The sequence below is a fragment of the Murinocardiopsis flavida genome (assembly GCF_003014485.1).
Lineage (GTDB): Bacteria > Actinomycetota > Actinomycetes > Streptosporangiales > Streptosporangiaceae > Murinocardiopsis > Murinocardiopsis flavida.
The window spans coordinates 55978-113648 of record NZ_PYGA01000018.1 but is presented as its reverse complement, the minus strand read 5'-3'; the positions used below and the strand labels follow the sequence as shown (position 1 = coordinate 113648).

44 protein-coding genes, 2 tRNA genes and 1 pseudogene (2 of these 47 only partly in view) are annotated in these 57671 nt (G+C 73.0%); 28 read left to right on the top strand and 19 right to left on the bottom strand.

The window, feature by feature from the left end:
- The 5 genes from CLV63_RS23445 to CLV63_RS23425 form a co-directional block, all read left to right on the top strand.
- On the top strand, positions 1-201 hold the 3' end of the coding sequence (locus CLV63_RS23445) for a response regulator (RefSeq protein WP_106585348.1). 426 nt of this gene lie to the left of the window's left edge; 201 of the gene's 627 nt are visible here — the last part of the coding sequence; its start codon lies off the left edge, out of view; its stop codon occupies positions 199-201.
- 501 nt (positions 202-702) lie between these two features.
- Positions 703-1254 (top strand): helix-turn-helix domain-containing protein, encoded by a 552-nt coding sequence (locus CLV63_RS23440; RefSeq protein WP_170134302.1) that lies wholly within the window; start codon positions 703-705, stop codon positions 1252-1254.
- Positions 1251-8579: a type I polyketide synthase gene (locus CLV63_RS34120; protein ID WP_106585346.1), complete on the top strand. Its 7329-nt coding sequence runs from the start codon at positions 1251-1253 to the stop codon at positions 8577-8579. The genes CLV63_RS23440 and CLV63_RS34120 overlap by 4 nt, the downstream gene beginning before the upstream one ends.
- Entirely contained in the window at positions 8572-11358 is a 2787-nt protein-coding gene (locus CLV63_RS23430) for a type I polyketide synthase (RefSeq protein WP_211301432.1), read from the top strand. Before CLV63_RS34120 ends, CLV63_RS23430 begins: the two co-directional genes overlap by 8 nt.
- A gap of 114 nt (positions 11359-11472) precedes the next feature.
- Positions 11473-12117: a response regulator gene (locus CLV63_RS23425; RefSeq protein WP_106585344.1), complete on the top strand. Its 645-nt coding sequence runs from the start codon at positions 11473-11475 to the stop codon at positions 12115-12117.
- 185 nt (positions 12118-12302) lie between these two features.
- On the opposite strand, the gene CLV63_RS23420 is transcribed toward CLV63_RS23425, so the two are convergent.
- Positions 12303-12375 (bottom strand) — tRNA-Lys (locus tag CLV63_RS23420).
- Positions 12376-12662: 287 nt separating this feature from the next.
- Here CLV63_RS23420 and CLV63_RS23415 point away from each other — a divergent pair.
- A complete protein-coding gene (locus CLV63_RS23415; RefSeq protein WP_106585343.1) occupies positions 12663-13883 on the top strand; it encodes a glycosyltransferase family 4 protein in 1221 nt (406 codons plus the stop codon).
- 48 nt (positions 13884-13931) lie between these two features.
- Here the strand turns inward: CLV63_RS23415 and CLV63_RS23410 are convergent.
- The 3 genes from CLV63_RS23410 to CLV63_RS23400 form a co-directional block, all read right to left on the bottom strand.
- Positions 13932-14004, bottom strand: a tRNA-Lys gene (locus CLV63_RS23410).
- Between the two features lie 167 nt (positions 14005-14171).
- Positions 14172-14357 carry a hypothetical protein gene (locus CLV63_RS23405; protein ID WP_106585342.1) on the bottom strand — a complete coding sequence of 62 codons (186 nt, stop codon included), beginning with the start codon at positions 14355-14357 and terminating at the stop codon, positions 14172-14174.
- Between the two features lie 287 nt (positions 14358-14644).
- Positions 14645-15589, bottom strand: a complete 945-nt coding sequence (locus CLV63_RS23400; protein ID WP_106585341.1) for an N-acetylglucosamine kinase — start codon at positions 15587-15589, stop codon at positions 14645-14647.
- A 100-nt stretch (positions 15590-15689) separates the two neighbouring features.
- Here CLV63_RS23400 and CLV63_RS23395 point away from each other — a divergent pair, with 100 nt between their 5' ends.
- From CLV63_RS23395 to CLV63_RS23365, 7 genes are all read left to right on the top strand, one after another.
- The gene (locus CLV63_RS23395; protein WP_106585340.1) at positions 15690-16031 is read left to right on the top strand and encodes an MmcQ/YjbR family DNA-binding protein; all 342 of its coding nucleotides are present in this window, start codon (positions 15690-15692) and stop codon (positions 16029-16031) included.
- A 102-nt stretch (positions 16032-16133) separates the two neighbouring features.
- A complete protein-coding gene (locus tag CLV63_RS23390) occupies positions 16134-17108 on the top strand; it encodes a MurR/RpiR family transcriptional regulator (RefSeq protein ID WP_106585339.1) in 975 nt (324 codons plus the stop codon).
- On the top strand, positions 17105-18046 hold the full coding sequence (locus CLV63_RS23385) for an N-acetylmuramic acid 6-phosphate etherase (protein WP_106585338.1): 942 nt from the start codon (positions 17105-17107) through the stop codon (positions 18044-18046). The genes CLV63_RS23390 and CLV63_RS23385 overlap by 4 nt, the downstream gene beginning before the upstream one ends.
- Positions 18047-18087: 41 nt before the next feature.
- A complete protein-coding gene (locus CLV63_RS23380; RefSeq protein ID WP_106585337.1) occupies positions 18088-19371 on the top strand; it encodes an extracellular solute-binding protein in 1284 nt (427 codons plus the stop codon).
- Positions 19350-20306: a carbohydrate ABC transporter permease gene (locus CLV63_RS23375; protein WP_245929002.1), complete on the top strand. Its 957-nt coding sequence runs from the start codon at positions 19350-19352 to the stop codon at positions 20304-20306. Before CLV63_RS23380 ends, CLV63_RS23375 begins: the two co-directional genes overlap by 22 nt.
- Positions 20303-21190, top strand: coding sequence for a carbohydrate ABC transporter permease (locus tag CLV63_RS23370; protein WP_106585335.1), 888 nt, complete (start codon positions 20303-20305; stop codon positions 21188-21190). Before CLV63_RS23375 ends, CLV63_RS23370 begins: the two co-directional genes overlap by 4 nt.
- Before the next feature lie 61 nt (positions 21191-21251).
- Complete coding sequence (locus CLV63_RS23365; protein ID WP_106585334.1) at positions 21252-21935, top strand: SanA/YdcF family protein; 684 nt, start codon at positions 21252-21254, stop codon at positions 21933-21935.
- Positions 21936-21947: 12 nt separating this feature from the next.
- Here the strand turns inward: CLV63_RS23365 and CLV63_RS23360 are convergent, their stop codons facing one another.
- The 3 genes from CLV63_RS23360 to CLV63_RS23350 all read right to left on the bottom strand — a co-directional run bounded on the left by CLV63_RS23360 (position 21948) and on the right by CLV63_RS23350 (position 27353).
- The gene (locus CLV63_RS23360) at positions 21948-23228 is read right to left on the bottom strand and encodes a hypothetical protein (RefSeq protein WP_146165638.1); all 1281 of its coding nucleotides are present in this window, start codon (positions 23226-23228) and stop codon (positions 21948-21950) included.
- Positions 23229-23458: 230 nt separating this feature from the next.
- Positions 23459-24121 (bottom strand): SanA/YdcF family protein, encoded by a 663-nt coding sequence (locus tag CLV63_RS23355; RefSeq protein ID WP_106585332.1) that lies wholly within the window; start codon positions 24119-24121, stop codon positions 23459-23461.
- A 76-nt stretch (positions 24122-24197) separates the two neighbouring features.
- Positions 24198-27353 carry a tetratricopeptide repeat protein gene (locus CLV63_RS23350; protein WP_146165637.1) on the bottom strand — a complete coding sequence of 1052 codons (3156 nt, stop codon included), beginning with the start codon at positions 27351-27353 and terminating at the stop codon, positions 24198-24200.
- 480 nt (positions 27354-27833) lie between these two features.
- On the opposite strand from CLV63_RS23350, the gene CLV63_RS23345 reads away from it, so the two are divergent.
- From CLV63_RS23345 to CLV63_RS23335, 3 genes are all read left to right on the top strand, one after another.
- Positions 27834-29189: a YjiH family protein gene (locus tag CLV63_RS23345; RefSeq protein ID WP_106585330.1), complete on the top strand. Its 1356-nt coding sequence runs from the start codon at positions 27834-27836 to the stop codon at positions 29187-29189.
- A 187-nt stretch (positions 29190-29376) separates the two neighbouring features.
- Positions 29377-31512 carry a UvrD-helicase domain-containing protein gene (locus CLV63_RS23340; RefSeq protein WP_106585329.1) on the top strand — a complete coding sequence of 712 codons (2136 nt, stop codon included), beginning with the start codon at positions 29377-29379 and terminating at the stop codon, positions 31510-31512.
- 168 nt (positions 31513-31680) lie between these two features.
- Positions 31681-32049 (top strand): hypothetical protein, encoded by a 369-nt coding sequence (locus CLV63_RS23335; protein ID WP_106585328.1) that lies wholly within the window; start codon positions 31681-31683, stop codon positions 32047-32049.
- Positions 32050-32082: 33 nt separating this feature from the next.
- On the opposite strand, the gene dhaM is transcribed toward CLV63_RS23335, so the two are convergent.
- Positions 32083-32475: a dihydroxyacetone kinase phosphoryl donor subunit DhaM gene (gene dhaM / locus CLV63_RS23330; RefSeq protein WP_106585396.1), complete on the bottom strand. Its 393-nt coding sequence runs from the start codon at positions 32473-32475 to the stop codon at positions 32083-32085.
- A gap of 84 nt (positions 32476-32559) precedes the next feature.
- On the opposite strand from dhaM, the gene dhaK reads away from it, so the two are divergent.
- The 4 genes from dhaK to CLV63_RS23310 all read left to right on the top strand — a co-directional run bounded on the left by dhaK (position 32560) and on the right by CLV63_RS23310 (position 36933).
- Positions 32560-33561 carry a dihydroxyacetone kinase subunit DhaK gene (gene dhaK / locus CLV63_RS23325; RefSeq protein ID WP_106585327.1) on the top strand — a complete coding sequence of 334 codons (1002 nt, stop codon included), beginning with the start codon at positions 32560-32562 and terminating at the stop codon, positions 33559-33561.
- A 70-nt stretch (positions 33562-33631) separates the two neighbouring features.
- Positions 33632-34252, top strand: a complete 621-nt coding sequence (gene dhaL / locus CLV63_RS23320) for a dihydroxyacetone kinase subunit DhaL (RefSeq protein ID WP_106585326.1) — start codon at positions 33632-33634, stop codon at positions 34250-34252.
- A 149-nt stretch (positions 34253-34401) separates the two neighbouring features.
- Entirely contained in the window at positions 34402-35031 is a 630-nt protein-coding gene (locus CLV63_RS23315) for a DUF4232 domain-containing protein (protein ID WP_146165636.1), read from the top strand.
- A gap of 171 nt (positions 35032-35202) precedes the next feature.
- Complete coding sequence (locus CLV63_RS23310) at positions 35203-36933, top strand: hypothetical protein (RefSeq protein WP_106585324.1); 1731 nt, start codon at positions 35203-35205, stop codon at positions 36931-36933.
- 12 nt (positions 36934-36945) lie between these two features.
- Here CLV63_RS23310 and CLV63_RS23305 read toward each other — a convergent pair whose 3' ends face one another.
- Positions 36946-37995, bottom strand: coding sequence for a hypothetical protein (locus CLV63_RS23305; protein ID WP_106585323.1), 1050 nt, complete (start codon positions 37993-37995; stop codon positions 36946-36948).
- 286 nt (positions 37996-38281) lie between these two features.
- On the opposite strand from CLV63_RS23305, the gene CLV63_RS23300 reads away from it, so the two are divergent.
- The gene (locus CLV63_RS23300) at positions 38282-39490 is read left to right on the top strand and encodes a beta-1,3-glucanase family protein (protein ID WP_106585322.1); all 1209 of its coding nucleotides are present in this window, start codon (positions 38282-38284) and stop codon (positions 39488-39490) included.
- 291 nt (positions 39491-39781) lie between these two features.
- Positions 39782-40276: a hypothetical protein gene (locus CLV63_RS23295; RefSeq protein ID WP_106585321.1), complete on the top strand. Its 495-nt coding sequence runs from the start codon at positions 39782-39784 to the stop codon at positions 40274-40276.
- A gap of 10 nt (positions 40277-40286) precedes the next feature.
- Here the strand turns inward: CLV63_RS23295 and CLV63_RS23290 are convergent, their stop codons facing one another.
- Complete coding sequence (locus tag CLV63_RS23290) at positions 40287-40913, bottom strand: DUF1707 SHOCT-like domain-containing protein (RefSeq protein ID WP_106585320.1); 627 nt, start codon at positions 40911-40913, stop codon at positions 40287-40289.
- A gap of 142 nt (positions 40914-41055) precedes the next feature.
- Entirely contained in the window at positions 41056-41379 is a 324-nt protein-coding gene (locus tag CLV63_RS23285) for a DUF3817 domain-containing protein (RefSeq protein ID WP_106585395.1), read from the bottom strand.
- Positions 41380-41998: 619 nt separating this feature from the next.
- Between CLV63_RS23285 and CLV63_RS23280 the strand changes: the two genes are divergently transcribed.
- Complete coding sequence (locus tag CLV63_RS23280; RefSeq protein WP_106585394.1) at positions 41999-43831, top strand: UvrD-helicase domain-containing protein; 1833 nt, start codon at positions 41999-42001, stop codon at positions 43829-43831.
- 162 nt (positions 43832-43993) lie between these two features.
- On the opposite strand, the gene CLV63_RS23275 is transcribed toward CLV63_RS23280, so the two are convergent.
- On the bottom strand, positions 43994-44941 hold the full coding sequence (locus tag CLV63_RS23275) for a type IV toxin-antitoxin system AbiEi family antitoxin domain-containing protein (RefSeq protein WP_106585319.1): 948 nt from the start codon (positions 44939-44941) through the stop codon (positions 43994-43996).
- Between the two features lie 102 nt (positions 44942-45043).
- On the opposite strand from CLV63_RS23275, the gene CLV63_RS23270 reads away from it, so the two are divergent.
- The 5 genes and pseudogenes from CLV63_RS23270 (at position 45044) to CLV63_RS23250 (ending at position 50962) form a co-directional block, all read left to right on the top strand.
- Complete coding sequence (locus CLV63_RS23270; RefSeq protein WP_106585393.1) at positions 45044-45889, top strand: alpha/beta fold hydrolase; 846 nt, start codon at positions 45044-45046, stop codon at positions 45887-45889.
- A 30-nt stretch (positions 45890-45919) separates the two neighbouring features.
- Positions 45920-46099, top strand: a pseudogene (locus CLV63_RS35300) (hypothetical protein); the annotation flags it as partial.
- 1221 nt (positions 46100-47320) lie between these two features.
- Positions 47321-47884: a hypothetical protein gene (locus tag CLV63_RS23260; RefSeq protein WP_106585318.1), complete on the top strand. Its 564-nt coding sequence runs from the start codon at positions 47321-47323 to the stop codon at positions 47882-47884.
- A 214-nt stretch (positions 47885-48098) separates the two neighbouring features.
- Positions 48099-49946 (top strand): GMC family oxidoreductase, encoded by a 1848-nt coding sequence (locus CLV63_RS23255; protein WP_106585317.1) that lies wholly within the window; start codon positions 48099-48101, stop codon positions 49944-49946.
- A gap of 92 nt (positions 49947-50038) precedes the next feature.
- Complete coding sequence (locus CLV63_RS23250) at positions 50039-50962, top strand: alpha/beta fold hydrolase (RefSeq protein ID WP_146165635.1); 924 nt, start codon at positions 50039-50041, stop codon at positions 50960-50962.
- A 152-nt stretch (positions 50963-51114) separates the two neighbouring features.
- Here the strand turns inward: CLV63_RS23250 and CLV63_RS23245 are convergent, their stop codons facing one another.
- The 7 genes from CLV63_RS23245 to CLV63_RS23215 all read right to left on the bottom strand — a co-directional run.
- A complete protein-coding gene (locus CLV63_RS23245) occupies positions 51115-51828 on the bottom strand; it encodes a response regulator (protein WP_106585315.1) in 714 nt (237 codons plus the stop codon).
- Entirely contained in the window at positions 51825-53039 is a 1215-nt protein-coding gene (locus tag CLV63_RS23240; protein ID WP_106585314.1) for a sensor histidine kinase, read from the bottom strand. The genes CLV63_RS23245 and CLV63_RS23240 overlap by 4 nt, the downstream gene beginning before the upstream one ends.
- 233 nt (positions 53040-53272) lie before the next feature.
- The gene (locus CLV63_RS23235) at positions 53273-54292 is read right to left on the bottom strand and encodes a hypothetical protein (protein WP_106585313.1); all 1020 of its coding nucleotides are present in this window, start codon (positions 54290-54292) and stop codon (positions 53273-53275) included.
- Positions 54293-54483: 191 nt separating this feature from the next.
- Positions 54484-55635: an adenosine deaminase gene (locus CLV63_RS23230; protein WP_106585312.1), complete on the bottom strand. Its 1152-nt coding sequence runs from the start codon at positions 55633-55635 to the stop codon at positions 54484-54486.
- Between the two features lie 330 nt (positions 55636-55965).
- The gene (locus CLV63_RS23225) at positions 55966-56157 is read right to left on the bottom strand and encodes a hypothetical protein (protein ID WP_106585311.1); all 192 of its coding nucleotides are present in this window, start codon (positions 56155-56157) and stop codon (positions 55966-55968) included.
- A 220-nt stretch (positions 56158-56377) separates the two neighbouring features.
- Positions 56378-57400 (bottom strand): 4-hydroxythreonine-4-phosphate dehydrogenase PdxA, encoded by a 1023-nt coding sequence (gene pdxA, locus CLV63_RS23220; RefSeq protein ID WP_211301431.1) that lies wholly within the window; start codon positions 57398-57400, stop codon positions 56378-56380.
- Positions 57401-57510: 110 nt separating this feature from the next.
- Positions 57511-57671: the 3' end of a four-carbon acid sugar kinase family protein gene (locus CLV63_RS23215; RefSeq protein ID WP_106585310.1), read on the bottom strand. 1180 nt of this gene lie beyond the right edge of the window; 161 of the gene's 1341 nt are visible here — the last part of the coding sequence; its start codon lies beyond the right edge, outside the window; the stop codon is at positions 57511-57513.

Genomic DNA, 57671 nt, shown 5'->3' with positions numbered 1-57671 from the left:
TCGGAACCGCGGCTGGACTCCCTTACCGATCGCGAGATCGAAGTCCTGTCCTGCATTGGGCATGGGCTTTCCAACCAGGAGATATCTGTGAATCTGGAAATAGCAGAGGCCACGGCCAAGACCCATGTCAGCCGGATCCTCACCAAGCTCGGCCTGCGCAGCCGTGTACAGGCCGCCATCCTCGCCCAACAGCTGGATTAATGGCACACCCGATTGCGCCCCGATCTCCCTGCACCTGATCACCGAGGCATTCTCACCCGTCATCACCGGCACGGTCCCGCCTTCTGCCTGGTCATCCCGGCCGGAGGCGCGGTCGGCATGACCTTTCCGGAACGTCGCAACAGACACGAAGATCCGAATCAGATCAGAGCCGTCATTAGCCAGGACACGGATTATGCGTAACTCGACATGACCTGTTCCGGCCAGGGTGAGCGATTTTCGAAATAGCCCGCATTGATTTACTTGCACGTCCTAGCAAGTCCTGTTATGTTTGATTTTCAAAGACTATGCAATGGAGTTGTTAAATGTCGCGGCACCCCTGAAGCGGACCAGTCTCCAGAGGAAATTCGTCGCATGCATAAGCGTACCGAAATGATCGAGTCCCACCACCTCTTAGAGTCGCTGCTGAAACTCGCATCGACCTGCAAGTCAGGGTTTTCGGCCATAGTCCCGCAGGAGTGGGTCCCGAGGGTCCTTACCGCAATGGAAAGGAACGACCTCGCGGGCCGCGGTCGGCCGGCCTCCTCCTACCGGATCGCCTACGTCCGCAATGGGACGCGCGTCCTCCGCGCCGATCCGGCCGTGCGTGCACTGTCCACTTCGCCCATCTGGCTGGCCGTCGCCGACCGCCGGCTGGCGCTCGTGTCGCCTTCATCGTGGAACACGACCCACGCCTCCTGGATCACCGCCGACAAGAACGGCGTCCAGGCGGCGAAGGGCGTCTTCGAACTGCTCTGGTGCGGCGCCCACCAGAACGGGCCGCCCGTGCTGAAGTCAACGGAACGCCGTTCCGCGGTGCTCATCTACCTGGCCAGAGGGCTCACCGACACCGCAATCGCCGGTCAACTGCACGTGACCGAACGGACCGTCCGCCGGGAGATCAGGGCGCTGATGACCGCCACCGGTTCCGCCACGCGGTTCCAGCTCGGCCTGCGGACGGCGCTCGGCGTGCTCTCGCCGCCCGTCCTCGACCGGCCGGAGAACACCAGGCCGCAGGAGACCCGCGCGGACCCGGGATTGAAGGTCCGGTCATGACGGGCGGGCCCATCGCCCGATCCGGCCGCCCCGGCTCAGGTGTCCACCTGCTGTTCGAGCACCAGGCGGGTTCCGAGGCGACGTCCGACGCGATCGCCCTTGTCCACGGCTCCCGTGAGGTGAGCTACGGCGAACTCGACCGCCGCGCCGACCAGGTCGCCGGCCACCTACAGAGCAGCGGCGTCGAGCCCGGGGACCTCGTCGGCGTGCGCCTGGATCGCGGCCCCGAAATGATCGCGGCGATGCTGGGGATCCTCAAGGCCGGGGCCGCCTACGTGCCCATCGACCCCGACGACCCGGTCGAAAGGTCCACCCACATCACGGCCGAAGCCGGGCTGCGCGCACTGATCACCGGTCCGGGGAGCGGCCTCCCCACCGCCGCGGCCGAATCGCCCGTCCCCGTCCTCGACCTGGTGGCCCTCTCGGCGTACCGCGGTGGGCCGCCCGCACCCGTACTCGTCGATCCGGCCGGCCCGGCCTATGTGATCTACACGTCCGGGTCGACGGGGCGGCCCAAGGGTGTGCCGATGGCGCACCGGTCACTGCTCAACCTGCTGCACTGGCACGACCGGACGCGTCCCGGCTCCTGCCGGCTCCGAACGCTGCAATTCTGCTCGGTGGGCTTCGACTTCTCCTTCCACGAGATCTTCTCCACACTGTGCTTCGGCGGGACGCTCGTCATCGCCGACGACCGCGTACGGCGCGACCCCTTCGCGCTCGCCCGATTCGTCGCCGACAACGGAGTCGAGCGGCTCTTCCTTCCCGTGACGGCCCTCAACCAACTGGCCGACGCGGTCGGCGAGCGCCCTCTTCCGCTCTCCCTCCGCGAGGTGATCACCACCGGGGAGGGCCTGCGGATCACCCCCGCACTGGCCCACCTGTTCAAGCGGACCGGTGCCCGGCTGCACAACCACTACGGCGCGACCGAGTTCCAGGACGCGACGTGCCACACCCTCAGCGGCGATTCCGCGACCTGGCCCGCATCGGTGCCGATCGGTCGGCCGATCGACAACGTCTCGGTCCATGTCCTCGACGCCGACCTGCGGCCCGTGCCGCCAGGGCAGGACGGAGAGCTGTACATCGGCGGCGCCGGGGTCGCCGGCGGTTACCTCAACCGCCCCGATCTGACCCGGGAGCGGTTCATCCCCGATCCGTTCGGCGAGGGACGGCTGTACCGAACGGGCGACCTGGGCCGTCTTCGCCCGGACGGCGTCCTGGAGCATCTGGGCCGCGCCGACGCGCAGGTGAAGATCCACGGTGTGCGGGTCGAGCCGGGCGAGATCGAGTCGCTCCTCGGCGCCCACCCCGACGTCAAGGACTCCGTCGTCGCGGCCCACGGACCGAGCGGCCACAAGCGGCTGGCCGCGCACGTCGTCCTGCGCGGTGGTACATCACGCGACGGCATCGCGCAGCGCCTGCACCGGTATCTCGCCGGGAAACTGCCCAGCGCCATGCGTCCTGACGCGTACGTCGTCCTCGACGAACTGCCGCTCACCGCGAGTGGGAAGAAGGACCGCCGCGGCCTTGCCGCGCCCGCGACCTTCGCCCGGCTCACCGACGCCCCTCTCGCGCGGCCGGGAACGGAGACCGAGCGCGTCCTCGCGGAGATCTGGCGGGACGTGCTGCACCTCGACGCCGTCGGCGTGCACGACAACTTCTTCGACGCCGGAGGCACCTCCGCCCATCTGGTCGAGGTGCAGAAGCAGATCACCGAGCGCACGGGGGTGGATCTGACGGCCGTCGACCTCTTCGGCCATCCCACGGTCCGCGCCCTCGCCGAGCGGCTCTCCGCGTCCGGCGGCGATCGGCGGCGCCGCCGGACGGCCAGAGCAGCGACGGCGGACCCCGACCCCGCCATCGCGATCATCGGCATGTCGGGGCGGTTCCCCGGCGCCGACGACATCCCCACGTTCTGGCGGAACCTGCGCGAGGGCGTCGAGTCCGTCACGCCACTCTCGGACCGCGAGACCGAACAGCACGATCCCCGGCTGCTGCACCACCCCGACTATGTGCGGGCGGCCGCGCCGATATCGGACATCGAGTCCTTCGACGCCGAGTTCTTCGACATCGGGCCCGAGGAAGCGGCCGTGATCGACCCGCAGCAGCGGGTGTTCCTCCAATGCGCGTGGGAGGCATTCGAAAGCGCGGGGTACGACCCCGGTGCCGCCAGCGGGCCCGCGGGGGTGTTCGCCGGCTCCAACATCAGCACCTATCTGATGAACAACGTGGCCCCGCACCTCGGTGGCGCGTCCGACACGCCCTTCACCGAGGCCGACCTCCGGCAGTTCCGGATGAAGCTGGGCAACGACCGCAACTACCTCCCCACACGCGTCTCCTACAAGCTGAACCTGAACGGGCCGAGCGTGAACCTGCAAACGGCCTGCTCGACCTCCCTTGTGGCGGTCCACCAGGCGTGTCAGAGCCTGCGGAGCGGGGAGTGCGACATGGCACTGGCTGGTGGCGTGTCGATCGTCGTGCCGCAGCGGAGCGGCTACCTCTTCGAGGACGGAATGATCCGTTCGCCCGATGGCCACTGCCGGGCCTTCGACGCCCGGGCGGCGGGGACCCTCTTCGGCAACGGCTGCGGGGTCGTGCTGCTGAAGCGGCTCACCGAGGCGGTGGCCGACGGCGACGAGATCGTGGCCGTGATCAAGGGCTCCGCGGTCAACAACGACGGCGCCGACAAGGTCGGATTCACCGCCCCCAGCGTGACCCGGCAGGCCGACGTGGTCGAGGACGCCCTGCGCGACGCGGGTGTCGACGCCGGCACCGTGACCTATATCGAAGCGCATGGCACGGGCACGCGGCTCGGCGACCCGATCGAGATCGCCGCGCTCAACGACGCCTTCCAACGGACCGGTGCGGGCCCTCTGCCGCGCGGGCACTGCGCTGTGGGGTCGGTCAAATCCAACATCGGCCATCTCGACGAGGCGGCGGGCATCGCCGGCCTGATCAAGACGGCGCTGGCCCTCAAGCATCGCTGCCGACCGCCGAGCCTGCACGTCGAGCAGCCGAATCCGCGGATCGACTTCGAGGGCGGGCCCTTCTTCGTCAACACCTCCCTCACCGACTGGCCCGCTGCCGACGGACCACGCCGCGCCGGGGTCAGCTCGTTCGGCATCGGCGGCACGAACTGCCACGTGGTGCTGGAGGAGGCGCCCCCGGCGGGGGGTTCCGACCACGGCGGCGCGGGCCCCGAACTGCTCACCCTCAGCGCCCGCACGGACGACGCCCTGCGCCGGACCGCCCTGCGCTACGCCGCGCACCTCGCGGAACGGCCCGACCAGTCGCTCGCCGACGTCTGCCACACGGCCGCGGTCGGACGTCGGCACTTCGAGCACCGGCTCGCCGTCATCGCCGAGACCGCGGAGCAGGCCCGCGCCGGGTTGGAGACGTCCGCATCGGCCCTGGGAACCGCCGCGAAGCCGCCGCGGGATCCCGGGGCGACCGCCTTCCTGTTCGGCGGGCAGGGCACGCAGCACGTCGGCATGGGCCGCGCCTTGTACGAGACCCGACCGGTGTTCCGTGCCGCGCTGGACCGCTGCGACGCGCTCCTGCGGCCGCACCTCGACCGGCCACTGCCGGCCGTGCTCTTCCCCGCCGAGGGCGAGGCCTCCCCCATCGACGACACCGCCTACGCCCAGCCGGCGTTGTTCGCGGTGGAGTACGCCCTTGCCGAACTATGGCGGTCCTGGGGAGTCGAACCCGGCGCCGTGGTCGGTCACAGCGTGGGCGAGTACGTGGCGGCGTGCGTAGCGGGGGTGTTCTCCCTTGACGACGCCCTCACGCTCCTGGCCGCCCGCGCGCGGCTGATGCAGGCCCTGCCCGGCGGGCGCATGGTCTCGGTGGCCGCGGACGAGGTGTCGGTCGCCCCATTCATCCGGCCCTACGCGGACCGGGCGGCGATAGCGGCCGTGAACGGTGCCCTCTCGACGGTCGTCTCCGGTGAGGGCACGGCCGTCGCCGAGGTCTGTGCCGCTCTGGCGGAGCAGGGTCGCACCTGGACGGACCTGACCGTCTCGCACGCCTTCCACTCCCCCATGATGGAGCCGATGCTGGCCGAGTTCACCGAGGTCGCCCGGTCGGTCCGGTACTCGCCACCGCACACGACGATCGTGTCCAACGTGACGGGCGCGGTCATCGGGGACGAGATCGCCGCGGCCGACTACTGGGTGCGCCAGGTGCGGCAGCCGGTACGGTTCGCCGACGCCGTGGACGCGGTCGCCGGGCTCGGCGCCCGCGTGTTCGTGGAGCTGTCCCCAAAACCCGTACTGCTGCAACTCGTCCGCCGGCGGCTACCGGACACCGACGCGGTCCTCGTCCCGAGCCTGCGGCCCGGCAGGGGGCGGGAACAGATGCTGCGGGGCGTGCGTGACCTCTACCTGGCGGGTGCCGCGATCGACTGGACCGCCTTCCACGCCCCGCGCGGTCGCCGCCGCGTGGCGCTGCCCACGTATCCGTGGCAACGACGGCGCCACTGGATCAGCGCGCCGTCTCCCGGATCCTCGCCCGCGCCTCGTGGCAGCGGTGCCCCGCTCGCCGGGCGGCCGATCGAGCTCGCGGAGAGTTCCGAGATCCGCTTCGAGTCGGTGATCGGCCCACGCAGGCTCTCGTGGTTGGGTGACCACCGCATCTTCCAGACGATCGTGCTGCCCGGCGTGGCGTATCTGGAGATGGCCCTCGCCGCCGCGAAGCGGGCGCTGGGCGGCGCGCCCTTCGAGTTGCGGGACTTCATGATCCACCGGGCCATGCCCTTCGCGGACGAGGACGCCGAGCGCACCGTGCAACTCGTCCTGCGGCCGGTGGCGGGCGGCCGATCATACGACCTGCGGATCCTCGCTCGGCCGCAGGACGGCTCCGGGCCCGGCCCCGCGGCGCGCGCGTCCTGGGTCCTGCACGCCTCCGGCCGGTTGGCACCGGCCGGAGCCGGTCCGGCGGCACCGGCCGCGGCGGACCTGGAACCGGGGTCGGCGGCGGAGGTTCCCGTCGAGGAGATCTACCGGGGCGAGCGTGAACGGGAGATCGACCTCGGCCCCTCCTTCCACGCGACGGAACGCCTCTGGCACGAGGGGGCCTCCTGCCTCTCCGAGATCGGGCTGCCGGCGTCCGAGCGGCCCGGATCGGACGCGTACGAGGTGCACCCGGTGATCCTGGAGGCCTGCTTCCTGGCCCTGACGGTGACCTATCCGGAACGGTACGGCCGACGCACCTACGTCCCGGTCGGCGTGGAACGGCTGCTCGTCGAGGGGCCGGGAGCGTCCTCGGCACGGTGCCGCGCACGGCTGCGCCCCGCCGACGGCGACGACCCGGAGACCCTGCGGGGGGACGTGCGGCTGTTCGCCGCGGACGGGCGGCCCATCCTCACCATGGAGGGGATCCTGCTCAAGCGGGCTGACCGCGCCGCCATGCTGGGCGGTTCCGCTCCGGAGTGGACGAGGTGGCTCTACACGACCGAGTGGACCGCGAGCGGCAGGGAGGCCGCGACGCCGCAGGCCCCGGCGAGCTGGCTGGTCCTCTCGGATGCCGACCTCGGCCCTGCCGTTGCGGAGGCGGTGCGCGCGAAGGGCGGCCGCTGCACTCTCGTGCCCGCTCCGGGGCTGCCGCCGACCGGACGGGCGTCCGCGGCCGACGCCGCGGGCGACCCGTCCGACAGCGCGTCACCGGATCGGATCGCCGGGATGGTCCGGGACCACGACGTCGTGGTCGACTGCCGCCCACTCGCTCCCGTGTCGGATTCCACCGCCCCCGACGGCGCGGCGTCGGCGCACACCACCCGGCTGCTGGACCTCGTCCAGGAGCTGACCCGCCGGGACGCGGCGCCGGCTCCCCTGTTCATCGTCACCCGGGGCGCTCAGAGCGTCGGTGATCGCCCGGTCGGCGACGTGGCGCAGGCGGCCCTGTGGGGGATGGGCCGGGTGATCGCACTGGAGCACGGCGAGCTCGGCGTCACGATGATCGACCTGGACCCCGGAACCTCACTCGCCGACCAGGTCGGGGCGCTCGTTCCGGAGATCGCCGCGGCGGCGCGGCCCGGCGCCGGCGCCGGGGCCGCCGAGCAGGTCGGGTTCCGCGGCCGGGCGCGCCACGTACCGCGCCTGGCCCGGGCCCGGATCGACGCCTCGATCACCCGGCCGCCCGTGACCGGCGCGGGCACCTACGTGGTCACCGGGGGTTTCGGCGGCCTCGGACTGGAGGTGGCGCGTTCCCTCGCCGCCGCCGGCGCTCGCCATCTGGCGCTGGTCGGCCGCCGTGGAGCGGACGCGGCCGGCGAACCGGCACTGCGCGCGATCCGTGCGTCCGGGGCCCGGGTGGCCGCGTTCAAGGCCGACGTCTCGGACGAGCGACAGGTCATCGATCTCCTGGCGGAGATCGGCGCCGATCCGGAGCTGCCTTCCGTCCGAGGGATCGCGCACCTGGCGGGCGTGCTGGACGACGGCCTGCTCCGGTCTCTCACACCCGAGCGGTTCGCCCGGGTCATGGCCCCGAAGGCGGCCGGTGCGTGGAACCTGCACCTGGCGACCCTGGACCTGGACCTGGACTTCTTCGCCGTCTTCTCCTCCGTCGCAGCGGCGCTGGGAACGCCCGGCCAGGCGAACTACGCCGCGGCGAACGCCTTCCTCGACGGCCTCGCGTCCCATCGGCGCGGGAGGGGCCTGCCGGCGCTGTCGGTCCAATGGGGCTCCTGGTCGGAGGTCGGCATGAGCGCCCGGATGAACCTGGACGAACGGCTCGAGCGCGAAGGCGAGGGGGTCATTCCCAAGGAGGCGGGCGTGGACGCGTTCGGATCCCTCCTCCACGCGTCGCCGCCGGGCGGCGTCATGGCCGTGTTGCCCATCGACTGGGACCGCTTCCTCAAGGCGCAGGCCGCTGTCCCGTCGTTCCTGTCCGGAATGCGGTCGGGGGGTGCGGATTCCCCGATGCCGGACGCGGCGCCCGGGTGGGACCTCGGCGCCGTACCGGCCGATCGGCGCAAGGCCGTCCTTGCGGAACGAGTCCGTGCGGACCTGGCGCAGGTCCTCGGGGAGCGCGTCGACCTCGAACCCGACACCGGCTTCTCCGCTCTCGGGATGGACTCCCTCATGGCCATCGAGTTGCGGAACCGGTTGCAGAAGGGGGTGGGCACCCGGCTCGGTTTCACCGTGGTCTTCGACTACCCGACACTGACGAGTCTGGTCGACCACCTGCATGAGCTGGTCGACCGGGCCGTCGCGCCGGCCCCGGATCCCCGGGCCGGGCGGCCGGACGATGCTCCGGACCGGCCGGGAGCGGCCGGCGACGCGGCCCGCCGCCTCGCCGCGAAGCTGGGGGTCGAGATCCGTGACTAGGGAGTCCGAACTCCACGGCCTCCTCCTCGAGAAGGCGCTGGGCAGGATCGAGGAGCTGGAGGCGGACCTCGCCGCGGCCCGCGGAGACCGGCGGGTCGCCGTAGTCGGCATGGGCTGCCGCTTCCCCGGTGCGAACGACCCCGACCAGTACTGGGACCTGCTGGCCCACGGGCGCGACGCCGTCGTGGAAGTGCCCCCGGACCGCTGGAACGCCGACGCCTTCCACGATCCGGACCCGGGCGTGCCGGGGAGGATGTGCAGCCGCTTCGGGGGCTTCGTCGCCCGTCCGGCCGACTTCGACGCGTCGTTCTTCGGGATCTCCCCCCGCGAAGCGGCGAGCATCGACCCCCAGCACCGCTTGCTCCTCGAAGTGGCGTGGGAGTCCTTCGAGCATGCGGGCCTGCCCCCGCAGCGCCTCCCCGCGCAGACGGGGGTCTTCGTCGGGGTCAGCAACGTCGACTACCGCGAGGCGCTGTCGGCACAAGGGCACGCGGCGATCGACGAGTACTTCAGTTCCGGCGCGACCCCGAGCACCGCCGGCGGCCGGCTGTCGTACCACTTCGGCCTGACGGGCCCATGCCTGGCGGTCGACACCGCCTGCTCGTCGTCGGCGGTAGCGGTCCACCTGGCCGTACGGGCGCTGCGGGCCGGGGAGTGCGAGCTCGCGCTGGCGGGCGGGGTCAACCGCATCCTCACCCCCCACGAGAGCATCAGCCTGTCCAAGGCCGGGATGCTCTCTCCCGACGGCCGGTGCAGGTCCTTCGACGCCGCCGCGAACGGATACGTGCGGTCCGAGGGCTGCGGCCTGGTCGTGCTCAAGCGGCTGGCCGACGCCCTACGCGACAATGACACGGTTCTGGCGGTGATCCGGGGGTCGGCGACCAACCAGGACGGCCGGAGGAGCGGCCTCACGGTCCCGCACGGGCCCTCCCAGCAGGCCGTCATCCGCGACGCCTTACGCGACGCCGGGGTGGCGGCGGCCGACATCGGCTTCGTGGAGGCCCAGGGCACCGGGACGGCGCTGGGCGACCAGATCGAGGCGGCGGCGCTGGCCGAGGTGTTCCGCGGCGACCGCGGCCCGCTGGTCGTCGGCTCCGCGAAATCCAACATCGGACACATGGAGTCGGCCTCCAGCGTCGGTGGACTGATCAAGGTCGTGCAGGCGATGCGCCACGGGACGATCCCGCCGAACCTCCACTTCCGCGAACCGAGCCCGCACATCGACTGGACCGACCCGCCGATGCACGTCCCGACCACGGTCGAGCGCTGGCCCCTCGACCGCCGGCTGGCAGGGGTCAACTCGTTCGGGTTCGGCGGGACCAACTGCCACATCGTCCTCGAGCAGGCCCCGGACGAGCCGCCGCGGTCGGTCGGCACGTCGGCCGACCGGCCGCGGCATCTCCTCACACTGTCGGCGAAGAGCGCGGTGGCGCTGCGGGACCTGGCGCTCCGCTACCAGACGCGCCTCGCCGACACGGATTCGCCGGTGGCCGCGGCGGACGTCTGCTTCACGGCCAATACGGGGCGGGGGCTCTTCCGGCACCGCCTGTGCGTGGCCGGCCGCGACTCACGTGAACTGGCGGACCACCTGGCGTCCTGGGCGGCGGACTGGTCGGAGGTGCCGTCGGCCCGGGTGGAGGGCGGGGAGACGGTCAACGGCTGCGCCCCTCCCGCAGCGCCGAAGATCGCGTTCCTGTTCACCGGGTCGGAGGATGCGTATGCCGGCATGGGGAGGAGCCTGTACACGACGCAGCCCACCTTCCGCCGGGTGCTGGAGCAGTGCGACCGGCTGCTCGCCGAACGCCGGGGCGGGCCCCTGGTCCCCGCGGGGGTCCGCGCGGACCTTTTCCGCGGTTGCGTGGCCGGGGATGCCGAGGACGGCGACCGCGGGCGCCTCGCCCTCTTCGTCGTTCAGCACGCCTTGGCGGAGCTATGGCGGTCGTGGGGTGTCGCGCCCCATCTGGTCGCCGGGATCGGCGCCGGCGGGACCGCCGCCGCGTGCGCGGCGGGCGCCCTCTCCCTTGGCGACGCCCTCGATCTCGCAGCCGGGCGGGAGCCGGCCGCGGGTGCGTACCGGGAGCCCCGTATCCCGCTGGTCATGAGGGCGGTCGACGAGGACGTCGGGGCGGACCTGCACGAGCGGTACGGCACGGAGATCCTCGTGGAGATCGGTCCGGGGATTTCCGGGCGCGGCCGCGCACCGGACCGTCGGCCGCTGCGGCTGCCGACCCTGCGACCGGGGGGCGAGTGGCCGGGCATCCTCATGGGCCTCGCCCACGCGTACGTCCGCGGTGCGCCCGTCGACTGGGCGGGGTTCGACCGCGACTACTCGGCGATGCGCCGCAGGGTCGCCGTGCCCACCTACCCGTTCCAGCGGGAACGCCACTGGCTCGCCGACCGCGTGAGCACGCCCGCTCCCGGCGGCGCCCGGCCGCTCACCGCCCCTGTCCCGGCCGCTGCGAGGGATCTGCGCCGCGAGATCGAATCCGTGTCCGATGGGCTCCCCGTACTCACCGGCGGAGTCAGGGCGCTACTGGCGGAGACGCTGGAGTACCCGGGGCCGATCGACCCGGCCGCCGACTTCACCGATCTCGGCATGGACTCACTGATGGCGGCGGAGTTCCGTGAACGCTTGCAGGAGGCCCTGCGTGTCACGGTGCCGCGAACGTTCGTCTCCGACCATCCGAATCTGGACGACCTGCTGACCGTGCTGGCCGAGATGCTCGGTTCGGCGATGTCGTCCCGCACCACCCCACTGCACGAGTCCACGGCCCCCTGAACCGCGGTCGTGCCCCCATGGGTCTTCGGGCAGGCGTCCACCGGCGCAGCGAGCCGGACCGCACAAGCATCGACTCGAACCGCGTATCACGTAGACCGTACGATCGGAGCAGCCATGACGATCAGGGTGATCCTGGCCGATGATGAGGTCACCGTCCGGACCGGGTTCGCGCTCTTTCTCGACTACTCCGCTCCGGACATCGAAGTGGTGGGGACGGCGGCCGACGGCCAAGAGGCCGTGGAGATGGCGCACGACCTGCGTCCCGATGTGGTCCTGATGGACATCCGGATGCCCCGCCTCGACGGGATCTCCGCCACTCGCCGCATCTCCGCGCTGACCAAGGTGCTCGTCCTCACCAACTTCGACTCCGACGAGTACGTCTTCAGCGCGCTCCGGGCAGGGTGCACCGGCTTCCTCTTGAAGAGCGTCAAGCCCGAACGCCTCATCGAAGCGATCAGGGCGGTCCACCGGGGCGAGGGAGTCCTCGCCCCCAAGGTGACCACCGCGCTGATCGCCAGTCTCTGCGCACGGCCGATGTCGACCGCCACGGACATGGACATCCTGACCCCGCGCGAGCGGCAGGTGCTCGGCTACCTGGGACACGGCCTGTCCAACACCCAGATCGCCGACCGCCTCAGCATGGCCGACACCACAGCGAAGACCCACGTCGCCAGCATCCTCGCCAAGCTCAAGGTGCGCAGCAGGACCCAGGCCGGCCTCGTCGCCAAGGAACTCGGCCTGACGAACACCGTCCCCTGATCCCGGCACGACGGGCGCGGCGACGTGCGGCGCTCCGGGGCCACGGACGCGACACACCCACGGCAGGCGGCGGCAGCCCCCGGGCCCGCCAGTCGGCGCCGCACGGGCGGCCACCGGGCACCCCGCAGTAAACGAGGCCCCGGTGCGGACCCTGGTCTCAAGGGTCGGGCCGGGGCCTTGTGCTGTGCGCCATCGGGGACTCGAACCCCAAACCCGCTGATTAAGAGTCAGCTGCTCTGCCTATTGAGCTAATGGCGCCCGCTGCGATGGGGCCTGGAACCCCGGCAGCGCCTGAATTCTAGCCGACACCGGCGCTGACCGGCCCCGCGACGGCCGTCGGCCGCGTCACAGGACGGACTCGACTTCGCCCGAAACACGCCCCCGCCTCCTCGTTGCTACTTTGCGGATTCAATATACTACTTAGAGTAACCATTCGTCCTTTGGCCTGATCGGCCACTGTCGATTTCGAGGGAGCAACGCGTGCGCCTTAGGGAAGAGGACCACGCCCGAACCGCGCCGACGTCCGCCACCGAGGGGCGCGACCAGTGAAGATCACGTTCCTCATCGCCAACGGCTACGGGATGGGCGGCACGATCCGCACCGTCTTCAACCTCGCGGGCGGCCTGGCCGAACGGCACGACGTGGAGATCCTCAGCCTGGTCCAGCACCGGCACGAGCCCTTCTTCGCGACGCCCCGGGGCGTGCCGATCACCGCGCTGTCGCCCACCAAGGCCTGGGCCGAACGGCCCGCACCGAGTCGGATCGAGCGCTACCGGGAGAACCGCCGCAGCCCCGCCGTTCCGCCGACGGAGAGCCCGGGAGAGGACGTCTTCAACTGCCGGGTGGAGCACGCGCTCCGCCGCCACCTGCGGCGCACCGACTCCGATGTCGTCGTCGCGACCCGCCCCGGCCTCAACCTGCTGCTGGCGAAGCACGCGCCGAAGCGGCTGCTCACCATCGGCCAGGAACACGTCCACCTGGGCAACCACAAAGAGGACCTCACCCAGGCGATCACCCGGCTCTACCCGCGGCTCGACGGCATGACCGTCCTCACCGAGGCCGACCGCCGCGCCTACGAGGACTTCCTGCCCGGCCGCCCGGGATGGACCACCGTCATGCCCAACGCGCTGCCGGAGCCCGAGCACGGGCCGGCCACGCTGGACGCCCCGGTCATCGTCGCGGCCGGGCGGCTGACACCCATCAAGCAGTACAACAAGCTCGTCGACGCGTTCGCCATGGTCGCCGAGGAGCACCCCGAGTGGGAGCTGCGGATCTTCGGCGGCGGCAGCCGCGCCGACGCGCTGCGCGCGCAGATCGCGCGGCTCGGCCTGGAGAAGCGGGCGCGCCTCATGGGCCGGACGAAGGACCTGGTGGGCCAGCTCGCCCAGGCGTCGGTCCTGGCGGTCAGCTCCCGAGCGGAGGGGTTCGGGATGACCATCATCGAGGCGTTCTCGGTGGGCGTCCCGGTGGTGAGCTTCGACTGCCCGCACGGCCCGCGCGAGATCATCACCGACGGCCGCGACGGGCTCCTGGTGCCGCACCAGGACGTCGGCGCGCTGGCGGCGAGCCTGCGCAGGCTCATCAGGGACCGGGACGAGCGCCGCGCGATGGGTGCCGCCGCGCTGCACTCGGCGAAGCGCTACTGCATGGCGGAGATCACACGGCAGTGGGAGGACTTCGTCGCCACCCGGTTCGCGGCGAAGGGGAGCCGGCCGCGCCGCGCCGCCGAACCGCGGCGGGCGCTGGCGCGTCCGGGCTTGCCCTGACGCGAAAAGGCCCGGACGCGAAGAAACCGCGTCCGGGCCTGAATCGGGTGCGCCATCAGGGACTCGAACCCCAAACCCGCTGATTAAGAGTCAGCTGCTCTGCCTATTGAGCTAATGGCGCGTGTGATGCGGCGACGCCCGATGGGACCGATTTGTACCGGCCCGTCCGGCCCCGCCAACGGGGACAACTTTAGCAGGAGGTCCGAGTGGCCGCGAACGCATTACCGGGCGCGGCCGTGCACCCGCGCCGGGGGCCCGGCGCGGGTGCACGGCCCTGCGGGGCCGGGCTCAGGACCACATCATGACCACGGAGGCGATGATGCCGATGGCGACGACGACCACCAGCGCGATCAGCAGGTAGGGGACGATCGGGCGGCGCGGGGCCGCTTCGGGCTCGTTGTTCTCGCTGACGAACTGGCGGAACATCTGCGTGGAACTCGCCGGATCGGGTTGCGGATCATTTCTGTCGGACATGGGGACGACCTTAGCGACTGGAACGGGACGCCCCAAGTGCCCGCACTCCGGACGGAACCCGGCGGCCGCGACCGCGGCGGCCCCTGGCCGCGGCGGCGGGGCATGGCGCAGGCGGCCGACCACGGCCGATTCGCCGCCGCTCCGGTTCCGCGCGATCGGTCGCACGCCGCCTGCCCTGCCCGCTCGTGCGCCGAAATTTTGCCGACGGCCCCGGCGCGCCGCCCACCGCACCGGCCCACTGCGCCCGACCACCGTGCCCGTTCACCGGGCTCGATCACCGCGCCCGTTCATTGGGCCCTCGCCAGCAGCGCCGCGTAGCCGGACTCCGGCGCGCCGACCGCGCGCAGGGCGAGTCCGGCCGCGCCCACCGCGCCATCGGCGCCGAACCCCGGCCGCACCCCTTCGCCGCGCAGGCCCTCCCGGACCGCGTCGGCGACCGGGCCGCCCGCGAGCAGCGAACCGGCGAGGACGACCGGGGCGCCGGCCGGCGCCCCGGCGCGGACGGCGCCCAGGTTGCGCAGCAGCAGCCCGGCGGCCTGCGCCACGATCGACGCCGCGACACCGTCGCCGGCCGTGGCGGCGCGCGCGACCTCCGGCGCGAGACGGCCCAATTCGGCGGGGTGCATCGCGTACACGGCGCGGATGATGAGCTGGTTGTCGCCGGGGGCGATGCCCAGTTCGGCCGCGAGCGCGGTGGTCAGCGCGGTGGCGGGCCCTCGGCCGTCGATGCCGGCCATGACCGCGCGCAGGCCGGCGAGGCCGAGCCACACGGCGGAGCCCTCGTCGCCGAGGAGCCAGCCGTAGCCGTCGCATCGGCGTACGACCTCGCCGTCGTCCACGAGGGCCGCGGCGGCACCGGTACCGGCGATGAGCACCGAGCCCGTCCTCTGCGCGGTTCCCGCGGCGAACGCCACGGTGATGTCGTCGCGCACGACCGGGGTGCCGGGGAGCTCCTGGGCGCGCCACGCCCGGCCGACCGTCGCCTCGGCGTGCTCCCGCCCCGCTTCGGAGGCGCCCGCCACCCCGAACACAGCGCCGACCACCCGGACGTCCCCTGCCGGTGCCAGCGCCGCGCGCAGCACCTCGGCGAAGGCGGCGGAGGGGTCGGCGCTGGAGTTCTGGTTCGCGCCGCCGGCGCGCCCGCGGGAGAGCACCCGCCCGTCGAGGGCGGCGACGACGCAGCGCGTCGAGGTCCCGCCGGCGTCCACACCGATGACCACGTCACAGCTCATGAGCCGACACACTAGGCCATGCGGCGCCGCGGTACGCCGCCGCGCCGCCCGTCCTCCCGAGGGGTGCCGCCGAAGGGGCCATAGGCGATGATGGACGACCATGGCCCTCTTCGACGATGTCCGCGCCATTGCGCTCGCCCTGCCCGAGGTGGTGGAGACGACGTCCTACGGCACGCCCTCCTTCAAGGTCCGGCGGGCGATGCTCGCACGGCTGCACGACGACGGCGAACGCCTGGTCGTGCGCACCACGATGGAGGATCAGGCGGCCCTGCACGCTGAGGACCCCGTGCGCTACACCGTCCCCGACCACTACGCCGGGTACCCCTTCGTGGTGGTCCCGCTCGCCGCGATCGACCGCGCCGAACTGCGCGAACTGCTCACCGACGCATGGCTGCTGCGCGCCCCCGCGACGCTCCGTGCACGCCACCCCGACCTCGGGTGACCGGCGGGCCGGGCGGTGGCGGCGCGACGCCGCCGGACCGTGACCGGATTCCCGCCACCAGCTCATTGACGCCGAGGACATCAACGAAGGAAACTTTCCAACATGACCAGAACGGCGAAGCCATCGGATTCCTCGCCGCAGCACCGCGACGACGACCAGCCGCCGACGACCGTGCTGCGGATCAGGTCGCTGCTGCCGTCGCTCGCGCCCGCTGAGCAGAGGGTCGCCAACCGCATCGTGGAGGACCCCGAAGGGGTCGCCGCGTCCTCGATCACCCAGCTCGCGAAGAGCTGCGACACCTCCGAGGCGACCGTCATCCGCTTCTGCCGCACCATCGACTTCTCCGGCTACCGCGAACTCCGGCTGACACTCGCCACCGAGGCGGGGCAGGCGCGCGGCGCGCGCACCGGCGCGCGCGAGATCGACGGCGACATCAGCCCCGACGACACCCTCGTCGCCGTTGTCGAGAAGATCGCGTTCAACGACTCCCGCGCCGTCGAGGAGACGGCGGCCCAGCTCGACGTCGACGTGCTCCAGCGGGTCATCGAACTGCTGGCGGCCGCGCGCCGCACCGACATCTACGGTGTCGGCGCCAGCGCGTTCGTCGCCGCCGACTTCCAGCAGAAGCTGCACCGCATCGGCCTGCCGTCCTACGCGTGGTCCGACAACCACGTGATGATGACCAGCGCGGCGCTGCTCGACGGCCGCGACGTCGCCGTCGCCATCTCGCACAGCGGGACCACCGTCGAGCCCATCAGCGCGCTCGCCGAGGCGCGCCGCAACGGCGCCACCGCTGTGGCGATCACCAACTTCCCCCGCTCGCCCATCAGCGAGGCCGCCGACCTCATCCTCACCACGGCCGCGCGCGAGACCACGTTCCGCTCCGGTGCGACCGCCAGCAGGCTCGCGCAGCTCACCGTCATCGACTGCCTGTTCGTCGGGCTCGCCCAGATGCGCTACGCCGACAGCCGCCACGCGCTGGAGACCACCCGCCACGCGGTGCGCGGCCTGCGCGTGGGCGGCGACGCGCACCCCCGACCCAACGGCACCGACAACGAAGGCGGGACCACCCGATGAGCGAGTCCGCGAACGGCGCCGACCCGGGCGAGCACGTGGAGATCGTCCGCTCCCCCACCGAGCGGCGCAACGGCGCGACGGCCGACATCGACCTGCTGCCGACCCTCGACATCCTCCGCCGGATCAACGCCGAGGACGCCGAGGTGCCCGGCGCCGTGGCCGCGGTCCTGCCCGATGTGGCCCGCGCCGTGGAGCTGGGCGTGGCCGCCCTCGGCTCCGGCGGGACCGTCCACTACTTCGGTGCCGGCACCTCCGGCCGCATCGGCGCCATGGACGCCGCCGAGCTCCCCCCGACCTACGGGATCGGCCCCGATCAGGTGACCGCGCACCACGCGGGCGGCGACCCGGCGCTCACCCGTGCGACGGAGGCCTCGGAGGACGACGAGCGCCTCGGCGCGGCCGACGCCGCCCCGCTCGGGCCCGGCGACCTCGTCGTCGGCCTCGCGGCGAGCGGGCGCACCCCCTATGTCGCTGGCGCGCTGCGCGCGGCACGGGCCGCCGGGGCAGCCACCGTCCTCATCAGCGCCAACCCCGAGGCGCCGCTGCGCGCGGAGGCCGACGTGCACGTGGGCGTCGACACCGGGGCCGAGGTCATCGCCGGGTCCACCCGGATGAAGGCCGGGACGGCGCAGAAGCTCGTCCTCAACGCGTTCTCCACCGCGGTGATGGTGCGCATGGGCCGCACCTACTCCAACCTCATGGTCGGCATGGACGCGAGCAACGCGAAACTCCGCGGGCGCCTGGTCACGATCCTCGTCGAGGCCACCGGACAGGACGAGCACGACTGCGCCGAGGCGCTCGCGAAGGCGGACGGCGACGCCCGCACCGCATTGACAGCCCTGCTCAGCGGAGCTGACACCAGTACCGCCGCCGAGGCGGTCCGCACGGCGCAGGGCAGCGTCCGCGACGCGCTGCGCCACCTCTCCGCCGGCTCCTGAGCCGCACAACCGAACACCAAGCACAAAAAGGGGCCCTCCCAATGCCCGAGAACAGACCCGTGATCCTGGCCGCGTGCGCCGCGGCACTCGCCCTGACCGCGACCACCGCCTGCGCCCCCAGCACCGGGGGCGGCGGCGAAGGCGACGAGGCGACCGTCACCGTATGGAGCTGGCGGCCCGAGGACGCCGCGGGCTACAAGAAGATCTTCGCCGCGTTCGAGGAGGCCAACCCCGGTATCACCGTGGAGTTCAAGGGCCACAAGAACACCGAGTACCCCACCATCCTGCAAACCGGGCTCTCGCAGGAGAGCGGCGGCCCCGACGTCGTGCAGCTCAAGCCCTACGGGCCCGTGCAGGCGTTCATCGAGGCCGACCAGCTCGTCCCGCTCGACGACAAGGTCGACCTGTTGGAGTGGCCGGAGGAGACCGTCGACGCGGCGCGCGGCAAGGGCGACGGCAAGCTCTACGGCGTCCCCTTCGCCGTGCAGACCTTCAGCGTCCTCTACAACGAGAAGATCTTCGCCGAGCACGACATCGAGGAGCCCAAGACCTGGGACGACATGGTGTCGGCCGCGAAGAGGCTGAAGAAGGCCGACGTCATCCCGTTCGCGACCTCCGGCAAGGAGCCGTGGGTGCTCGCCATCATGCGCGAGACGCTCGGCGCCACCCGCGCCGGCGGCAACGGGTTCGCCCAGGAGGTCCTCAAGGGCGAGAAGGACTTCACCGACCCCGACTACACGGCGTCCCTGAAGACCATCGCCGACCTCGAACCGTACCTGCCGCCCGACTCGACGGCCGTCAGCTACACCGACGCCCAGACCCTGTTCACCAGCGGGAAGGCGGCGATGTACCCCGGAGGGGGCTACGAGCTCGCGCCGTTCCGCGCCGCAGACCCCGACCTGAAGATCGGCTCGTTCGACGCGCCCCCTGCGCCCGGCGCCGTGATCGACCACCCGCTGACCCCCGGGTTCGCCGACGGCTCCTACGGCGTCAACGCCGCCTCCGGCAACAAGGAGGCCGCCACCAAGCTGGTCGAGTGGATGGCCACCAAGGAGTTCGGCTCGGCGTTCTCCAAGGAGCTCGGGCAGATCTCCGCCGTCCCCGGCGTGACACCGGACGACCCGCTGCTCGCGAAGATGCAGGCCGACTACGCCGACCACGGCACCCCCTACATGCAGGGCGTGTACTTCGGCTACGGCGACCCGATGGGCCGCGACGCCGAGGGTGCCGCACTGGCGAGCATGCTGCTGGGTGACGCGTCCGAGAAGGAGGCGGGCGAGCAGATCCAGAAGGAGATCTCGGCGTGGTTCAAGCCCGAGGAATGATCCGGAGCGCGCGCTCGTCGGCGCGGTCCACGCGCGGGCGCCCGCCCTGGTGGGTGCTCGCGCTGTTCCTCGCCCCCGCTCTGCTGCTCTACTCGCTGTTCATCGTCTACCCGCTGGTCAGCGCCCTCCAGTACAGCCTGTTCACCTGGCAGGGCACCCGGCCGCTGGGGTTCGCCGGCCTGGACAACTTCACCCGGTTGTTCAGCGGCGTGTACGGCGACCGGTTGTGGCGCGCGTTCGGGCACAACATGGTCTTCTTCGCGGGGACGATGCTGGTACAGACCACGTTCGGGCTGGCGTTCGCCGTCCTGCTGCGCCGCGCCCGCTGGGGCCGCCGCTTCCTCCAGACGGCCTACGTCCTGCCGCACCTGGTCAGCCCCATCGTGGTGGGCTACCTGTGGAGCCTGATGCTCAGCCCGCAGTTCGGCGCCGTGAACGCCGCGCTGCGCGCGGTGGGCCTCGACGCGCTCGCCCAGCCGTGGACCGGCGACCCGGCCCTTGCGCTGCCGACCCTGATCCTGGTGAACGCGTGGCAGTGGATCGGGTTCCCGATGCTGCTGTTCAGCGCGGCGCTGGCGGGGATCCCGCCGGAGTACGAGGAGGCGGCCCGGGTCGACGGCGCGACGGCATGGCGCGCGTTCCGGCACGTGACCCTGCCGCTGCTGACCCCCGCCATCGGCATCGTCACCGTCCTGACCTTCGTGGGGAACATGAACATCCTCGACCTGGTGTACGCGATGCAGGGGTCGCAGGGCGCGCCGGCCGGCGCGACCGACGTCCTCGGGCTGCTGTTCTACCGGACCGCGTTCAACAACCCCGACCCCGGCGCCATCGGGCAGGCGTCGGCGCTCGCCGTCGTGATGTTCCTGTTCATCTTCGGGGTGTCCATCCTCGCGACCGGCTACCTGCGCAGGAAGGAGGCTGGTCTGCGATGACCGCCGCCGCTCCCCCAGCAGCGCCGCCCGCGGCGGCGCGCCGCCGCGGGCGCGGGCGCGGGCGCGCGCCGGTGGTCGGCGACCTCGCCGTGCGGCTGCTGCTGTGGGGCTATGCCGTCGTCGCCCTGGCGCCGCTCGTGCTGATGCTGATCAGCTCGCTGCGCCCAGAGGCCGAGTTGCGCGCCGACCCGCTCGGCCTGCCGACCCGGCCCGCGTTCGACAACTACGTCCGCGCCTGGGTCGAGGCCGACTTCGGCACGTACTTCCTGAACTCGGCGCTGGTGACCGTCGGCGCGGTGCTGCTCGGCACGGCGGTGGCGGTACTCGCCGCCTACGTCCTGGGACGGTACTCGTTCTTCGGCGCCGGCGTACTGCTCGCGTACCTCATCGCGGGGCTGATGATCCCGATCCGGCTGGGCATCGTCCCCGTGTTCTACCTGTTCAACTCGTTGGACCTGCTCGACTCGCTGTGGGGGCTGCTGCTGGTCTACGCGGCGAGCGGGGTCCCGTTCGCCGTGTTCATCCTGACCGCGTTCTTCCGCCAGGTGCCCGCCGAGCTCGCCGAGGCGGCGCGCATCGACGGGACCGGGGAGTTCCGGCTGTTCGCGCAGATCATGCTGCCCCAGGTGCGGCCGGCGCTCGCGACCGTGATGCTGTTCCAGGGCATCCAGCTGTGGAACGACTTCTTCTTCCCGCTGGTGCTGCTGCGCGACAGCGAGAAGTACACCCTGCCGGTCGGGCTCACCGCGTTCTTCACCGAGTACGGGCTCAACCAGTCGCTGCTGTACGCGGGGCTGGTGATCACCACGCTGCCGCTGGTGGTGCTGTTCGTCCTGGCGACCCGGCAGATCGTCGACGGGCTGACGGCGGGCATCGGCCGGTGACCGGCCCGTGACCGGCGGCCCGCGCCGGGAACCGGCGCGGGCCGCCGTCCGTCCATGGGAGATGGGATCAGCAGTGTGGACATGGGCGCGGCGGCGCGCGCGGTGGATCGCGGCGGCGCTGATCGCCCTGCCGCTCCTGGGTGCGGTGCCGAGCGTGTGGCTGTACGCCTCGACCGCCGACGGGCGCCACGCCGCCGCCGACGCGCCGCGGCGGCCCGTGGCGATCGTGCTCGGGGCCGGGCTCACACCGAGCGGCGAACCCACCCCGTTCCTCGCGGGGCGGCTCGACATCGCCGTCGACCTCTACGACCGGGGCAAGGCCGAGGCGATCCTCGTCAGCGGCGACAACAGCCGCGACGACTACGACGAGGTGGGCGGCATGCGCGACTACCTGGTGGCGGCCGGGGTGCCGGACGCCAAGATCGCCAACGACCACGCCGGGTTCTCCACCTGGGAGTCGTGCGTGCGGGCCCGCAGGATCTTCGGGGTCGGTGCCGCGACGGTCGTCACCCAGGACTTCCACCTGCCGCGCGCGGTGGCGCTGTGCCGGGCCGCCGGGATCGACACGGCGGGGGTAGGCGACCACCAGGGCGACACCTACCCCACCGACTCGGCATACGGCTACCTGCGCGAGCTGCCCGCAGCGGTCCCGGCCGTGGTCGACTCGGCGGTGCGGCCCGACCCCACGTTCCTCGGCCCGCGGGAGTCCAGCGTCGCCGAGGCGCTCCGGGCCCCGCGGGACTGAGGGCGGCGGCCGCTACCCCTCGTCGTCGGCGTCGACGGCCCCGGTGAACTCGAGGAACGCCTCGTACTCCGAGGGCAGCCCCCACACCTCCAGGTCGGCTGGGATGTCGGCGGACTCCCACTGCTCCTCGGGCAGGCCGGCGATCGCCCACAGCACCTCCTGCCGGTCGCCGTCGTAGCCGTCGAACGCGTCGGCCGCGGCCGGCTTGTGCTGCTCCCTGCGGGGGCCGAACGCCAGCGCGAGCGCGTCGCCCACCAGCGGCGCCTCGCCCACACCGGCGGTCGCCTCGAAGCCGTCGGGCAGGGTGGAGATCCGCACCCGGCGGCTCCGCTCGCCCAGCGCCCCCAGGGCGAGCCGGCCCAGTTCGGCGGGCTCGCTCCCCGCGGAGGACGGCCACGCCACCCCGAACGTCTCGTCGAGCGACTCGGCCTTCTCCTCGATCACGTCCACGCACTGCTGCGGCGCGCCCTCGCCGTGGATCAGGCCGAGCCCGACCGCGGCGGCCAGCGCCTTGTCGGGGCCGCGGGAGAGGAGCTGCTGGCCGAGGTAGATCGTCGTGGTGATGTCGTCGGGGTCGGCGAGCATGCCCAGCGCGAACACCTCGGCGCCCAGCGGGTCGGGCCAGCCGCCCGGGTTCACATCGGCGACGGCGGCCGTGATAGCCCCGGTGATCTTCGCGGCCTCTTCGGGGAACCAGGCGAGCAGGTAGGCGGTCCACTCGGCGGCGGAGTCGAGCCCCCTCCGGTTCACCGCGCCGCGCAGCAGCGGCAGCAGGTCGTCGATCCGGGCCTTGATCGCGTCGTAGGTGTCGAGCTCGGACCGGAGCAGCGCGGGGCCGCCGTCGGGCGCGACGGCGTCGGCCCGGTGGCGCATCCGGCGGTACTGCTGCTCGTCCGGGGCGTCGGCCAGCCACTCCGCGTACTGGGCGCGGACGGCGTCGTCGTCACTGCCGTCGGCCCAGGCGACCTCGTCGCGCCACAGGGCGACGTCGCGCCGCTGCGGGAGGTGGTCGGCCGCGGCGGACACCGCCAGCTCGTGCAGCAGGTTCAGGACCGGCCACGCGTCGGCGGGCGACGCCGCGCGGGCGATGTCGACCAGGAAGTCCACCGCTTTGGGCGCCGCCGGGTTGCCCGCGCTGGGGAACACCAGGATCTCGTGCAGGTCCCGCACCGCGTCGACGGCGCGCGCGGGGTCGGCGAGGGCGCGCAGCAGCTCGGGGATCTCCGCGCCCCGGTCGGGGGCCAGAGCGGCCCAGTCGATGTCGTCCGCGCCCTGCACGGGTCCGTTGCTCACGTCGTCGTCCTCCATCTGCACTGCGGTCGGGGGTGCGCGCCCGGGCGGGTGCCCGGTCGAGCCGGGCGGGCGGAGCGCTCCTCGTCGGGGATCCACGCCCATTGTCCCGCGTATGGGAACGCCCGCGCGCCGTGCGGGGGGCGGGGCGCGCGGCCCTGTACCGCAGGGCCCCGGCGCGCGGCACCCGAACGAGAATGGCTCAGGGGCGCGGCACCCGGACGAGAAGGGCGCTAGGGGTTCGGCGGCCGGGCCGCGGCGAGCCTGCGGACGGCCTCCGGGTCCGACGGGCCGTCCTGGGCGGGCGCCGACCTGAGCACGACGTCGCCCAGCGCCTTCGCGTTCGCGACGACCTCGCGGGCGTAGCCGTACATGGTGGCGCGGGAGCGGCGGCGCAGGCTGGGGTCGCCCACCCCCACCGCGTCCAGTCCGGCGGCCCGCGCCACCGCGACGGCGCGCGGCAGGTGGAACGCCTGGGTCACGACCACGACCGAGCGGACTCCGTAAACGTCGCGGGCCCGCACGCAGCTGTCCCAGGTGCGCAGCCCGGCGGGGTCGGCGGCGATGTGCTCCTTCGGCACTCCGTTGCCGACCAGGTATTCGGCCATGGTGTCGGTCTCGTGGCCGGACACCGCGCGGTTGTCGCCGCTGACGAGGATCGCGCCCACCCGGCCCTCGGCGAGCAGCCGGGCGCCGAGGTCGAGGCGGCGGGCCAGCATCGGTGAAGGGCCCGACGCCCACGCCGCCGCGCCCAGGACGAGCGCCACGCGCCGCGCCGGGACCGCACCGGGGGTGTACCGGTGCCGCGCGCTGGCGGCGTAGGTCCAGGCGGTCGGCACCGCCAGCGCCGCGCTCCCGGCGCACGCCGCGGCCGCCGCCCAAACGCCCCACCCCATCCGGCACCCCTTTCGTCGCCCGCGCGCCATCGCCCCCATTCTGGCGCCCCGCCGGACCCGCCCGGACGGCCCTGACTCAGCGGGCGTCGCCGCCGTCGCCGTCCTCGGCCACCCTTGTGTCGGCGTCGGGCGGGTCGGCGTCCCAGTCGGGGCCGAGCATGCCGCGCAGGTTCTCGTAGGCGTCGAGGTGGCGCACGTCCTCGCCGTGCTCGCGCGCCGCGTCGAGCGCCTCCCGCCAGTGGCGCTCGGCGCCCTCGTTGTCCTCGAGGGTTTCGAGGATGCGCCCCAGCAGGGTGAACACCCTGATTCGGCCGGTGTGGTTGGCGAGCCTGCGGTACACCTTCTCGGCGTCGCGCGCGTGCCGCAGGGCCTCCAGGGGGCGCCGGGCGTTGTACAGGTGCCGCGCGGTCTGGAGGTGGGAGCGCGCGTGCCACCACTGGTCGCGCAGCTCGTCGAAGCCCTCTGCCGCTGCGCGCATGGTCTGCGCGCCGGCGTCCACCGCGCCGCTGTGGATCTGCACGCGGCCGAGCACCAGCCGGGTGCGGCTGACCCCCCACTGGTCGCCCATGCCCTGGAAGATGCGGATGGCCTCGCTCAGCATCTGCACGCGGCGGACGAAGGTCCACTCCTCCCGCGCGGCGTAGCGGCGGGCGCGGCGGGTCCGGCCGGGGTTCGGGCCGAACTCGAAGTCGCGCACCTCCCAGTACTCCCCCAGCAGCTCCTTCGCCTCCTGTTCCGCAGCGGAGAGAACGGAGGGGTCGGGGTCGGCGACGGGGCCGCGGCGCGACCGCAGCCAGGACCACGCGCGGTCCCTGCGGGTGGGGGCGAGCGCGGCGTCGCACTTGTTGTACTGGCGCGTGAGCTCGTCGCCGTCGAGTTCGGCCGAGGCGCGCAGGCAGCGCGCCACGTACCAGGAGTCGCCCCGCTCCTCGAAGCGCTTGCGCGCGTCGACCAGGACGAACCAGGCGTAGAGGTGCCGGCCCCGTTCGGGTAGTACCTCGGCGAGCAGGACGCGGGCCTTGTAGTACTGCTCCCAGTCGCCCTCGGCCTCGAACAGCGCGCACGCCTCCAGGACCAGCTCTTGGGCGCGGCGGTGCAGGTCGAGGTGGTTGTGGACCTCGGCCATGTTCGCGAGGGTCCGGGCCCGCCACCACGCCTGGCCGTGCGCGCCGAACGCCGACGCCGCCCCGGCGAGCTCCAGCAGGCCGTCGTCGAGGTCGCCGCGGCGGTGCAGGTTCACGCCGATGGCGCGGCGGGCGCGCGCCAGCCACAACGGGTCGGGGCGGGCCACCCGCCCCAGGATCGACTGGGCCTTCAGCGCGTACTCCGCGCCCTGCTCGTAGTCGCCCTGGTTGCCGGTGAACTCCGCGCAGTCGAGCAGGGCCATGCCGAGGGCGAGCCGGTCGCCGAACGCGTGCGCGGTCCGCTCCTGCGCCCGGGTGCTCTCCTCCCAGTCGACCCAGTACACGCGGCGCGACTGGCACATGGAGGTGAGGGCGCGGGCCAGCCGCCAGCCGAGTTCGGGGTTGCCGTGCCGTTCGGCGAGGGTGATGCAGGCGAGGACGGAGCGGCGTTCGCGCGCCAGCCAGGCGTCGGGGTCGGCGGGCTCGCGGATGCCGAACTTGCGGTCGGGGTGCAGCGCCGTGGTCTCCGGCTGGGCGAACGCTGCGTCGACCCTGCCGATGGCGTTCGCCGCGCGCTCGGCCAGCCAGGTGTAGGCGGTGATCAGCCGGACGGCGGCGGCGTCGCTCTCTGTCTCGGACCAGTCGTCGCGCTCCTGGAGGTCGAGGCCGATCTGGTCGGGCGTGACCCGGCGCAGGAAGTCGCGGATCAGGTCGTGCAGCCGGTAGCGGCCGTCGCCCGAGCGCACCGCCGCGACGAGGAACCGGTTCTGCAACTCGGCCAGCCGCGCCTGGGCGACCTCGACGGAGCTGTCCAGCAGGGCGGCGGCCGACCACGCCGACACCGATGAGAGCCCGGAGTCGGCGATGCGCTTGAGCAGCAGCCGGTCGAGCCGGCGGCACTCCTTCAGCGTGTACTCGAAGGCGGTGGCGAACCCGCCCGTGGCGTGCAGCAGCGGGTTCCGGGCGAGCGTGTCGAGTTCGCGCAGCAGCTCGGTGGGGCTGGGCCCGGACCGCGCCGCCAGCCGCCCCCCGCACAGCCGCAGCGCAAGGGGCAGCCGGTGGCAGCGGTCGACGATGGCGAGCGCGGTCGAGCGGTCCACCGCGCCCGCTCCCGGCGCGAACCATTCCGGTGCGAGCTTGCCCAGCAGCCGCAGGCCCTCGTCGCGGGTGATGCCGTTGAGGACGTACTCGTCGCACTCGAACGGCGCGTCGGAGAACGAGCGGCGGCTGGTGATGAGCACGGCGCAGCGGGGGCCGTTGGGCAGCAGGTCCGCCACCTGCGCGGCGTCCTTGGCGTTGTCGAGGACGATGAGCAGCCGCTTGGTGTGGGTCAGGGTGCGCCACAGGCGGATGAGCTCCTGGCGCGGCGCGTCGGTGCGGGGGCGGCCGCCGAGCGACCGGAGCAGGTCCACGAGGACCTTGTCGGTGCGGCGCGGCGCCGGCCCGCGGGTGGCGGCCCCGTTCGGCGCGGGACTGTCGGGCTCGCGGCGCCCCAGGTTCCACGGCCACCGGATGCGCGCCGGGCTGTCCGGGCCGGGCAGGTGCGGCGGGAACTCCTCCGGGGCCTCGCTTTCGTGGTCGTCGTAGAGGTCGACCCAGCGCTGGCCGTCGGGGAACCGGTCGGCCATCTCATGGGCGACCTGGGTGACCAGCTGGGTCTTGCCGGTGCCCGACACGCCGGTGACGGCGACGACCAGCGGGGAGCGGGCGGGGAGCGTCCCCGGTCGCGGGCGGGGCCGGAGCATCCCGCGCAGCCCGCCTCGCGGGAACCGGTCGAAGCGGGCCTTCATCCCGGCCATCTGGTCGACGTAGCCGGTGAACCGCTCGCTGTAGATCGGCAGTTCGGCGGGCGCCCGCGTCGCCGAGGGTCGGAACCAGCCGCGGACGACATCGATGAGGGGCCGCCCGAAGACGGTCACGAGCGCGCCGACGAGCGTGCTCGGGGCGGTGATCAGGATCTGCACGACGGAGGGCACGTCGAGCATGCCGAGGACGGTCGAGAGGGTGAGGAGGACCGCGGCGCCGACACCGATGGCGGCGATGACAGGAGCACTCCCTCGACGATCGGGCGGCAGCCCGCCTCCTGTCCGCGCTACCTGGTGGCTCATCCCGTCCTCTCCGACGAACTCCGGCAGCACTCGTGGGTACCGATCGCGCACTCTATGTTTAGGGCCGGACACCGATCTGTCCACAGCTTGGCCGAAAAACGTTCCCAGAAGCCCTAAACCATAGGGATTTCGGCACTCTGAGCACTCATCCGGCAGGCGGACATCCGGCAGGGTACACATCCGGCCGTGCGGCGGGCGCAGCCCCGGCCCGCGCTGCGCCCGCCGCACGGCCGGTCGCCTCCGCACCCCTTCCGAGGGCCGGCGACCAGGGTGGAACGGCGGTCGCACCGGGAATCTGTCTGGGATCTCAGACTTTACGGTCGGTGTCTGCGCTGGTCAGCGCCGTGGGAAGCGGTCGGAAACTAGGCCGTCATCGCGGGCGCCGGGGCGGGCGGGGTGAGCGCGGACACAATGAAACGCGTCCCGCGCCGCCGCACAGCGGCGCCCTGCCCCGTCGCACCCCACTGAGGAGGACCGCCGATGTCCGAGGGAATCGAGACCGCGGAGGCCGTCCCGCGCAACCGCGCCCGGTTCGTTCTGGCGACCCTGCTCGGCCTCGTGTTCTTCCTGCTGCCGATCCCCGCCAACGGCAGTTGGACCATCCCCTTCGACCTGCTCGTCAGCGGGATCCAGGACGTGGCGCCCGGTGCGGTCCGCTACTACGCGCTCGCCGCCGTGCTGCTCGCCGCGGCGCTGACCGTGGCCGCCGCGCTCCAGAAGCGCGGGCTGGTCCCCACGGGCCGGTTCGACCTCAAGATGTTCGCCACCGGCCCGGTCTTCACCGGGCTCCGGCTTCTCGGCGCGGTCCTCGCGGTGATGATCGTCGCGGACACCGGGCCGGCGGCGGTGCTCGCCGACGGGGTCGGGCCGATGATCTTCGACAGCGTGGTCGTCGCCGTCGCCGTCATCGTGCCGATCGGCGCGGTGTTCGTGACCCTGCTGGTGTCCTTCGGCGGCCTGGAGTTCATCGGCACCCTCGCCCGGCCCGTCATGCGCCCGGTGTTCAAGGTGCCGGGCCGCGGCGCCCTGGACGCCCTCGCGTCCTTCGTCGGCAGCTACTCCATCGGCCTCTACGTGACCAACCGGATGTACCTGGAGGGCCGCTACAGCGCGCGCGAGGCCATCGTCCTCGCCACCTGCTTCAGTTCGGTGAGCCTCGGCTTCTTCGCCGTGGTCACCGCGACGCTGGACCTGATGCCGTTCTTCCCCGTCATCGTCGGCTCGGTGCTGCTGATCTCGATCGTGCTGTCGATCGTCCTCGTCCGGATCCCCCCGCTCTCGCGCAAGCCCGACGACTACGTCGGCGAGGCGAACCCGGAACCGGCACCGGAGCGCCCGCTGCTGCGCTCGGCCGTCCGCAGCGGGGTGCGGCGCGCGGGAGAGTCCGACGGCGTCGTGCGCGAATCGGCGCGCGCCCTCGCCGAGGGGTTCCGGCTGGCGCTGGTCATCGTCCCCACGATCCTGGCCGTGGGCACGCTCGCCGTGCTGGTCGCCGAGCACACGCCGGTGTTCGCCTGGCTGGGGCGCCCGCTGGAGCCGGTGATCGCGCTGCTCGGCATCCCCGACGCCGCGACCGTGGCCCCCGCGAGCCTCATCGGGATCAGCGAGATGTTCCTGCCCGCGCTGCTGAGCACGGGCCTCGCCATCGAGGCCAAGTTCTTCGTCGCGGTCCTCTCGCTCAGCCAGATCCTGTTCTTCTCCGCCACCATCCCGCTGCTGCTGGAGTTGGACATCCCGATCGGCCTGCGCGACTGCGTCATCCTGTTCTTCCTGCGCACGGTCATCTCGATCCCGCTGGTCGCCGGGATCACGCACCTGGTGTTCTGGCTGGTCTGAGCGCCGGGACCCGGGCGGGGCGCCGCGCTGCACGCCGGAACGCGGCACCCCGCCGCCATGCCCGCTATCGCTCTGTCACCACCAGGGGTTACAAAGGGGGCGACAGCGACCGGGACGGCGGCGGCACAGGCAACATCGGATGTGCGGCCGCCGTAGCGGAATCAACGGCCCGTCACGAAGGATGCCTATGCCGCAGCTGGCCATCGACTCCGCGTGCCTGCCCCAATACGAGAAGCTCGACCGTGCCACCCGCGACCGGCTCCTCGCCGCCACCCGCAAGTTCCGCGAACTCTCCCTGCGCGCCCTCTTCGCCCACCCCGACCTCCGCATCCGGCCGCTCACCGGCGGGCAGGACCCCCGCATCCACACCTTCCGCGTCAGCGACTCCTGGACCGGCATCATGCTCGCCCCGGAGTCCGGCGAGACCTTCCTGCTGATCCACCTGCTGCCGCGCGAGTCGGCCGAGGAATGGGCCGGCGGGCAGCGGCACGACGTCAACACCGTCATGGGCACCCTCGAGCGCCGCGACGCCACAGCGCTCGACCGGCACGCCAAGGCCCCCGAGCCGCCGGAGCCCGCCGCCGACCCCCACCTGTTCGACCGGGTGAGCGACGCCGCGCTGCGCCAGCTCGGCATCGACGCCGAGATCATCGCGTTCTGCCGCACGCTCACGGAGCGCGCGGAGCTCACCGGCTGGGCGCCCGCCGTCCCGCAGGACCAGTACGACGTCCTCCTCCACCTCGCCGACGGCGACTCCCCCGACCGCGTCATGCGCGAGGTCGTGCAGCCGCGCCGCGCGGTCGGCGGCGGCGACGTGGGGCCCGACGACTACGACCGCGCCATCCGCAACACCCGCCACCGCGTCGTCATGGTCAACGACGACGAGGAGGTCGAGGACGTCCTGGGCCGCGAGTTCGACGCCTGGCGGGTGTTCCTGCACCCCAAGCAGCGCGACCTCGCCTACCGGCCGCACTTCAACGGGCCCGCGGCGGTCAGCGGCGGCCCCGGCACCGGCAAGACCGTCGTCGCGCTGCACCGGGTCAAGCACCTCACCGAGCGCCTCCCCCTCGACGGCCGGGTGCTGCTCACCAGCTTCACCAACGCCCTGGTGCGCGCGCTGCAACGCGACCTCGCGCTGCTCCTCGACGCGGAGCTGCTGACCGACGTCGACGTCGTCACCGCCGACAAGCTCGCGCTCGACGTCGTCCGCGACGAGCACCCCGAACTGGGCTTCCGCTCCGACAACGACGTACTGGGGATGTTCGCCAACGTCGCGCGCAAGCACGGCCTCCCCTGGCCGGCCGACTTCCTCGTGCAGGAGTACCGGCACGTCATCATGGCCAAGGGCATCGCGACCGTCGACGGCTACCTCGACCCCGACGCCCGCCAGGGCCGCAGCACCCCGCTCAGCGTCGAGCAGCGGCGCGACGTCTGGCACGTCGTCGCCGAGACCCGCGCCTGGATGCGCCGCACCAGGCGGCTGCCGACTCTGGAGCTGCACGCCGAGGCGGCGCGGATCCTGGCGCAGCGCACCGAGAAGCCCTACACCAACGTCGTCGTGGACGAGGCCCAGGACCTCCACCCCGCGCAGTGGCGCACACTGCGCGCCGCCGTGCCGCCCGGCCCCGACGACCTCTTCATCGCCGGCGACAACCGCCAGCGCATCTACGACAGCTCGGTGTCGTTCGCCCAGCTCGGCATCAGGATCGTCGGCCGGTCCTTCCCGCTGAGGGTGAACTACCGCACGACCACCGAGATCCTCACCTGGGCCGGCGAGATCCTACGCGACCAGCCGGTCACCGAGCTCGGCGAGTCCGCCCCCGAGCCGCCCGGTCTCACCCGCTCGCTGCTGACCGGCCGCCCGCCGGTCCTGCACGGCGCGGCCGACCGCGGGTCCGAGCTGGCGGCGCTCGCCGCCCAGGTCCGGTCCTGGCTGGACGACGGCATCGCGCCGGGCGACATCTGCGTGACCACCCGCACCCGGCGGCTCCGCGAGGACACCGTCGCCCACCTGCGCGCCGTCGGGCTGCCCGCCGCGGTGTTCAACCCGCAGGAGCACACGGTCGACGACACCGAGATCGTGCGGGTCACCACCATGCACGGCGTCAAGGGGCTGGAGTTCCGCGCCGTCGCGGTCACCGGGGTCACCAAGGACGCCCTTCCGCAGCTCGACCGGGTGGCGAGCGCGGCGCTGGACGAAGGGCAGCACGCGGCCGATCTCGCGGCGCAGCGCAACCTCCTCTACGTCGCCTGCACGCGCGCCCGCGAGGCGCTGTTCGTGTCCTGGCACGGCGAGCCGAGCCCGTTCCTGCCCGCGGCGTGAGATGCCCGTCGGGCGGGCCGATCCGGCGCCGCGGCGCATCGCTCGCAGTGGTCCGATGATGTGACGCCCCGCACACTTCCCAAATGCCCCGCGCCATCCCCAGAATGAGGGGGCGCCCCCGCTGCGCGCCCCTTTCACGTCCCCCTTTTGGCCCCTTTTGGAGCGTCCATGCGCTACCACATCGCCGCGCGCCTCGCCGCCCCCGCCGCCATCACCCCCATGCGCCGCTATCGGCGCTTCAGCACCGCGAACCTCATGACGGGCTTCCTCGTCCCCGGCAGCAGGATGGCGCGCAGCGACGGCGCCTGCGCCGTTCTCGACGGGCGCACCGTCACCGTCCACGAGCACGGCGCGCACCTCGCGCTGCACCTCGAAGCGCCCACGCTGGCCTTTGCCGAGCACGCGGCGCGCAGCCTGGTGACCATCCTGGTCCGCGACTTCCGCGAACTCACGGGGTGGTCGGTCGCCTCCTGCGCGGCGACCATCACCGAGGACGAGTTCGGTGCGCTCATGGGCTCGCTCGACAGCAGCAGGTGACGCCGCGCGGCCGGTGCCGCCGGCCGCGCCGGGTCAGAACTTCACCGCGCTCCGGGCGTCCTTCGCCGCCTGGACGACGGTGTCGAGGTCCGCGCCGCTCGACGCGGTGACCGCCGCCGCGACCGCGCCCTCCACGAAGGGCGCGTCGACCAGGACCACGTCGGGGCGCGGATCGTCGTCCAGCACGATCCTGGCGGTCAGGACCGCGCTGCCGATGTCGGGCAGCAGCACCACGCCCCTGCCGCTGTCGGCCTGCGCGATGGCGGCCCGGATCAGCGTGTCGCTGGTGCCGATGCCGCCGTCCTCGGTGCCTCCCGCGACAGCGGGCGGCGACGACGCGCCGAGAAGCTCCGCCACCAGGTCGCGCAGCCCGGAGGCAAGGCGCTCGCTGTGCGACACGAGTACGATTCCGACTAGTTCGCTCATGTGCACCAAGGCTAGACCGCCGTTCGCGCCGAAGGACGGCACCAGGACCGCGATGCAGACTCCTTTTCGTCTAAGGATGTGGCCGTGAAGAAGTTCCTGAACACCGCCGATTCGTTCCTCGCAGACAGCCTCGCCGGGCTCGGGGCGGCGCATCCCGCCCTCCGGGTCGACATCGAGAACCGGGTGGTCACCCGCTCCGAAGGGGTCGCCGACGGCCGGGTGGCCCTGGTGTCGGGCGGCGGCTCGGGCCACGAGCCGCTGCACGCCGGGTTCGTCGGCGACGGCATGCTGGCCGCCGCGTGCCCCGGCGAGATCTTCACGTCGCCGGTCCCCGACCAGATGCTCGCCGCCGCCGCTGCCGTCGACACCGGCGCCGGCGTGGTGTTCGTCGTGAAGAACTACACCGGCGACGTCATGAACTTCGACATGGCGGCCGATCTCGCCGGCGACGACGGGATCCGGGTCGAGACCGTCCTGGTCGACGACGACGTCGCCGTGCAGGACTCCACGTTCACGGCGGGCCGCCGCGGCACCGGCGCGACACTGCTCGTCGAGAAGATCGCCGGCGCGGCGGCCGAGCGCGGCGACGGCCTCGGCGTGGTCGCCGACATCGGCCGCAGGGTCAACGCCGCGTCGCGCTCGTTCGCCGTCGCACTCACGGCGAGCACCACGCCCGGCGCCGACCGTCCGGGGTTCGACCTGCCCGAGGACGAGATCGAGGTCGGTGTCGGCATCCACGGCGAGCCCGGCCGCAGCAGGGAGAAGATGCGCCCCGCCGACGAGATCGTCGCCGACATGATGGCGGCGATCCTGGCCGACCACCGCGACCTCGGATCGGGCTCCGATGCGATCGTGCTCGTCAACGGCATGGGCGCCACCCCGCTCAGCGAGCTGTACCTGGTCTACGGCCGGGTCGCCGCGATCCTGGCCGACCACGGCGTGACCATCGCCCGCAACCTCGTCGGCGACTACGTCACCAGCCTCGACATGGCCGGGTGCTCGATCACGGTGTGCAAGGCCGAGGAGTCCTTCGTGCACCTGTGGGACGCGCCGGTGCGCACCCCGTCGCTGCGCTGGGGGATCTGACCTACCGCGCGCCGAGGGGCGCGGGTTCGGAGGGGGCAGGGCTGTGCTGGAGTAGAGGAGTGAGGAAGCAATGGACATCAAGACCGCCCGCGCCTGGGTGCGCGCCATCGCCGCGTCCGTCGAGGCCGGGAAGGACCGGCTGACCCGGCTCGACTCCGCGATCGGCGACGCCGACCACGGAAACAACCTGCACCGCGGGTTCACCGCGGTCGACGCCGCGCTGGCGACCCACCCGGCCGCCACCCCCGGCGATGTCCTGGTCACGACGGGGAGCACCCTCATATCCAAGGTCGGCGGCGCCTCGGGGCCGCTGTACGGCTCGCTGTTCCGCGCGGCCGGCAAGCGGCTCACCCAGTCGGCGCCGACCCCGGCGGACCTCGCCGACGCCCTCGACGCCGGGCTGGCCGCCGTGCGCAAGCTCGGGTCGGCCCAGGTCGGCGACAAGACGATGGTCGACGCCCTGACCCCCGCGCTGGAGGCGCTGCGCGCCGCGGCGGAGTCGGGGGCCGACCTCCCCGCCGCGGCCCATGCCGCGGCGAAGGCCGCCGCCGACGGCGCCGCGTCCACCATCCCCCTCCAGGCGCGGAAGGGCCGCGCGTCCTACCTGGGCCAGCGCAGCCAGGGCCACGAGGACCCCGGCGCCGCGTCCACCGCGATGATCTTCACGGCGCTCGCCGAGGCCGCCGGCTGACCGGCGCCCGGCGGGCCCCACGCGTCCGACCGTAACCGGTTTACCTGCGCAAACGTCCGGCTTCGGCCAGCATGCGCACGGCCGCCCGGCGAACTCCGCCCGCGGTGTCCCCGTCTCATGGGATGAGGGGACACACCAAGGGGGAGATCATGGGGAAGTCCACGAGGGCGAACACGGGAATGCCGACCGGCCGCGCCTGGGCCGCGCGCTGCCTGCTGGGGGCCGCCGCGGCGGTGCCCGCCATCGCCATCGGCGCGCCATTGGCCGCGGCCCAGCCGGCGGCCGACCCGTCGGCGTCCGCCGCCCCGCCGGCGTCGCACGCCGAGGCGCGGCCGTGCGTGACCGGCGACTTCAAGATCATCGAGAACGACCGCAAGGCCGCGGCGGGGACCACCTACATCGAGTTCGCCATGATCCGAATCGGCGGCGACGGCGACCCGCAGAACGAGCCGTGCGACCTGTCGCGGCGGGTCGGCACCCACTGGATCGACGAGTACAACGGCGACCGGGTCGGCTCGTGGGCCGAGTACGGCGACGGCACCGACCGCCCGTCGTTCGTCGTGGCCCCCGGCGGGCAGGCCCTGCTGACCGTGGCCCAGCCCGACCCGGCCAACCACGACCCCGCGGACTGCGATCCCCGCGACGTCGCCGGGATCCAGGTCTACCTGGAGTTCGAGGGCGACGGCGGCACCTACGCCCCCACCGGCGGCAGGGACGAGATGTGCGCGGTCGAGGGGGCGGCCGTCCCGCGGGTGACCGTCGAGGAATGGCCGTACTGACCCGGACGTCGCGGCAGTGCCCGACCGGTGCCCGCCGCACGGCGCGGCCGGGCACCGGCGCGGCGTATCGGGTCGGTGCGCATCTCTACGATGGGAGGCCGGAACGGGTCGACCACGCGGCCGACCGTGCTTCCGCCTCGCCCGTTCTCTCTTCTCGTTGGGGTTGCCGCCATGCGCCTGGTGTTCACGAACGCCGATCAGGACACGTTCGATGAGTACCGCTCCCGGTTCGCCGCGCGCGTGCGCGAACGCGGCGGCTCGGTGTCGCCGTCGGTGCTCAAGACCGTTCTCGACTACAAGTTCGGCGAGCCCGACGCCGGCGGCGACGGGCAGCTCGCCCAGTGGCACCGCGGCGACGTCGCCGCCCTGCTGCTCGACTGGCTGCCGCGGCTCGGCGGCGCCGACCTGCCCTCGGAGGACGCGGTCCGCACCGCTTTGGAGGCGTGGTTCGGCCTCCTCACCGAGCAGGAGTGGTGGGATCCCCGCTCCGACTCCGTCGCGGAGCTGCTGGCGGTCATCGGCGAGGTCGCCGAGGGCTACCAGCGCGCCGCGGCGAACCGCGCCGAGCACCACATCGCCTCCTACATGACCGAGGTCATGGTCGACAACGACATCGACATCGAGGACCCGGAGCAGGTCGCCGACTTCGAGCGGCGGGTCGACGCCGGCGAGATCGACGTCGACTTCGCGCTGCTCTCGGGGCTCGCCGACGGCAGCATCGAGCCGCCGCCGTCCTTCCTGTCCGGGGCCGGGCGCTTCGGCGCGTCCTGGCGGGCGCCGGTGCTGCTGGAGGGCGCCGCACTCGACGCCGCCATCACCGCGGCCCCCGGGTACGCCGCGCTCAAGGAGGAGTTCGACGCCCTCGACGACATGTACGACGACGTCGCCGCCGACGCCGATGCCGACCCGCGCGCCGGCGACCCCGTGCTGGTCTGGGACTTCGGATTCGAGTCGATCGCCGACGACCTGCTCGACATCACCGAGCTCGACGAGGACGGCTTCGACGAGGCGTTCGACGCCGACCCGGAGGACGTCGTCGAGCAGGTCCTCATGGTGCTGTTCATGGAGCGGCTGCCCATGCCCGAGAACCTGGTGGGCGAGCTCGTCGCCGACATGTGCGGTGCCCTGGACGACAGCGCGCCCGCCACCGGGCAGGTCGCGCTGTTCGACCGCGCGGCCGGGTTCGTGCTCGGCGAGCTGCGGCGCCACGGCGCCGTCGTCCGCGAGGAGCACGGCCAGGACGCCGACGCCGCCGGGGGCCCGGTCGTGTCGCTGACCCCGCTCGGCGAGTGGGCGGCCTACCGGGAGCTCACCGACGCCGGCTACGACATCCGCACCTTCGACGAGCTCATGGCCGAGAGCGCCGAGGTGCTGGTCGAGCGCGCGGCGTCCGGCGAGCCGGGCGGCGACCTCGACCTGGAGGCGTGGATCGAGGCGCGCGACATCGAGTCGGCGGTGCGGGAGCTGACCGCTGTGGCGGTCCGCACCGACGACAGCACCCACCGCGCCACGGTGAGCGCCGCGACCGCCGAACGCGCGCTGCTGGCGCGCCCCGTCTACGAGGAGCTGCTGGAGGTCCCCGCCGCCGGCCGGCTGGCGCGCACCTGGCTGTTCCACGCGGGTTTCCGCAAGGAGTCCGACCTCCAGGCCGACGACCTCGAATGGCACACGGTCGACGCGATCGCGGCCATGGCCCGCATGGACCTGATGGACGACGAGCAGATCGCCGACCTGCCGGTGCGCCGCCAGGGCGGCGTCCCCTCGATCATCGACCTCGCGGTGGAGCACCAGCACCCGGAGGCGGCGTTCCTGCTGAGCTGGTTGGGCGAGCACCACTCCGACGCCGCCGTCCGCAAGGAGGCGCGCACCGCGCTGTTCCGGCTGAGCAGCCGCGGCGCGTGACCCCGGCGGCGGTCAGCCGGCCTCGGGGAGGTCGTGGAGGTACGGGTGGCCGCCGGGGTCGCGCCGGGTGAACCAGGTCTCGACGGCGGGCGGCTCGGCGGAGACCCCCGCTGTGTCGGGGGACCAGAAGATCCAGCGGTGGTCGAAGTCGGTGTAGGCGGCGGTGTCGAACACGGCGAACACCGACTCGGCGGCATCGTCGGCGAAGCCGGCCTGGTCGGCGAGCGCGTTCTTGGCGTGCTCGACCAGCAGGTGCAGCGCCAGCGCCTCGGCGGTGCAGGTCGGCGGGGTCCACTCGGTCTCGGTAAGGCGGGCGAACACGGCCGCCGACGCCATCAGGAACCGCTTGGCGAAGAGCGCGTCGAACCGGTCGTGCCAGTGCCGCGGGAGATCGTGCAGCGCGAGGAGCACCTCGCAGTCGGCGGCGGTGGGCTCCTCGCCGTCGTCCTCGACGCTCTGGGCCTCCTGTTCGAGGGTGAGCGCGTCGACGAACAACTCGTCGGTGAGCACCACCGCGGACTCCAGGAGCGCTCCCGCGGCGATCGCCGCGTCGCCCTGCGGGGCCTGCCCGTGCGGCGCGGCCGGGTCGAAGGCCGTGGCGTCGAAGGCGCGCAGCCGCGCCGATTCGGCGGCGAGGCGGGTGCGGCACCCCTCGACGTCGGCCTCCGGGTGCTCCGACGGCGGCCCCTGGCCGGGTGCGTCGTCGGCGAACGCCTCGACGGCCTCGGCGAGCTCGGCGTCGGTGACGGTGACCTCGCACTTTCCGAGCAGCCAGTCGTCGAGCAGTTCGGTGCGCTCCATGATCTCGCGCAGCAGCGCCTCGGCGCCGTTCTCGGCGAAGGCGAGGGCCGGCGCCTCCACGAGGAGTTCGATGACGACGCCCGCGCCGTGCACGTAGAGGTCGTGGCCGAACGGGGTGATCTCCACGCCGTCGGGCCCTTTGATGGTCGCGGCGCGGTCGAGCCACTCCGAGACCAGGGCGGATACCCCGTACTGCTGGAGGCCGTCGAGGTCGCCGGTGTCCTCCGGCGGCATCAGGTCGGCGATGATGCGGTATTCCACGGGCTGTCCCCAAAGCGCGGGTGTTCGGTGCGGGACGGCGAATCGAGGTCCCCATGCAGGATAGGTACGCCGCGGGCCCGGTGCCGCCGGGTCGGGCCCGGCACGGCGGGCGGCGGCGGGCGGCGGCGGGCGCGCGGACTCCGAATGGGAGCGCTTCCACTCTGAATGTGTGATCTATGTCACGCATCAAGGCCACGACCAGCACGGCGATGGAACGCTCGGTGACCCCGCATTGACGTTCCGATTCCATGGTCGACACATTGGTCACTTCGGAAAGGAGCCGATCATGATCAGTCGACGATCATTCCTCAGCGGTCTCGGAGTCACCGCCGTCGCGGCGGGCGCAGCGGGCGTCGCGGGGTTCGCACCCGCCGGCACCCCGACCGCCGCCCTCGCCGGCACAAAGGGGGCGCGGGCCGCATCGCTGCCGCTGACCATCGTCAACAACAGCGGGCGCTACCCCAACAGCGCGGTACGCGCCTACATCGTCGGGACCAACCTCGACACCCAGGAGCAGTGCCATGTCACCGCCGACGGGGCGCTGACCCCCGTCAAGGAGTCCGACAACACCGACGGCGGGTTCACCGACTACAGCATCCCGCTGTCCGACGGGGAGACGCAGATCTCGCTGCCCCAGCCGCTCTCCGGCCGCATGTACCTCGCGTTCGAGGACAAGCTGAAGTTCAAGGTGGTGGTCGACGGCAACGGCAAGCCCGCACTCCAGTACCCGGCCGGGCACGTCGAGGGCGACCCCAGCTACAACGTCCTCTACGACACCTTCGAGTTCACCCACAAGAGCTCCGGCGCCTCCGACGACGGCATGTACTGCAACTCCTCCATGGTCGACCAGTTCAGCGCGCCGATCGCCATCAACCTGAAAGGGGAGAAGGACCAGACCACCGGCCGGCTCGTCGAGGGCGGACGCGACCGGATCTTCGACGCCATCGCCGCGGACCCCGACCTTTCCCCGCTCATCGTCGGCGACCGCATGCGGATCATCGCGCCGAGCCACGGCCTCGACCTCGGCGCGTTCCCCGACGACTACTTCGCCCCCTACATCGACGAGGTGTGGTCCCACTACGCCGGCAACGACCTCAAGGTCACCACCAACGAGGGCACCTTCACCGGGCGGGTCGCCGACGGACTCCTCAAGTTCGACGGCGGCGTCACCCCGTTCGAGAAGCCCTCGACCCGCGACGTGCTGTTCTGCGACGGGGCGCTCGCCGCCCCCAACGACCCCACGACCGGCCCCGTGGCGGCGATCCTCGGCGCCGGATTCAACCGGTCGACGCTGCTCTCGCACGCCGACCAGCCCACGCGCGACGCCGCGACCTTCTACCAGACCGAGATCAGCAACCACTACTCGCGCATCCTGCACGAGAACATGGTCGACGGTAAGGCGTACGGCTTCGCGTTCGACGACGTCGCCGACTTCGCGTCCTACGTCCAGGACCACGCCCCGAAGTCGGTCACGGTCACCATCACGCCGTTCTAAGCGGCGCCGATCGCGGGCGCCGCACCGCCCGCACGGCACGCACGGCCCGCAGCGGGTTTCACGTACCGACCGGAGCGGGGGCTCCGGGGACGGCGGTACGCGACCAAGGGCAGACGGCAGTACCCGAACAGGGACACCGGGTCAGGAGCGCCAGGGCGGGGCTGCCGGAGCGGCCCACCGCCACGGGCTCGGTATCCACAGGCGGCGGAACCGGGGTGGCGCGGGGACGCGCCCGGGCGGAAACCTGGGACGGCAGGAGCCCGCCGGGGCTCCCCTCCGATCGGAGCCGCCATGATCCTCCGCATACCCCCTACGCTGGTGCTGGTCCTGACCGCACTGCTGCTCACCGCGTCAGCGCGGCCCGCGGTGCGCGGCTCCCCCGAGGAGGTCGACGGTTTCGTGCTCACCCACCTCCCCCACGGCATCGGCACCGGCGTCGCCGACTTCCGCACCGAGTGGGGCGGGGTCGCGTTCGCCTCGCGCGTGTGGGAGCGCCGGCTACCCGACGGCGGCCACCGCGTCGACGCCAAGGTGAACGTCATGCGCGGGGAGCGGCTGCGCGACCTCGCGTCGCTGCGCGCGTTCCTCGCCGAGTACCACGAGCACGACCCCGACGATTGGCACCTGGTCGCGTTCGAGCACCCCGAGGGGCACGGGCTGCGGACGTCCGGTTTCGTGTTCTGGCTGGTGCGGCCGGGCACCGCGGTGTCGATCCGGCTCGACCCCGAGCGGTTCGGCGCCGCCGAACTCACCCGCACCGCGCTCGGCACGAAGTCCGCCGGGTGAGCCCGCGGGGCTACTCCTCCCAGCTCAGCCAGTCGTCCAAGCGCATCTTGTAGCGCACCTTCAGCGAGCCGCCCTTGACCGATCCGGTGATCTTGAAATGCGGCGCGGGCCCCGTGCGGACCTCCGGCACCCGGCTGTCGACACTGCCGAACCACGAGGTGTCGACATCGATCTCTGCGCTGGCGCCGTCGGGCAGCACGAACTTCGCCTCGCCCCACGAGGCGGTGAGGTCGATCTCGACCACCGAGCTCTCGAAGGTCGCCTCGCGGAAGTTGAGCCGGGTGTCGCCGTAGGGGTTGGCCACCACGATCGAGCCGGGCACCCGCCAGTTGCCGCGCCGGGCGATGGTCCCCGCCTTGGCCTTGAGCTCCAGCGTCTCGCCCGTGGGCTCGACCCGCCCGGCGGGGGCGGTGCGGGCCACGTTGGCGCCGGTCTCGCGGGGCACGGGGAGGTCCTCGGTGATGGGTTCGAGGTCGGCGTAGGTGCGCGCCCGGTAGTTGCGGTCGAGGCGGTCGTCGAGCTCGTCCAGGGTGATGCGGCCCTCGGCCGCTGCTTCGCGCAGGATCTCCGACACCCGCTCGCGGTCGGAATCCGAGGCCCGCATGCTCCGCTGGTCGTCCGGTCGGTCTGGGCTCACGTCGCTCCTGTCGATGCTCGACCCTGCGCTGGCCGTCTCATCGTAGTCGCGTCCCGCCGCGCCCCCAATGGGCCTGGGCCGGTTCGGTCCGCCGCCGTCCCGGGGCGGCGCCGCACTGCGCGGCCGAGGCCGGGGCGCTCGCTCAGGCGGCGTTCTCCAGCACCGGCTCGGCGGCGCTCGGGGCGATCCGGCGGGTCCGGGTCGCCCAGCGCTCGAACACCACCGTGCCGAGCGGCGGGACGCTCGCGACCAGCGCCAGCAGCCCGGTCCACGGGCTCCAGCGCAGCCGCACCCATGCGATCAGGGCGATCAGGACGTAGACCATGAACGCGATCCCGTGCGCCATGCCGAAGATCTGGACCCCGATCTCCTCCTCGGCGACGACGTACTTGAACAGCATCCCGATCAGCAGGCCCACCCAGGTGAACGCCTCGACTGCCGCGATCACGCGGAACGTGGTGAGCATGGACACGGTGGCCTCCTGAGTGGGGCTGACGGGGGTCGAGTGGGGGTGGGTACCCGGGCCTCCAGTCTGGCCCAGCACCGGGACCGCACGGCGCGTGACGTGCGTTACCCGCCTGCCGCGCAGACCCGTCGTCCGTGACCGGGACGCGGGGCGGCGGGGACCCGTGGTCCGCAACCGAAAAGCGGTCCGAGCGCGGGGCCCGGGTTTCGGCGGCGCCGGTCTCCTCCGGAATCCGCCTATCGTTCCCTGACCGTGACTTTCACTGCTGCGTCCGGCCGCGTCCCCCGCGGCCGCCGCGACCTCTGACCCCACAATTTCCCCTGTTTCGGACCGCATAGAAGACTGCTTTCGGACCCAGGGATCGTGGACAAGTCCGCAGGTCGCCGAACGCGCCCGGACAAAGTCCCGGAACCGACTCGAATACCTGTGCCAATCAATGCCATGACCTGCATGGACATGCCATCCTCCGGCGCCCGGACACCTGTCGGCAATCGCCCCGGAACGGGCGTTTGCCCAAATTCCGGCGCGAGCATGTTTGAGGGTGAGGGCACCGGTTCCCGCCGGTTCCCCCGCAGCTCCAACGCTCCACGCAACGCCGATGACCGGAGGAATGCACGACGTGCCTCAGTACGCGATAGCTCCGACCTTCCTGTCCGATTTCGGCTACCTCAGCAGCACCGTCCAGAGCGCCACGCTCGCCATGGTCCAGACCTACGTCTCAGGCGCCCGCGACCACCTCGAAACCGTCCCCGGCGCGCGCGACCCCCGTGTCCGCCTCGTGCGGGTCGGGCCGGAGTGGTCCATGGTGGTGGCGCCGGCCGACCACGGCCGCTCGTGCATCGTCGCGGTGCGCCCCCACGACGACGCCGTGGCGTTCGCCCGCCGCTACGAAGCCGTGAGCGCCGCCGCTCTCGAACTCCTCGACCTCCGCGACCAGCCCGCCGGGCCGCTCGGGGCGCCCTCGGTCAGCGGACCCGCCGCGCTCGCCGACGCCCTCTCCCTGCCCTTCGCCGACTGGCAGCTCAGCCTGCACCCCGACCACCGCGTCCTGGCCGACACCCGGTTCGCCGGGTCGGCGCAGGTCAGCGGCGGGCCCGGCACCGGAAAGACCGTCATCGCGCTGCACCGCGCGGCCCGGCTGGCGTCGCTCGACGCCGCCCTCTTCCCCGGCGAGCCGCGCAGCTCCGTGCTGCTCACCGCCGTCAACCGGCTGCTCGCCCAGACCCTCTCCGCGCAGCTCGACCGGCTCGTGACCGACCCCGAGGCGCGGTCGCGCATCGACGTCCTGACCATCGACGGCCTCGCCCGCTCCGTCGTCCACGAGCACACCGGCCATGCGCCGGTCACGCTCGGCGACGACGCGCTGAGCGAGCGCTGGCGCGACGCCGCGCGGGCCGACGGCGTCCCGTACTCCGGCCGGTTCCTCGCCGACGAATGGGAGCAGGTGATCCTCGCCCGCGACTTCACCGAACTCGCCGACTACGTGCGCTGCGAGCGCAGCGGCCGGCTGCTGCACCTGGCGCCCGAGCACCGGGTCCACGTGTGGGAGATCATCCGCCGCTACAGCGCCGCCCTGCGCGCCGGCGGCGAGTGGACCTACCCGCAGGTGGCGCTCGAAGCCGCGCGGCTGCTGCGCGGGCCCGGGCCGCGCTACCGGCACATCCTCGTCGACGAGGCGCAGGACCTGCACCCCGCCCAGTGGCGGCTGCTCCGGGCGGCCGTCGAACCCGGACCCGACGACCTGTTCATCGTCGGCGACCCCGGCCAGCGCGGCTACGACAGCAGGGTCTCGCTGGCCTCGCTCGGCATCAACGTGCGGGGGCGCGGCCACCGGCTGCGGGTGAGCCACCGGGTCACCCAGGAGATCCTGGACTGGGCGGCGCAGGTGCTCGGGCCGGTCGCACCGAACGCCGACGACGGTTCGGCCGAGCCCGCCGGGTACCGCTCGGTGCTGCACGGCCCGGCCCCGGTCCTGCGCGGCTGCGCCCACAGGTCCGAGGAGCTCACCGCGCTCGGCGACCAGGTGCGCGCCTGGCTCGACTCCGGGGTCGACGCGTCGACCATCGCGGTGGCCGGCCGCAACCAGTGGGTGGTGCGCAACGTCGCCAAGGAACTGGCGGCGCGCGGCATCATCACCGCGGCGCTCGACTCCGCCGACCAGGGCGAGGCGGTGCGGATCGGCACCATGCACAAGCTCAAGGGGCAGGAGTTCCGCTGTGTGGCGGTAGTGGGCATGGGCGACCCCCTGGTGCCGCCCAAGGCGGCCATCGACTCCGCCGAGGGCGACCCTGTGGCGCTGGAGCACGTGTACCACCAGGAACGCGCCCTGCTGTTCATGACCTGCACCCGGGCCCGCGACGCGCTGTACGTCTCGTATGTGGGTTCGCCGAGCCGGTTCCTGCCGCACACGGCCCGCCCGGTGGGCGGGTACACCGAACCGATGCCCCAGTAACCCGTTGACCAGGGCGCCGGCGGCGCGGAGCACGGTGCTCCGCGCCGCCCGCGCCGCGGTGCGGTGCCAGACCCGCGGCGCGCAGCGGCGCTGCGGCGTCGAGCCCGCCGCGGTGCCAGACCTGCGGCACCACCCGCGCCGCCCTACGCGGCGGGATCAGGCTCACGGAGCCGTCCGCGGCGCGGGGGCGGCGCCCTGGCGCAGGGCCGCTCGGATCATGGCGGCGATCTCGGCGGGCCGCCCGAGGTCGCGCCAGGCGAACCGGAGCAGCACGAGGCGTTCGGGGGCCACGGCGATGCCGTTCTGCCGCCTGCGGTCGCCGAACAGGGCGTCGGGCAGGGTGTGCGGGCCCGTGCCGTCGGCCTCGGCTGCGACGCCGCGGCCGGGCCAGGCGAGGTCGACGTAGCCCACCGGCGCGCCGGTGGAGTCGCGCACGGGGTATTGCAGGGTCTCGGGGGCGATACCGGCGTCGACGCAGATGAGCCGGAGCCGGGACTCGAACGTGCTCTGCGCGCGGGGATCGGCAAGGGCCCACCAGGGGCGGCTGCGCGGGGCGCCGGGGCGGCCGGCGTTGGCCTCGGCGAGGGCGGGGAGGTCGGCGGGCGCAACCAGGCCCTGGTACAGCGCCGAGTCGATGGCGCTGACGGCGCTGTGGCGGTCGGTGCACAGCACGGTGTCGCGCAGGGTGCGCGCGGGGGTCGTGAGGCGGATGCCGCCGCGCATGGTGATCTCGCCCGGCGGGACGGTCCAGCCGTGCAGCCGCAGGCCGTCGCCGCCGCGACTGCTGCCCCGCCCGGCGACGCTCAGGTGCAGGTGGTCGTAGCCCGGCCCGGGCAGCAGCCCTTGGATGCGCCACAGCCGCGCGGCGGTGGGGCCCACCGCGACCGAGCGGGGGCCGTAGGCGAGCTGCACCGCGACGACCCGCGCCGCCAATGACGGCGCGGGATCGCCCCGGGCGAGGTAGACGCCCGGGCGTAGGCGGCGCCACCTGCGTGACCGGACCAGCGAGGCGATCTGGGCCGGACTCAGCCCGCAGCCGAGCGCCTGCGCACGGGAGAGCACCCAGTGCTGGCTCGCCGCGAGGGAGTTCGCGTTGGAGAGTTCCGCCATGCCCCCACGGTGTCCCTCCGCTTCCCCGCGCCGCCACCGCGATTCGCGGCCCTGTGGACAACCCCCGTGCGCGGCGCCGACGCTCCGCGCGAGAATCGCCGGATGGAATCGACTGCCGCGGCCGACGACGGTGTCAGGCTCTGGGCGGACCGGACGGGCCGAGGCGAGCCCCTTGTCTGCTGCCACGGCGGGCCGGGACTGTGGGACACCTTCGGTGGCGTCGCCGACCTGCTCGCCGCCGACCTGGCCGTGTACCGCTGGGACCAGCGGGGCTGCGGCCGGTCGCAGCGCACCGGCCCCTACTCCACCGCGCGGACGCTGGCCGACCTCGACGCGGTGCGGCGGCACTTCGGGTTGGAGCGGATGGCGCTGCTCGGCCACTCGTGGGGCGCCCGGCTCGCGCTCCAGTACGCGATCGAACACCCCGAGCGCGTGAGCGCGCTGGTCTACGTCTCCGGCACCGGCATCGACCAGGACGCCGCCTGGCACGCCGCCTATGCCCGCGCACGCGACGAACGGCTCGGCCCGCACCTGGAGCGGTGGCGGGCCCTCAAGCACAAGGACCGCACCGGCGCCGAGGACCGCGAGTTCTCGGTCCTCCAGTGGTCGGCGGACTTCGCGGACCCGGCCCGGGCCATGGAGCACGCCGAGCGCATGGCCGAACCGTGGTTCGGGGTGAACTTCGCGTGCAACGCCGCCCTCATTGCGGAGGACCGCACTCTCTGGGGGACGCCGGAGCTGCGGGCCGCCTGCGCGGAACTGGACGTGCCGACGCTCATCATCGACGGCGCCGAGGACATCCGGCCCCGCTGGTCGGTCGACTCCCTGGAGCACGCACTCCCCCGCGTCACCCGCATCACCCTGAAGTCCGCCGCCCACCTCCCCTGGACCGAGACCCCCGAGGCTTTCCGTACAACCATCACCGAGTTCCTCACCAATCACCCCTGACGCGGATCCACCCCGCCGAACTCGGCTCACCGTGTCGAAGCAGGTGAACACCGAGATGGCGCGGACCTGCGGGATTCCAATCACCCTGGGCATTGCGAGCACTCCATCCCCACTGTTGAGTGGGCCGACTTCCTCTCAGGCGTGAAGCGCGCGCCCTCATCCCCGACGAGACCGTGCGCAGGTCTGAGGAGTTGGCGAGACGGAGGTTAGGCTTTTTGGATCGGTCCGTCTGCTGGGCGGCCTTGTCGCAGTGCCGCGTGCGGGTGGTCTGTGGTTACAAGCAGCGCCAAAGGCGAGAGGTGGGCCGGGCCCCAGCGGTATCCGGCCGGGTGTGCGGTGGGGACAATCGGCACCAACGGCGGCAAGGGGCCGGGCTCGGCGGTATCGGTCCGTGCGCGCAGTGGCGGGGTGGGCGACGGGGCAGCGACGGCCGGGGGTGCGCGGTCGGAGGCGGGTTCCCCGGGGCCGCCCGCGCGCACCCGCGTCCCTGCTCAGCAGAAAGCACGGCTACCTGCGCAGAGCCGCACCCACGGAGGGTAATTAGGGGCCTATGTCCCTTTTGGTCGCGTGATTCCTGGCAGAGGGGTACGGATTCGGGCCCCGAATCAAGATCATGTCCATCATGCGGACTGGCAGCCGGGCGAATCCGCCTTCATGCGCCCGAATTGCGACTTTGCGTCCGGTTTTCGCGGACAGTGCGGGCCCGGCAAGCGGAGGGGTCGCCATCCAGGTGTCATGAGGGCTCATCCTGGATGGCGACCCCCATCGATTTCCCACCATGTGAGACGAAAGGGATGGTGGGGTGCCACGCCCGAACCCCTGACCTGCGCACTTGTCCGGGCCGTCGCGCTGCGGCGGCTCAACACCCCCCGCCCCAAACGCGGCGGTGGTCTGCCGCGCACCCCGACCCACCACCGCCCGTCGCCGCCCCGTCGCCAACCCCGACCACCGCGCACCCGACCCGATCCGACCGAGCCCGACCCCTCGCCGCCCTTGGCGCTGCTTGTCACCGAAGACCGCCCGCACGCGGCCCGGCGAGAAGGCCGCCCAGCAGACGGACCGATCCCCCCGCACTCCGACCCGATCCAACCCGGGCCCGACCCCCACCCGCCTTTGGCGCTGCTTGTCACCGAAGACCGCCTGCACGCGGCACGGCGACAAGGCCGACCAGCGAACGGACCGATCCCCGCGGACGGACCGGCCCTGAAAAACCGAAAGTCCACGGCGAGATGGGCGACGAGTGGCGCACCACTGAGAGGTCGCGCAGATCGGGTGAGGTGCTCACTCTGCGGTGGGGTGAGGTGTCCGCTCTGGGGTGCGGTGCTCGCTCTGGGGTGGGGTGGAGGCGGTGCACGGGCCCTGTGGTCGTGGAGGTATCGCGGACTCCGATGAGCGGTAGGTTCGACTCGCCGAAATACGCCAGGAGGGCGAATGCAGCCGAATCCACCGCAGCACGGGTTTCCCCAGTACGGTCAGCAGCCGATGGCGGGCGGACCCGCGCCGTGGGGCGGCGGGCCGAACCCGCCGGCGGCGCCGCCCAAGCCTCGGGCGAATGCCCCGGCGGCGATGATCGCCGGCAGCCTGGCGCTGCTCGCCGCCGCCATGTTCGCCTGGTTCGCGCTCACCAACGTCGTCTTGGCCAACGGGCCGACCGGCATCTGGTCCAGCGTGGTGGTGGTGAACGTGTTCGGCGGCGTCGTCAGCACCGGGGTCCTGGCGGTCGCAGCAGGGTTCACGTTTGCCCGCAGGATTCCCGGCGCGTGGACGCTGTGCGCGATCTGCGCGCTCTACGTCGTGGCGGTCCTCGGGGCGGCGCCGCTTCTGTGGGGCACACCCTTCAGTGATCAGCTCCAGTTCGTCTTCGGCTTCAAGGAGAGCGACGACGTCGCCATCGGGCTGGCGACCCTCTTCGGCGCCCCGACCGCGATCGCCGCGGCGATCGCCGGAAGCGTGAAGTCGTACGGCCCGACCACCGCCACACCGCCCCGCCCGTGACCACCCCGTTCGGGGAGCCGGGTCGGCCATGAGCCGCACCGGCAGGGGTGGAACGGGCTTGCGCGGAGGGTCGGGCGGGTTGTTTCATGGACGTCCTACTGGCGAGTAGGAACCGTGCGGCAGTCGGGGCCGCCTCGGCACGCGACTCGTTCGATCCGATCCGGGTGCCGACGCGGCACCGGTCGCCGTCCCCCGCCCGAGATGAGGTCGTCCCATGGCAGCGCGAGCGCACCCCCACGGCCCCGGGGAGGGATCCGAGGCCGCTCCCACTCCACCGCGTGAGGGGCCCACGGACGAGGGTGGCTCCTTCGACTACGACGTGGTCGTCATCGGTTCGGGGTTCGGGGGCTCCGTCAGCGCGCTCCGCCTCACCGAGAAGGGCTACCGCGTCGGGGTCATGGAGGCGGGTCGCCGATTCACGCCCGACACCCTGCCCAAGGACTCCTGGGACCTCCGCAACTTCCTGTGGGCGCCCGCGCTCGGCCTGTTCGGCATCCAACGCATCCACCTGCTGCGCGACGTCGTCGTGCTGGCGGGCGCCGGGGTCGGCGGCGGGTCGCTGAACTACGCGAACACCCTCTACGAGCCGCTGTCGGAGTTCTTCGAGGACCCCCAGTGGCGGCACATCGCCGACTGGCGCGCCGAACTCGCCCCGTTCTACGACCAGGCGAAGCGGATGCTCGGCGTGCGCACCAACCCCACCATGACGCCGGCAGACGTCCACCTGGCGAAGGCCGCCGAGGGCATGGGGGTCGGCAGCACCTTCCACCTCGCGCCGGTGGGGGTGTTCTTCGGCGATGGCAAGGACGCCGACGGCTTTTGCCCGGCCCGGCCGGGCGAGGAGACCGCCGACCCCTACTTCGGCGGTGCGGGCCCGCGGCGGCGCGCGTGCGTGGAGTGCGGCGAGTGCATGACCGGCTGCCGCCACGGCGCCAAGAACACGCTGACGGAGAACTACCTGTACTTCGCCGAACGCGACGGCGCCGTCGTCCACCCCATGACCTCGGTCGAGCGGCTGCGGCCCACAGCCGACGGGGCGGGCTACGCCGTCGACACCCTCACGACGGGCGCGGCCCGCACGCGGGCGAACGCGCACACGTTCACCGCGCGCCAGGTCGTCCTGGCGGCGGGCACCTACGGCACGCAGACCCTCCTGCACCGCATGCGCGACACCGGGCTGCTGCCGCGCCTCTCGCCCCGGCTCGGCACGCTCACCCGCACCAACTCCGAGGCGCTCGTCGGCGCGATGACCCGCCACGTCGACCCGCCGGAAGACTTCACCCGCGGGGTCGCCATCACCTCGTCAATCCACCCCGACGAGCACACCCACATCGAACCCGTCCGCTACGGCAAGGGCTCCAACTCCATGGGGCTGCTCACGACGATCCAGATCCCCGGGGGCGGCCGGGTCCCGCGCTGGCTGCGCTTCCTCGCCGAGGCGGCCCGGCACCCCTACTTCTTCGCGCGCAGCCTCTCCGTCCGCAGGTGGTCGGAGCGGACCATCATCGGCCTGGTCATGCAGTCGCTCGACAACTCGCTGACCACCTACACCCGCCGCGGCCTCCTCGGCGGGCGCCGGCTCACCTCCCGGCAGGGCCACGGCGCGCCCAACCCCGCGTGGATCCCCGCGGGGCAGGACTTCGCCGAGCGCGTCGCCGAGCAGATCGACGGGAAGCCGGGCGGCACGGTCGGCGAGATCTTCGACATCCCGATGACGGCGCACTTCCTCGGCGGCTGCCCCATCGGCGCCCGCGCGGACGAAGGCGTCATCGACCCCTACCACCGCCTGTACGGGTACCCGGGAATCCATGTCGTCGACGGCTCCGCGGTCACCGCCAACCTCGGGGTGAACCCGTCGCTCACGATCACCGCGCAGGCCGAGCGCGCGATGGCGCTGTGGCCCAACAACGGCGCCGCCGACCCCCGCCCCGGCCAGGGGGCCGGCTACCACCGGGTCGACCCGGTGTTCCCCGACGCGCCCGCCGTCCCGGCCGGCGCGTTCGGCGAGCTGCGCCAGACCGCCCGGACGTCCCCGGAGGTCCGACCGCCGGACGCGCCGTGATCCGACTCCCCCGGCCGACCGCCGCACGCGCTATGACCCGGCTCCCCCGGCTCCCCCGGCCGCCCCTCTCCGCCGCCCCGGGGACCCCGGCCGTGCCCGCCCCGCCGCGCGCCGCCGACCGGGTCCGGACCATCACCACGGCGGACGGGGCCGCCCTGCGGGTCCTCGTCCGGGGCCCCGACGACGCCCCGCTGACCGTGGTCCTGGGCCACGGCTGGACACTCGGGTCCAGCACCTGGGAGCGGCAGACGGCGGCGCTCACCGACCCCGCGCGCCCCGGGCCCGCGGTCCGGGTGGTGCGGTGGGAGCAGCGGGGGCACTGCGGCTCCACCCTGGGGACCCGGCCGCTCGGTATCGACCTGCTCGGCGACGACCTCGCCGCGATCATCGACACCCTCGCCCCCACGGGGCGGCTCGTCCTCGGCGGGCACTCCATGGGCGCGATGACCATCATGGCGCTCGCGGCGGAGCGGCCCGACCTGGTCCGCGACCGCGTCGCGGGCGTCGCGCTGGTCGCGACGGCGGCCGGGCGCCTCGACACCAGCCGCCCCGGGTTCCCGCTGCGGGCCCGCGCGACGGGCACCGCCCAGCGGCTGATCATGGGCGCGCTGGCCCGCCTCCCCCGGGAAGCCGACCGGCTGCGCTCGCTCGCGCCCCCGCGCCTCGGGGCGCACCGGGCCGCCGTGCGGCGGCTGCTCTTCGGCAGGGACGCCGACCCGCTCCGGGTGCGGGAGTGCGCCGAACTGGTGCACGGCTGCCCGGCGGCGGTGGTCGCCGGCTACTACGGGCCGCTGATGCGGCACGACATGACCGCGCGCCTGGCGGCCCTGCGCGACGTCGACACGGTGGTCCTCGGCGGCGGCGCCGACCGCCTCACCCCGGTCCGGTGCGCCCGGGCGCTGGGCCGGGCGCTGCCGGGCGCGGAGGTGCGGATCCTGCCCGGACTGGGCCACATGCTGACGGTGGAGGCGCCGGACGAGGTGAGCGGGGTCCTGCTGCGCATGTGCGCCGCGTGAGAGCGCCGGGAACCCGGCGCGCGGCTCAGTGCCTGTTGAGGGACCGGTCCGGATTCGCCGAGAGGACGTGTTTCGGCGGTCGCTGCTGCGCAGCAGCGACCGCCGAAACACGTCCTGACCGGGACAGGACAGACCGGCACCCCAACAGCGCCTTAGGCGCCCTGCGAGCGCGGCGTGATCAGCCCGGAGTCGTAGGCGAACACGACGAGCTGGGCGCGGTCGCGGGCGTTCAGTTTCACCATGGCCCGGCTGACGTGGGTCTTCGCGGTCGTGTGGCTGATGTGGAGTTGCTCGGCGATCTCCTCGTTCGACATGCCCTTGCCGACCAGCGCCATGACCTCGCGTTCGCGCTCGGTCAGCCGGTCGAGGCCCGGCGCGGCGCCCGTGGGGCCGGGCTGGGCGAGGAACTCGGCGATGAGGCGACGGGTGATGCCGGGCGACAGCAGCGCCTCGCCGCTCGCTGCGACCCGCACCGACCTGATGAGTTCCACCGGCTCGGTGTCCTTGACGAGGAACCCGCACGCGCCGGAGCGCAGCGCGGAGAAGACGTACTCGTCGAGCGCGTAATTGGTGAGGATGACGACGTGGACGCCGGTGAGGGAGCCGTCGGACGCGATGCGCCGGGTCGCCTCGATGCCGTCCATGACCGGCATCTGGATGTCGAGCAGCGCGACGTCGGGACGCAGCCGCCGGGCCAGCTCGACCGCCTCGGCGCCGTCGCCCGCCTCGGCGACCACCTCGATGCCGTCCTCGGAGTTGAGCAGCGCGCGGAACCCCGCGCGGATCAGTGCCTGGTCGTCGGCGATCAGCACCCGAAGTGCGCCGTCGCCGGGTACCGGAGCCGTGCTCGCTGTGGCCTCGCTCATCCCTGGTCCAATCCATCGGGTCGGTGCGGCACGGGTGATTCGGGGTCGACGGGCAGGATCGCGTGGACCGCGTAGCCGGACGGCGAGCGCGGCCCGGCGCGCAGCGTGCCGTCGACCGCCACGACGCGCTCGCGCATGCCCACGAGGCCGTGGCCGTCGCCGCCGGGCGCCGGTGCGGCGGTTCGGGTCGCCGCCGGGGACCCGTCGTCCTCGATGTCGATGACGACGGCCTCGCCGCGGTACCCGACCCGGACGGCCACCCGGGCACCGGGCGCGTGCCGCGCCGCGTTGGTCAGCGCCTCTTGCACCACCCGGTAGGCGGCGCGGTCGACCTCGACGGGCAGTGGGCGCTGCCGCCCCTCGACCACGACCTCGACACGGCTCCCGGTGTCCTCGGCGGCCTTGACCAGTTCGGGGAGTCGGCGCAGGCTCGGCGGCGGGCCGGGCGGCTCGCCGCGGGTGCGCAGCACCCCCAGCGTGGCCCGCAGTTCGCGCAGCGCCTCGTGGCTGGCCGCCTTGATGGTGGTGAGCGCGCGGTAGGTCTCTTCGTCGCGGTGCGGCTGCTTGTCGAGCAGGTGGACGGCCACCCCCGCTTGGACGTTCATCACCGACAGGGTATGGGTGAGGGAGTCGTGCAGTTCACGGGCGATGCGCAGCCGCTCCTCGCCCGCGCGGCGGCGCGCGGTCTCCTCCAGGGCCTGCTCGGCGGCGAGCGCCCGCGCCTGGACCGCGTTCACGAAGGACGTGCGGCGGCGGCTGATCTCGCCGCCCACCGCCGCCGCCACCATCCAGCCGGCGATCCAGGCGGGGCCGTCGGCGATGACCGCGGGGTCGCTGCTCTGCCGCATGCTGACGATCAGGATGGTGACGGGAACCACGACCGAGACCACCGCGCCGAGCACCCGCCGCCCGTAGGCCACGGCGGCGTACAGCGCCCAGACCGGCGCCACCGGGAAGAAGTAGCCGGGGTAGTGCAGAACGGTGTAGGTGAGGACGCACGCGGTGGTGGCGACGAGGGCCGCCCCGGGCCACCGGTGGCGGCCGAGCAGCACCGCGCACGAGGCGATGAGCAGGGCGTAGCCCAGGGGGTCGAGGTCGCGCGGAGCGGACAGGGAGTCGCGCGGCACCAGGGGCGAGAACACCACCAGCACGGCGGCGAGGACCGCCACCAGGACGAGATCGCGGACGAATCTCTTGTTCAGCGTGGACACGTCATTGACGTTACGGGGCGGGGCCGCCGGACCGCGTCGTCTCCCAGGCGGAATCCGCGGGTACCCCCGGGGAAGGACGCCGCGGCCACGGGCGCCACGGCCCTACCCCCGGCGGAGTAGCGGCACGGCGGCCTCGGACGTGAAGGGACGGCGGTCCTTGGGCAGGGCAGGGAAGGACGGCGACCCCGGGTGGAAGGGCGCGGCGACCTGCCGCGTGGCCCTGCACTGCGGGGTCACCCGGATCGGGGCGCGGCGTAAGGGTGCACGGCGCGGACGGGGTCGATGGGCTCGAACCAGGCGGAGTGCGGTACCGCGGGTGTGCCGGAGTCCGCGGACCCGGCTCCGCCGAACCGGGCCAGGGCCTCGCTGTGGGCGGGGTCGAAGGCGTTGGCGGTCAGCGCGGCGAACGCGGTGCCGGGATCGGACAGCAGGTCGTACCTGCCGACCAGCTCAAGGCCGCGCTGGAACATCAGCCGCACCGCGAACGCCTCGGCGAGGCAGGTGGGCGGCTGCCACACGGGTTCGACCAGCCGGTGCGCGCCGCAGCCCGCCACGAGCAGGAGGCGGTGCGCGAAACGGGTGTCGTAGCGCTCGATGGGCGGCGGGAGGTCGCCCAGGATCCACGGGCCGACGATGTCGGCGGCGGTGCCGTCGGTCCACTGCATGGCGCGGATGTCGCTGAGCAGGCCGTCGAGGACGATGGTGGCGCCGGCCAGCAGTGCCCCGGCGAGCAGGGCGCCGCGGTGCGCGCCACGCCCGCCCGCGCCCGCTGCGGACGCGCCGAACATCTCGGGACCGAACGCGCGCAGCCGCGGCGCGAGGTCGAGCAGTGTGCGGCGGATGCGGCCGCGGTCGAGCGGGTCGCCGCCGATGATGTCGAGGCGCAGCGCGGTGAGGGGATCGGCGCCGGTGAGCTTGACGGCGTCGGCGGAGTGGGCCTCGGCGCGGCACACGCCCACGCGCCAGCCCCGGAGCACGGTGTCCTCGCTGAGGAGCCGACGGAGCGCCAGGCGCAGTCCGGTCTCGGCGTGGGCTGCGCCGGGGGCGCGGGCGACGACCCGGGCGGCGACCCCGCCGGCATGGCCGACGCAGCGGATGTCGCACACGTGGACGCTCTTGCCCTCGGGGGCGTCGATGCGCGCGATCGTGTGCAGCGACCGGAGGACGCACTGGGCGGCGCCGAGCGTGCGGAGGCGGTCGAGCGGGACCTCCCCGGCAGGGGCGTCGATCTGGATCTGAACGGCGAACCGCATGGCCTGCTCCCGTCTGTGCGAGTCAAGGGCTCAGATGGTAGGCGGTCGGCCGCCACCCGCGCCGAATCCGTCCACAGGCACGCGCTGACCTGCGGCGGATCAGCACGGAAGCGCGGCGCCCCCAGGCGCGACGATCTCGGGCGCGACGGCCCCAGCCGCAACGCCTTAAACCGCGGCGGCCCCGGGCGCGGTCACCAGGAGTCCTCCTTGCGGAAGAAGGACGCGCCCACGGAGGCGGCGTGCTCGGTGGCGTAGGCCGGCTTGATCACCCGGTTGATGAGCGCCAGGCGTTCGTCGTGCCCTATGAACGCCGACTTCATGGCGTTCACCGTGAACCAGCGCAGGTCGGCGAGGGTGTACCCGAACATCTGCGACAGCGCCTCGAACTCCTCCGTGAGGGTGGTGCCGCCGATGAGCCGGTTGTCGGTGTTCACCGTGACGCGGAAGCGGAGCCTGCGCAGCAGGTCGACCGGGTGGTCGGCGAGCGAGGGCACCGCGCCGATGGACACGTTCGCCGTGGGGCACAGCTCCAGCGGGACGCGCCGGTCGCGCACGTAGGAGGCCAGCGTGCCCAGCTTGGTGTCGGAGCCGTCGGCGGCGGAGCCGGGGACGATGTCGTCGACGATGCGCACACCATTGCCGAGGCGGTCGGCGCCGCACCACTGGATGGCCTCCCAGATGGACGACAGGCCGAACCCCTCGCCCGCGTGCAGGGTGAGGTTGAAGTTCTCGCGCTTGATGTACTCGCAGGCCGAGATGTGCCGGGTCGGGGGGTACCCGGCCTCGGGCCCGGCGATGTCGAAGCCGACCACGCCGCGGCCGCGGTTGCGCACGGCGAGGTCGGCGATCTCCATGGAGTCGGCGGCCTGCCGCATGGCGGTGAGCAGCAGCCGGACGTCGATCGTGCGGCCCATCTGCCTGGCGCGCGCCGCGCCGACCCGCAGCCCTTCGAGGACGGCGTCGACCGCCTGGGCACGGGTGAGGCCGCCGCCGGTGTGCTGCTCGGGTGCGAACTTGACCTCGGCGTAGACGACGCCGTCGGCCGCGAGGTCCTGGGCGCACTCCACGGCTGCGCGGGTGAGTGCCGGCGCGGTCTGGAGCAGGGCGAGCACGGGCGCGAACCGGGCGAGCAAGGTCTCGTGCGTGGTGGGGGCGCCGCCGCCGGAGCGCAGTGGGCCGGCGAACCACGCGGCGAGGCGCTCGGGGTCGGCGGCCGGAAGTTCGGCGCCAGGGGTTTCGGCGGCGAGTTCGAGCAGTGTCGACGGGCGGAGCCCGCCGTCGAGGTGGTCGTGCAGCAGCACCTTCGGGAGCCTGCGGATGGTGTCGCGCGTGATGCGGCTCATGGGCGTCCCCAATCTCTCGGCGGTCGTCGTTGCCGCCGGAACGTCGTCGTTGTAATTGCCCGGATTCTAGCCCAGACGCCCCACACATGCAGGTAGCGCACGCCGCACGACGCCGGACCGGGCCCGCACCGCCCGCCGCTGGGGCCTTCCCGCACCGCCGCCGATCGTCCGGAACGCCCGCACCGCACCCCCGGGGTTCCCTCCGTGCCAGACTCCGGGTCCCGCAGTCCCGCAGTCCCGGACTCCGGGGCCCGCCGTCCCCGCACACCCGTGTCCAGCGGCCACCACGCACCCGGGCCCGCCGCCGCAGTAAGGCGGCGGGCCGGGATGTCAGGACCGCCGACTGCGCAGCCCCCAGACGATCAGCGCCACGCCGCCGATGGCGACGATAGGTCCGACCACGGCCCACAGGGTCACGCCCGACATCACGCTTCCGGGCAGCACACCGATGCCCTGCAAGCCCCAGGTCGCCCCCATGAGCACCAGTAGCACGCCGATGATCAGCAGGATCCAGACCTTCATTTGCTCCGCCTCCTCGCTCGGCCCCGGTGGGCCGAACCGCCGGGACCCCAGCCTCCCTTGCCGGACCGGGATCCGCCAGTGGTTCGGAGCCGACCCCGCCCCGGATCGGTCGCGGTTTCGCGGCGGCGCTCTCTCCGCGCGGCGAGCGCGGTAAGGGAGTGCGGAGCACCCAGCAGCACGAACACCACCGCGGACAGTGGACGGCTGCCGGGGTGGTCGGTCAGGTGGCGTATTCGGCGCGGATGCGGTCGGCGAACTTCGCGAACTCGGCGCCGTGCAGGAACGCCGACCGCATGGTGCCGGGGTCGGCGACGCCCTGCCCCGCGATGTCGAACGCCGTTCCGTGGTCGACGGAGGTGCGCAGGATCGGCAGCCCCACGGTCACCGAGATGGTCCCGTCGAAGTCGAAGGTCTTCGCCGCGATGTGGCCCTGGTCGTGGTATTGGGAGACCACGCCGTCGTAGCGGTCGGAGAGCAGGTGGTGGAAGACCGAGTCGGCCGGGATCGGCCCGCTGACGTCGGCGCCCTTGGCGCGCGCCCGCTCCACCGCCGGGGTGATGTGCACGATCTCCTCGTCGCCGAACGCCCCGTTCTCTCCCCCGTGCGGGTTCACCGCGGCGACGGCGAGGCGCGGTGCGTCGCGGCCGAACACGCGCAGCGCGGTGAGGGCCTCCTCGATGGCGCCGGTCTGCTGCTCCTCGCTGATCTGGTCGAGCGCCTTGCGCAGTGACAGGTGCCGCGTCGCGAAGAAGATGCTCTTGCCGCGGACGACGAACATGGTGTTCTGCCGCGTGGTGCCGGTGAGGGCGCCGAGCATCTCGGTGTGGCCGAGGTGCTCGCTCCCCGAGGCCCAGATCGCCTCCTTGTTGATGGGGCCGGTGACGATCCCGGCGACGGCGCCGTCCATGGCGGCCTTCGTCGCCACCTCGATGGCGCGCACCGCGGCGCGGCCCGCGCGCGCGTCGACCTCGCCCCACGGCAGTTCGGCCGCCCCGAGCACGCCGACGTCGTAGCAGTCGATGACGCCGTCCTGCTCGGGCGGCAGGTCGAAGGAGTCGACGACGCGGATCCGGACGTCGAGCCCGCAGACGGCGACCGCGCGCTCCAGGGCCGCGGGGTCGGCCACCACCACGCCGCGCGCCGGAGCGGCGGTGCCCGCCTCGGCGAGCGTGCGCACGGTGATCTCCGGGCCGATGCCGACCGGGTCGCCCACGGTCACGGCCAGGGTCGGGCGTTCGTTCATGGTGTCCAAAGCTCCCTCATACGTGCTGGTGTGGGACTGGTGTGGGACTGGTGTGGCTGCGGGCGCCGCCCGGTGGGCGGGCCCGGCCCGCGCCCGGTCGGCCGGGCGTCTCACAGGGGCATGACCTGTTCGGTGACTTCGGCGCGCACCTGGCGGAGGCGCGCCTGCGCCGCTCGGCGCAGCTTGCCGAAGCATTCGGCGAGGGCGGAGTCGTCGCCGACCATCCCGCCCTTGGTGACGACGGGGACCCCGTCGAGGAGGCCGCCGCTGA

Coding starts and splice junctions, on each gene's coding strand:
- CLV63_RS23440 (WP_170134302.1), top strand. CDS start 703: ATGGAAAGGAACGACCTCGCGGGCCGCGGTCGGCCGGCCTCCTCCTAC.
- CLV63_RS34120 (WP_106585346.1), top strand. CDS start 1,251: ATGACGGGCGGGCCCATCGCCCGATCCGGCCGCCCCGGCTCAGGTGTC.
- CLV63_RS23425 (WP_106585344.1), top strand. CDS start 11,473: ATGACGATCAGGGTGATCCTGGCCGATGATGAGGTCACCGTCCGGACC.
- CLV63_RS23405 (WP_106585342.1), bottom strand. CDS start 14,357: ATGTCCGACAGAAATGATCCGCAACCCGATCCGGCGAGTTCCACGCAG.
- CLV63_RS23400 (WP_106585341.1), bottom strand. CDS start 15,589: ATGAGCTGTGACGTGGTCATCGGTGTGGACGCCGGCGGGACCTCGACG.
- CLV63_RS23395 (WP_106585340.1), top strand. CDS start 15,690: ATGGCCCTCTTCGACGATGTCCGCGCCATTGCGCTCGCCCTGCCCGAG.
- CLV63_RS23390 (WP_106585339.1), top strand. CDS start 16,134: ATGACCAGAACGGCGAAGCCATCGGATTCCTCGCCGCAGCACCGCGAC.
- CLV63_RS23385 (WP_106585338.1), top strand. CDS start 17,105: ATGAGCGAGTCCGCGAACGGCGCCGACCCGGGCGAGCACGTGGAGATC.
- CLV63_RS23380 (WP_106585337.1), top strand. CDS start 18,088: ATGCCCGAGAACAGACCCGTGATCCTGGCCGCGTGCGCCGCGGCACTC.
- CLV63_RS23370 (WP_106585335.1), top strand. CDS start 20,303: ATGACCGCCGCCGCTCCCCCAGCAGCGCCGCCCGCGGCGGCGCGCCGC.
- CLV63_RS23365 (WP_106585334.1), top strand. CDS start 21,252: ATGGGATCAGCAGTGTGGACATGGGCGCGGCGGCGCGCGCGGTGGATC.
- CLV63_RS23355 (WP_106585332.1), bottom strand. CDS start 24,121: ATGGGGTGGGGCGTTTGGGCGGCGGCCGCGGCGTGCGCCGGGAGCGCG.
- CLV63_RS23350 (WP_146165637.1), bottom strand. CDS start 27,353: ATGAGCCACCAGGTAGCGCGGACAGGAGGCGGGCTGCCGCCCGATCGT.
- CLV63_RS23345 (WP_106585330.1), top strand. CDS start 27,834: ATGTCCGAGGGAATCGAGACCGCGGAGGCCGTCCCGCGCAACCGCGCC.
- CLV63_RS23340 (WP_106585329.1), top strand. CDS start 29,377: ATGCCGCAGCTGGCCATCGACTCCGCGTGCCTGCCCCAATACGAGAAG.
- CLV63_RS23335 (WP_106585328.1), top strand. CDS start 31,681: ATGCGCTACCACATCGCCGCGCGCCTCGCCGCCCCCGCCGCCATCACC.
- dhaM (WP_106585396.1), bottom strand. CDS start 32,475: ATGAGCGAACTAGTCGGAATCGTACTCGTGTCGCACAGCGAGCGCCTT.
- dhaL (WP_106585326.1), top strand. CDS start 33,632: ATGGACATCAAGACCGCCCGCGCCTGGGTGCGCGCCATCGCCGCGTCC.
- CLV63_RS23315 (WP_146165636.1), top strand. CDS start 34,402: ATGGGGAAGTCCACGAGGGCGAACACGGGAATGCCGACCGGCCGCGCC.
- CLV63_RS23310 (WP_106585324.1), top strand. CDS start 35,203: ATGCGCCTGGTGTTCACGAACGCCGATCAGGACACGTTCGATGAGTAC.
- CLV63_RS23300 (WP_106585322.1), top strand. CDS start 38,282: ATGATCAGTCGACGATCATTCCTCAGCGGTCTCGGAGTCACCGCCGTC.
- CLV63_RS23295 (WP_106585321.1), top strand. CDS start 39,782: ATGATCCTCCGCATACCCCCTACGCTGGTGCTGGTCCTGACCGCACTG.
- CLV63_RS23285 (WP_106585395.1), bottom strand. CDS start 41,379: ATGCTCACCACGTTCCGCGTGATCGCGGCAGTCGAGGCGTTCACCTGG.
- CLV63_RS23275 (WP_106585319.1), bottom strand. CDS start 44,941: ATGGCGGAACTCTCCAACGCGAACTCCCTCGCGGCGAGCCAGCACTGG.
- CLV63_RS23270 (WP_106585393.1), top strand. CDS start 45,044: ATGGAATCGACTGCCGCGGCCGACGACGGTGTCAGGCTCTGGGCGGAC.
- CLV63_RS23260 (WP_106585318.1), top strand. CDS start 47,321: ATGCAGCCGAATCCACCGCAGCACGGGTTTCCCCAGTACGGTCAGCAG.
- CLV63_RS23255 (WP_106585317.1), top strand. CDS start 48,099: ATGGCAGCGCGAGCGCACCCCCACGGCCCCGGGGAGGGATCCGAGGCC.
- CLV63_RS23245 (WP_106585315.1), bottom strand. CDS start 51,828: ATGAGCGAGGCCACAGCGAGCACGGCTCCGGTACCCGGCGACGGCGCA.
- CLV63_RS23235 (WP_106585313.1), bottom strand. CDS start 54,292: ATGCGGTTCGCCGTTCAGATCCAGATCGACGCCCCTGCCGGGGAGGTC.
- CLV63_RS23230 (WP_106585312.1), bottom strand. CDS start 55,635: ATGAGCCGCATCACGCGCGACACCATCCGCAGGCTCCCGAAGGTGCTG.
- CLV63_RS23225 (WP_106585311.1), bottom strand. CDS start 56,157: ATGAAGGTCTGGATCCTGCTGATCATCGGCGTGCTACTGGTGCTCATG.
- pdxA (WP_211301431.1), bottom strand. CDS start 57,400: ATGAACGAACGCCCGACCCTGGCCGTGACCGTGGGCGACCCGGTCGGC.